Source organism: Shewanella marina JCM 15074, from assembly GCF_000614975.1.
Lineage (GTDB): Bacteria > Pseudomonadota > Gammaproteobacteria > Enterobacterales > Shewanellaceae > Shewanella > Shewanella marina.
On sequence record NZ_BALM01000020.1, the window covers coordinates 1 to 57,671 of the forward strand.

The 57,671-nt window shown below is 41.2% G+C and carries 51 protein-coding genes and 3 pseudogenes (1 of these 54 running past the window's edge); 35 read left to right on the forward strand and 19 right to left on the reverse strand.

The window, feature by feature from the left end:
- The 4 genes from ftsY to rpoH all read left to right on the forward strand — a co-directional run.
- Window positions 1–1,521, forward strand: a 1,521-nt coding sequence (gene ftsY / locus JCM15074_RS14170) for a signal recognition particle-docking protein FtsY (RefSeq protein ID WP_025821797.1), incomplete at its 5' end; no start/stop codon positions are given.
- Between the two features lie 3 nt (window positions 1,522–1,524).
- Window positions 1,525–2,211 carry a cell division ATP-binding protein FtsE gene (gene ftsE, locus JCM15074_RS14175; RefSeq protein WP_025821799.1) on the forward strand — a complete coding sequence of 229 codons (687 nt, stop codon included), beginning with the start codon at window positions 1,525–1,527 and terminating at the stop codon, window positions 2,209–2,211.
- A gap of 16 nt (window positions 2,212–2,227) precedes the next feature.
- Window positions 2,228–3,193: a permease-like cell division protein FtsX gene (ftsX, locus tag JCM15074_RS14180; RefSeq protein ID WP_025821801.1), complete on the forward strand. Its 966-nt coding sequence runs from the start codon at window positions 2,228–2,230 to the stop codon at window positions 3,191–3,193.
- Between the two features lie 164 nt (window positions 3,194–3,357).
- Window positions 3,358–4,215: an RNA polymerase sigma factor RpoH gene (gene rpoH / locus JCM15074_RS14185; protein ID WP_025821803.1), complete on the forward strand. Its 858-nt coding sequence runs from the start codon at window positions 3,358–3,360 to the stop codon at window positions 4,213–4,215.
- 63 nt (window positions 4,216–4,278) lie between these two features.
- On the opposite strand, the gene menE is transcribed toward rpoH, so the two are convergent.
- The 5 genes from menE to menD are packed head-to-tail and all read right to left on the reverse strand — an operon-like array spanning window position 4,279 to window position 9,178.
- Window positions 4,279–5,673, reverse strand: a complete 1,395-nt coding sequence (menE, locus tag JCM15074_RS14190; RefSeq protein ID WP_025821805.1) for an o-succinylbenzoate--CoA ligase — start codon at window positions 5,671–5,673, stop codon at window positions 4,279–4,281.
- On the reverse strand, window positions 5,666–6,196 hold the full coding sequence (locus JCM15074_RS25500) for an enolase C-terminal domain-like protein (protein ID WP_306302233.1): 531 nt from the start codon (window positions 6,194–6,196) through the stop codon (window positions 5,666–5,668). Before JCM15074_RS25500 ends, menE begins: the two co-directional genes overlap by 8 nt.
- Window positions 6,148–6,696 (reverse strand): hypothetical protein, encoded by a 549-nt coding sequence (locus JCM15074_RS25505; RefSeq protein ID WP_306302232.1) that lies wholly within the window; start codon window positions 6,694–6,696, stop codon window positions 6,148–6,150. Before JCM15074_RS25505 ends, JCM15074_RS25500 begins: the two co-directional genes overlap by 49 nt.
- Entirely contained in the window at window positions 6,693–7,472 is a 780-nt protein-coding gene (gene menH, locus JCM15074_RS14200) for a 2-succinyl-6-hydroxy-2,4-cyclohexadiene-1-carboxylate synthase (RefSeq protein ID WP_025821807.1), read from the reverse strand. The genes JCM15074_RS25505 and menH overlap by 4 nt, the downstream gene beginning before the upstream one ends.
- Window positions 7,454–9,178 carry a 2-succinyl-5-enolpyruvyl-6-hydroxy-3-cyclohexene-1-carboxylic-acid synthase gene (gene menD, locus JCM15074_RS14205; protein ID WP_025821810.1) on the reverse strand — a complete coding sequence of 575 codons (1,725 nt, stop codon included), beginning with the start codon at window positions 9,176–9,178 and terminating at the stop codon, window positions 7,454–7,456. Before menD ends, menH begins: the two co-directional genes overlap by 19 nt.
- A gap of 462 nt (window positions 9,179–9,640) precedes the next feature.
- Between menD and JCM15074_RS14210 the strand changes: the two genes are divergently transcribed.
- The 8 genes from JCM15074_RS14210 to yjeH all read left to right on the forward strand — a co-directional run bounded on the left by JCM15074_RS14210 (window position 9,641) and on the right by yjeH (window position 19,722).
- The gene (locus JCM15074_RS14210) at window positions 9,641–10,603 is read left to right on the forward strand and encodes a LysR family transcriptional regulator (RefSeq protein WP_025821812.1); all 963 of its coding nucleotides are present in this window, start codon (window positions 9,641–9,643) and stop codon (window positions 10,601–10,603) included.
- A gap of 420 nt (window positions 10,604–11,023) precedes the next feature.
- Entirely contained in the window at window positions 11,024–11,965 is a 942-nt protein-coding gene (locus JCM15074_RS14215) for a DmsE family decaheme c-type cytochrome (RefSeq protein WP_037469760.1), read from the forward strand.
- Window positions 11,966–11,979: 14 nt separating this feature from the next.
- Window positions 11,980–13,980 carry an MtrB/PioB family decaheme-associated outer membrane protein gene (locus tag JCM15074_RS14220; RefSeq protein ID WP_025821815.1) on the forward strand — a complete coding sequence of 667 codons (2,001 nt, stop codon included), beginning with the start codon at window positions 11,980–11,982 and terminating at the stop codon, window positions 13,978–13,980.
- A gap of 37 nt (window positions 13,981–14,017) precedes the next feature.
- Window positions 14,018–16,525, forward strand: a complete 2,508-nt coding sequence (locus JCM15074_RS14225; RefSeq protein WP_025821817.1) for a DMSO/selenate family reductase complex A subunit — start codon at window positions 14,018–14,020, stop codon at window positions 16,523–16,525.
- Window positions 16,526–16,539: 14 nt separating this feature from the next.
- Window positions 16,540–17,163 (forward strand): DMSO/selenate family reductase complex B subunit, encoded by a 624-nt coding sequence (locus tag JCM15074_RS14230; protein WP_025821819.1) that lies wholly within the window; start codon window positions 16,540–16,542, stop codon window positions 17,161–17,163.
- Between the two features lie 106 nt (window positions 17,164–17,269).
- Entirely contained in the window at window positions 17,270–17,914 is a 645-nt protein-coding gene (locus tag JCM15074_RS14235; RefSeq protein WP_037469761.1) for a TorD/DmsD family molecular chaperone, read from the forward strand.
- A 7-nt stretch (window positions 17,915–17,921) separates the two neighbouring features.
- Window positions 17,922–18,350 carry a hypothetical protein gene (locus JCM15074_RS14240; RefSeq protein WP_025821823.1) on the forward strand — a complete coding sequence of 143 codons (429 nt, stop codon included), beginning with the start codon at window positions 17,922–17,924 and terminating at the stop codon, window positions 18,348–18,350.
- Between the two features lie 136 nt (window positions 18,351–18,486).
- Window positions 18,487–19,722, forward strand: coding sequence for an L-methionine/branched-chain amino acid transporter (gene yjeH / locus JCM15074_RS14245; RefSeq protein ID WP_025821824.1), 1,236 nt, complete (start codon window positions 18,487–18,489; stop codon window positions 19,720–19,722).
- Here yjeH and JCM15074_RS14250 read toward each other — a convergent pair.
- Together JCM15074_RS14250 and JCM15074_RS14255 are read right to left on the reverse strand one after the other, a co-directional pair.
- Window positions 19,719–20,159, reverse strand: coding sequence for a tellurite resistance TerB family protein (locus JCM15074_RS14250; protein WP_025821826.1), 441 nt, complete (start codon window positions 20,157–20,159; stop codon window positions 19,719–19,721). The two genes, yjeH and JCM15074_RS14250, sit on opposite strands and share 4 nt — an antisense overlap.
- Window positions 20,160–20,261: 102 nt before the next feature.
- On the reverse strand, window positions 20,262–20,918 hold the full coding sequence (locus JCM15074_RS14255; protein ID WP_025821828.1) for a DUF2780 domain-containing protein: 657 nt from the start codon (window positions 20,916–20,918) through the stop codon (window positions 20,262–20,264).
- 186 nt (window positions 20,919–21,104) lie between these two features.
- Here JCM15074_RS14255 and JCM15074_RS14260 point away from each other — a divergent pair, with 186 nt between their 5' ends.
- Both JCM15074_RS14260 and JCM15074_RS22295 read left to right on the forward strand, forming a co-directional pair.
- The gene (locus JCM15074_RS14260; RefSeq protein WP_025821830.1) at window positions 21,105–21,815 is read left to right on the forward strand and encodes a hypothetical protein; all 711 of its coding nucleotides are present in this window, start codon (window positions 21,105–21,107) and stop codon (window positions 21,813–21,815) included.
- 90 nt (window positions 21,816–21,905) lie between these two features.
- Window positions 21,906–23,340: pseudogene (locus JCM15074_RS22295) on the forward strand (DUF4145 domain-containing protein).
- Between the two features lie 11 nt (window positions 23,341–23,351).
- On the opposite strand, the gene JCM15074_RS14270 reads toward JCM15074_RS22295, so the two are convergent.
- The gene (locus JCM15074_RS14270; RefSeq protein ID WP_025821831.1) at window positions 23,352–23,705 is read right to left on the reverse strand and encodes a hypothetical protein; all 354 of its coding nucleotides are present in this window, start codon (window positions 23,703–23,705) and stop codon (window positions 23,352–23,354) included.
- Window positions 23,706–24,150: 445 nt separating this feature from the next.
- Between JCM15074_RS14270 and JCM15074_RS14275 the strand changes: the two genes are divergently transcribed.
- The 6 genes from JCM15074_RS14275 (at window position 24,151) to JCM15074_RS14300 (ending at window position 31,214) form a co-directional block, all read left to right on the forward strand.
- Window positions 24,151–25,353, forward strand: a complete 1,203-nt coding sequence (locus JCM15074_RS14275; RefSeq protein WP_025821833.1) for a multidrug effflux MFS transporter — start codon at window positions 24,151–24,153, stop codon at window positions 25,351–25,353.
- 34 nt (window positions 25,354–25,387) lie between these two features.
- Window positions 25,388–25,975: a tRNA-uridine aminocarboxypropyltransferase gene (locus JCM15074_RS14280; RefSeq protein WP_025821835.1), complete on the forward strand. Its 588-nt coding sequence runs from the start codon at window positions 25,388–25,390 to the stop codon at window positions 25,973–25,975.
- A gap of 251 nt (window positions 25,976–26,226) precedes the next feature.
- On the forward strand, window positions 26,227–27,711 hold the full coding sequence (locus JCM15074_RS23725; RefSeq protein ID WP_148300804.1) for an EAL domain-containing protein: 1,485 nt from the start codon (window positions 26,227–26,229) through the stop codon (window positions 27,709–27,711).
- Between the two features lie 2 nt (window positions 27,712–27,713).
- Complete coding sequence (locus JCM15074_RS14290) at window positions 27,714–28,352, forward strand: class I SAM-dependent methyltransferase (RefSeq protein WP_025821839.1); 639 nt, start codon at window positions 27,714–27,716, stop codon at window positions 28,350–28,352.
- 118 nt (window positions 28,353–28,470) lie between these two features.
- Window positions 28,471–29,790, forward strand: a complete 1,320-nt coding sequence (locus tag JCM15074_RS14295; protein ID WP_025821841.1) for a M16 family metallopeptidase — start codon at window positions 28,471–28,473, stop codon at window positions 29,788–29,790.
- Complete coding sequence (locus JCM15074_RS14300) at window positions 29,787–31,214, forward strand: M16 family metallopeptidase (RefSeq protein ID WP_025821843.1); 1,428 nt, start codon at window positions 29,787–29,789, stop codon at window positions 31,212–31,214. Before JCM15074_RS14295 ends, JCM15074_RS14300 begins: the two co-directional genes overlap by 4 nt.
- A gap of 82 nt (window positions 31,215–31,296) precedes the next feature.
- Here the strand turns inward: JCM15074_RS14300 and trmL are convergent.
- Window positions 31,297–31,757, reverse strand: a pseudogene (gene trmL / locus JCM15074_RS22305) (tRNA (uridine(34)/cytosine(34)/5-carboxymethylaminomethyluridine(34)-2'-O)-methyltransferase TrmL).
- A gap of 192 nt (window positions 31,758–31,949) precedes the next feature.
- Between trmL and acuI the strand changes: the two are divergent.
- Complete coding sequence (gene acuI, locus JCM15074_RS14310; protein ID WP_025821845.1) at window positions 31,950–32,930, forward strand: acrylyl-CoA reductase (NADPH); 981 nt, start codon at window positions 31,950–31,952, stop codon at window positions 32,928–32,930.
- 8 nt (window positions 32,931–32,938) lie between these two features.
- Here the strand turns inward: acuI and JCM15074_RS14315 are convergent, their stop codons facing one another.
- Window positions 32,939–33,862, reverse strand: coding sequence for a LysR family transcriptional regulator (locus tag JCM15074_RS14315; protein ID WP_025821847.1), 924 nt, complete (start codon window positions 33,860–33,862; stop codon window positions 32,939–32,941).
- Between the two features lie 254 nt (window positions 33,863–34,116).
- Between JCM15074_RS14315 and ardA the strand changes: the two genes are divergently transcribed.
- The 3 genes from ardA (at window position 34,117) to dddY (ending at window position 37,331) form a co-directional block, all read left to right on the forward strand.
- A complete protein-coding gene (ardA, locus tag JCM15074_RS14320) occupies window positions 34,117–35,637 on the forward strand; it encodes an acrylate reductase flavoprotein subunit ArdA (protein WP_025821848.1) in 1,521 nt (506 codons plus the stop codon).
- 14 nt (window positions 35,638–35,651) lie between these two features.
- Window positions 35,652–36,002: a cytochrome c3 family protein gene (locus JCM15074_RS14325; RefSeq protein WP_025821850.1), complete on the forward strand. Its 351-nt coding sequence runs from the start codon at window positions 35,652–35,654 to the stop codon at window positions 36,000–36,002.
- Window positions 36,003–36,086: 84 nt separating this feature from the next.
- Complete coding sequence (dddY, locus tag JCM15074_RS14330) at window positions 36,087–37,331, forward strand: dimethylsulfoniopropionate lyase DddY (protein WP_025821852.1); 1,245 nt, start codon at window positions 36,087–36,089, stop codon at window positions 37,329–37,331.
- A 30-nt stretch (window positions 37,332–37,361) separates the two neighbouring features.
- On the opposite strand, the gene JCM15074_RS22310 is transcribed toward dddY, so the two are convergent.
- The gene (locus tag JCM15074_RS22310; protein WP_037469763.1) at window positions 37,362–38,204 is read right to left on the reverse strand and encodes a LysR substrate-binding domain-containing protein; all 843 of its coding nucleotides are present in this window, start codon (window positions 38,202–38,204) and stop codon (window positions 37,362–37,364) included.
- A gap of 106 nt (window positions 38,205–38,310) precedes the next feature.
- Here JCM15074_RS22310 and JCM15074_RS14340 point away from each other — a divergent pair, with 106 nt between their 5' ends.
- On the forward strand, window positions 38,311–38,970 hold the full coding sequence (locus tag JCM15074_RS14340; RefSeq protein WP_025821855.1) for a hypothetical protein: 660 nt from the start codon (window positions 38,311–38,313) through the stop codon (window positions 38,968–38,970).
- Here the strand turns inward: JCM15074_RS14340 and JCM15074_RS22315 are convergent.
- Both JCM15074_RS22315 and JCM15074_RS14350 read right to left on the reverse strand, forming a co-directional pair.
- Window positions 38,967–40,321: pseudogene (locus JCM15074_RS22315) on the reverse strand (ATP-binding protein). The gene JCM15074_RS14340 and the pseudogene JCM15074_RS22315 overlap by 4 nt on opposite strands.
- Before the next feature lie 11 nt (window positions 40,322–40,332).
- Entirely contained in the window at window positions 40,333–41,013 is a 681-nt protein-coding gene (locus JCM15074_RS14350; RefSeq protein WP_025821857.1) for a response regulator, read from the reverse strand.
- 190 nt (window positions 41,014–41,203) lie between these two features.
- On the opposite strand from JCM15074_RS14350, the gene JCM15074_RS14355 reads away from it, so the two are divergent.
- A complete protein-coding gene (locus JCM15074_RS14355) occupies window positions 41,204–41,698 on the forward strand; it encodes a Spy/CpxP family protein refolding chaperone (protein WP_159105299.1) in 495 nt (164 codons plus the stop codon).
- 180 nt (window positions 41,699–41,878) lie between these two features.
- Window positions 41,879–42,757 carry a cation efflux pump FieF gene (fieF, locus tag JCM15074_RS14360; RefSeq protein ID WP_025821863.1) on the forward strand — a complete coding sequence of 293 codons (879 nt, stop codon included), beginning with the start codon at window positions 41,879–41,881 and terminating at the stop codon, window positions 42,755–42,757.
- Window positions 42,758–42,791: 34 nt separating this feature from the next.
- Here fieF and glnG read toward each other — a convergent pair whose 3' ends face one another.
- The 4 genes from glnG to JCM15074_RS14380 all read right to left on the reverse strand — a co-directional run bounded on the left by glnG (window position 42,792) and on the right by JCM15074_RS14380 (window position 47,998).
- Window positions 42,792–44,189 (reverse strand): nitrogen regulation protein NR(I), encoded by a 1,398-nt coding sequence (gene glnG, locus JCM15074_RS14365; RefSeq protein WP_025821864.1) that lies wholly within the window; start codon window positions 44,187–44,189, stop codon window positions 42,792–42,794.
- A gap of 12 nt (window positions 44,190–44,201) precedes the next feature.
- Window positions 44,202–45,239: a nitrogen regulation protein NR(II) gene (glnL, locus tag JCM15074_RS14370; RefSeq protein WP_025821866.1), complete on the reverse strand. Its 1,038-nt coding sequence runs from the start codon at window positions 45,237–45,239 to the stop codon at window positions 44,202–44,204.
- A 221-nt stretch (window positions 45,240–45,460) separates the two neighbouring features.
- Window positions 45,461–46,003, reverse strand: a complete 543-nt coding sequence (locus JCM15074_RS14375; RefSeq protein ID WP_025821868.1) for a DUF4124 domain-containing protein — start codon at window positions 46,001–46,003, stop codon at window positions 45,461–45,463.
- A 72-nt stretch (window positions 46,004–46,075) separates the two neighbouring features.
- Window positions 46,076–47,998, reverse strand: coding sequence for an FUSC family protein (locus tag JCM15074_RS14380; protein WP_025821870.1), 1,923 nt, complete (start codon window positions 47,996–47,998; stop codon window positions 46,076–46,078).
- A 318-nt stretch (window positions 47,999–48,316) separates the two neighbouring features.
- Here JCM15074_RS14380 and JCM15074_RS14385 point away from each other — a divergent pair, with 318 nt between their 5' ends.
- The 8 genes from JCM15074_RS14385 (at window position 48,317) to JCM15074_RS14415 (ending at window position 56,680) form a co-directional block, all read left to right on the forward strand.
- The gene (locus JCM15074_RS14385; protein WP_025821872.1) at window positions 48,317–49,489 is read left to right on the forward strand and encodes a PrnB family protein; all 1,173 of its coding nucleotides are present in this window, start codon (window positions 48,317–48,319) and stop codon (window positions 49,487–49,489) included.
- 1 nt (window position 49,490) lies between these two features.
- The gene (locus JCM15074_RS14390; RefSeq protein ID WP_025821874.1) at window positions 49,491–50,600 is read left to right on the forward strand and encodes an aminotransferase class V-fold PLP-dependent enzyme; all 1,110 of its coding nucleotides are present in this window, start codon (window positions 49,491–49,493) and stop codon (window positions 50,598–50,600) included.
- A gap of 220 nt (window positions 50,601–50,820) precedes the next feature.
- Window positions 50,821–50,958, forward strand: a complete 138-nt coding sequence (locus JCM15074_RS24975; RefSeq protein WP_234400240.1) for a DUF2076 domain-containing protein — start codon at window positions 50,821–50,823, stop codon at window positions 50,956–50,958.
- A gap of 38 nt (window positions 50,959–50,996) precedes the next feature.
- Entirely contained in the window at window positions 50,997–51,599 is a 603-nt protein-coding gene (locus tag JCM15074_RS22320; RefSeq protein WP_234400241.1) for a DUF2076 domain-containing protein, read from the forward strand.
- Window positions 51,600–51,734: 135 nt separating this feature from the next.
- Complete coding sequence (locus JCM15074_RS14400; RefSeq protein WP_025821876.1) at window positions 51,735–53,711, forward strand: flavohemoglobin expression-modulating QEGLA motif protein; 1,977 nt, start codon at window positions 51,735–51,737, stop codon at window positions 53,709–53,711.
- 108 nt (window positions 53,712–53,819) lie between these two features.
- The gene (locus tag JCM15074_RS14405) at window positions 53,820–54,647 is read left to right on the forward strand and encodes a hypothetical protein (protein ID WP_025821878.1); all 828 of its coding nucleotides are present in this window, start codon (window positions 53,820–53,822) and stop codon (window positions 54,645–54,647) included.
- 230 nt (window positions 54,648–54,877) lie between these two features.
- Window positions 54,878–55,765 carry a LysR family transcriptional regulator gene (locus JCM15074_RS14410; RefSeq protein WP_025821880.1) on the forward strand — a complete coding sequence of 296 codons (888 nt, stop codon included), beginning with the start codon at window positions 54,878–54,880 and terminating at the stop codon, window positions 55,763–55,765.
- Window positions 55,766–55,894: 129 nt separating this feature from the next.
- On the forward strand, window positions 55,895–56,680 hold the full coding sequence (locus JCM15074_RS14415) for a cyclase family protein (RefSeq protein WP_025821882.1): 786 nt from the start codon (window positions 55,895–55,897) through the stop codon (window positions 56,678–56,680).
- Between the two features lie 133 nt (window positions 56,681–56,813).
- Here the strand turns inward: JCM15074_RS14415 and JCM15074_RS14420 are convergent, their stop codons facing one another.
- Entirely contained in the window at window positions 56,814–57,134 is a 321-nt protein-coding gene (locus JCM15074_RS14420) for a hypothetical protein (RefSeq protein ID WP_025821883.1), read from the reverse strand.
- A gap of 204 nt (window positions 57,135–57,338) precedes the next feature.
- Window positions 57,339–57,671 carry the end of a glutamate--ammonia ligase gene (gene glnA, locus JCM15074_RS14425; protein ID WP_025821885.1) on the reverse strand. It continues 1,080 nt past the right edge of the window, so the window shows 333 of its 1,413 coding nt (coding positions 1,081–1,413); its start codon lies beyond the right edge, outside the window; it ends in the stop codon at window positions 57,339–57,341.

Consider the following 57,671-nt stretch of genomic DNA (forward strand, 5'->3'; position numbering starts at 1 on the left):
GAAAAAGCCAAGGCTGAACAAGAAGCGCAAGCTATCGCAGCACAAGCGGCGGAACTTGAGCGTCAAAGAATTGCTGCGGCAGCACAGGCACAAATTGAAGCCGAAGAACAGGCTCGGATCCTTGCGGAGCAAGCTGCACAGCAGGAGCTAGCACGTATAGAGGCTGAAGTAACTGCGAAAGCCGAAGCTGAAGAGCGAGCACGCATCGTTGCAGAGTTAGCTGCTAAAGAAGATCAAAAACGAATTGAAGCAGAGCAAGCTGCCAAAGCAGAAGCGGAAGAACGTGCTCGAATCGTTGCGGAATTAGCAGCCAAAGAAGAATTAAAGCGAATTGATGCAGAAGCAGCTGCACAAGCCAAGGCTGAAGAGGAAGCTCGATTAGCTGCTGAGGCTGCGGCGAAAGCCAAGGCTGAAGAAGAAGCTCGATTAGCTGCTGAGGCTGCGGCGAAAGCCAAGGCTGAAGAGGAAGCTCGATTAGCGGCTGAGGCTGCGGCGAAAGCTCAGGCTGAAGAAGAGGCTCGATTAGCGGCTGAAGCTGAAGTACAAGTTAAAGAAGAGTCTCAACCTGAACCACAAGCAAAACCGGCTAAAGAAGGTTTCTTTGCTCGCTTAAAGCGTGGCTTAATGCGTACCAGTGAAAATATTGGTAGTGGTTTTATTAGCTTATTCCGCGGTAAAAAGATTGATGATGATCTGTTTGAAGAGCTAGAAGAACAATTATTAATTGCTGATGTGGGTGTTGAAACAACCACTAAATTAATTGCTAGCTTGACGGATCATGCTTCACGTAAACAACTTAAAGATGCTGAAGTACTTTACGATTTAATGCGTGAAGAGATGCAACAGATGCTTGAACCAGTGAGTGTGCCATTAGTCCCTGAAAATGCGAATGGTCCATTTGTTATCTTAATGGTGGGTGTTAACGGCGTAGGTAAAACAACCACTATTGGTAAACTGGCGAAACAATACCAACGTGAAGGTAAGACTGTGATGTTAGCTGCTGGTGATACTTTCCGCGCCGCTGCAGTAGAACAGCTACAAGTTTGGGGTCAGCGCAATGATATTCCTGTGATTGCACAACATACTGGCGCAGATAGTGCATCAGTGTTATTTGATGCCCTGCAGGCTGCAAAAGCACGTAATGTTGACGTATTAATTGCTGATACTGCGGGTCGTTTGCAAAATAAATCGCATCTAATGGAAGAGCTAAAGAAAGTTGTCCGCGTGATGAAAAAGCTGGATGTTGATGCACCACATGAGGTGATGTTGACGCTAGATGCGAGCACGGGGCAAAACGCCATTAGCCAAGCACAATTATTCCAACAAGCTGTTGGGGTAACAGGTATTTGTATCAGTAAACTAGATGGTACAGCTAAAGGCGGCGTGATTTTCGCGATTGCTGATAAATTCAATATCCCTATTCGTTATATTGGTGTTGGTGAGCAAATTGATGATTTACGTACCTTTGACGCAAAAGACTTTATTGATGCATTGTTTACCCAAGACAAAACGAGCAACTAAGTTATGATCAAATTTGAGCAGGTAAGTAAAATTTACTCTGGTGGCCAAAAGGCGTTATCGGATGTGAGTTTTCATATCCAAAAGGGTGAGATGGCGTTTTTAACCGGCCATTCAGGTGCAGGTAAAAGTACTCTGCTCAAATTGATGACTGTTATTGAACGTGCAACAACCGGCACAGTTTCTATTAATGGTCATAATATTGCTCAGGTTAAGCCCAAGCAGGTGCCATATTTGCGTCGTGATATCGGCATGATTTTTCAAAACCATCATCTATTAATGGATCGCAGTGTATTTGATAACGTTGCTTTACCTTTAGTGATTGAAGGCTTTTCTCATGGTGAGATCCGTAAGCGTGTTGCTGCCGCGCTAGATATGGTGGGGTTATACGGCAAAGAACGTCATAACCCTATTATGCTTTCTGGTGGTGAACAACAACGTGTTGGTATCGCTAGGGCTATCGTCAATAAGCCACTGTTATTGCTTGCCGATGAACCTACAGGTAACTTAGATCCAAAGCTTTCAATGGATATTTTACGTTTATTTGAAACCTTTAATGATTCAGGTACAACAGTATTGATTGCTACTCACGATCTTGGTTTGATTGCACGAATGAAATACCGCACTTTGACGTTAAAGCAAGGGCGTATTCATGGTGCAATGGAATTAGATGCTGAAAGTTTTTTAGATTAACTAGGTTAATGGATTTATGAGCATAACTCCTCAAATCAATCGCAGTAAATTACCTCTGTCAGGTCGCATAGTGATGTTTTTTATGCGCCATATTCAGCAATCAATGGCTAGCTTAGGCGAGTTATGGCGTAATCCTATTTCGTCAATTATGACGATGGCGGTGCTGGGCGTGAGTCTTAGCTTACCTGCAGCAATGCAAGTATTAGTGAAGAATGCACAAGAGATTGTACAGTCTTGGGACAGCGCAGCTGAAATTTCATTATTTGTTAAACAAGATCAAACTGATCAAGCGATTCAAAGTTTATTAGCGCGGGTTAAGGCTTTCCCTGAAGTGAATGGGGTGCATTATATTGATCGCGAACAAGCTTTAACTGAGTTTAAAAAGCTATCTGGTTTTGGTGAGGCATTAGATTATTTAGACAGTAATCCATTGCCTGCGGTCATTACAGTTACCCCAAGTGCTGAGTTTTCTAGTCCTGCTGGTGCACGTGCCTTATTGCAAAAGCTCGAGCAGCAACCAGAAGTGAGCTTTGGTAAGTTAGATGTTGAATGGTTAGAGCGCCTACAAGCCATTGTTAATTTACTTGAACGCACCGTATTTGCTGTGGCAAGTTTATTAATATTAGCAGTGGTATTGGTGATTGGTAACACAATCCGTTTAGCCATTATGAATCGTCGCAGTGAAATAGAGGTGATGAAACTCGTTGGTGCAACAGAATCTTTTATCCAACGACCATTTCTTTATACTGGCATGTGGTATGGCGTGATTGGCGGTATTTTGGCATGGCTTATAGTTAATATTATGGTGTTCTTTTTAGAGGGCGCTTTAGTTAATTTACTTAATTTGTATGGCAGTCAATTTAACTTATCGGGATTAGGACTGGCTGACTTAATTGAACTCGTCGTAGTCGCCTCTTTCTTAGGCTGGTTAGGGTCATATTTGTCAGTGAAACAGCATTTGAAGCGTATTGAACCTAATTAAAAATGAATTAATTTTTACTTGCTTTGTCATATTTTCAGTACAAAATAGCAGGTCTTGAAACTTTGAAGGTTGACATATTTTGTCCAATCGTTGATAGTTCGTCAGCGAATTTGTTGTGCAAATGCAACAAATCCTCAATAGTAATTGGTTATGTAGGAGCGTAAATGACTGAACAAACGCAATCAATGGCTTTAGCTGTACCTCGTGGTAGTGCTAGCCTTGAGGCTTATGTACGATCAGTAAACAGCATGAAAATGCTGGAAGCCGATCAAGAGTACGAGCTGGCTAAACGTTTGCAGACCACTGGCGATCTACAGGCTGCAAAACAACTTATTATGTCGCACCTGCGCTTTGTTGTGCATGTGGCAAAAGGTTATTCTGGTTATGGTTTACCACAAGCTGATTTAATCCAAGAGGGAAATATCGGCTTGATGAAAGCGGTTAAGCGTTTTGACCCTGATGTAGGCGTCCGCTTGGTCTCTTTTGCGGTACATTGGATCAAAGCTGAAATCCATGAGTACGTGTTGAAAAACTGGCGTATTGTGAAAGTGGCGACCACTAAAGCACAACGCAAATTGTTTTTTAATCTTCGTAAAGCTAAAACCCGTTTAGGTTGGTTTAGCGACGAAGAAGTTAGCATGGTTGCTGAGAATCTTGGCGTTTCTAAAGCTGATGTGACTGAAATGGAGTCACGTATGGCGGCGCAAGATCCTGCATTCGATTTAGCCAGTGATAACGATGATGAAGACACTTATTCACCGTCATTTTATCTAGAAGATCAATCTTCAGACTTAGCCAGTCAGATTGAGCAAGACAACTGGGAAAATGATGCCCAAGCACGTTTATTTGCGGCAATTAAGACCTTAGATGAACGTAGTCAGCATATCTTACAAGCACGTTGGTTAGATGAAGATAAAACCACCTTGCAAGAATTAGCTGCAGAATATCAAGTTTCAGCAGAGCGTATTCGCCAGCTCGAAAAAAATGCGATGAATAAGCTAAAAGCCTGTATGGAAATCTAATTTAATATTAGATTGACCACTGCGAATAAGACCTGCCGAGTGCAGGTCTTTTGCTATTATATATTAGGCGGTGACCGCCGCAATAACCTGTTTGCGCTGTATTTTCAAACCTGTACTGGCAAGTTGCTTAGGCCAGTTATGGTACTGTCTTGGTCGTTTAAAGCGGGCTATTTTAGTTGTTAAAAACTGATCTAACTCTGCTTGGGTCAGTGAGCTATCAGTATCTTTATATTGAATAGTGGCATGGGGTAATAAACCAAATTCTTCATCTGCAATTGGATACACAATAGCTTCACTAATTAACGGATGTTGTTTTAGTGCGGCTTCTATTTCTTCAGGCTGAATATTCTCACCACCACAAATAAACATATTATCGGCACGGCCAAGTATTTTAAGCTGACCATCTTGCCACAAACCGCGGTCTTGGGTACAAAACCAGCCATCTTGATCAAGTTCAAGCTGTAATTGGTCTTGCTTTAAATAGCCTAAGAACAGGGTTTCACCACGCACATAAATCAGCTCATCTTTAATCATTAACTGACGCTGTGGTAATACCTGACCACATAACCCCGCACTATTGGCGTGACCAGTACTGATTTGAGAGCTCATTTCCGTCATCCCATAACTGGTAAACGCATTGACGTTTAGCTGCGACAGTTGCTGTAGTGCATGGGCATTGATCGCACCGCCACCCAGTAGCAGTACTTTAATTTGGGCTAAACAATGCGGGTCTTGTTTGAGTAGACGCACAAGTTGGGTTGATACTAATGATAGATGGCTAATGTGATGTTGAGTTATCTGTTGTGCTAGCGTTTGTTGTTTATCTTCAATGGTGATGGTTGCACCTGCCAATAAACAACGATTCACAATCGCTAAGCCACCAATATGGAATAATGGCAGTGATAGTAACCAGTTATCTTGTTCTTCAATGTTAATTAACGTGGCTGAACCTAAAGCACTTTGATAATGATTATTAAAGCTATGCACGGCTGCTTTTGGGGTGCCGCTGCTGCCTGAGGTTAAAATGATATTACAGGCCGTTAGGGCGTTAAAATTGACCTTGGTGTAAGTGGTCATTAACTGCGGTTCACAGTGTAATGGCTTGGCTATTGTGTAATTAACACTATCATTTGCAAGGTAATAGTGAATATTAAAAGCCTGTAATAATTGCTCTATTTGAGATTGAGGAAATTTAGGATTAATCGGGCAAAAAATAGTGCCAGTTTCCACACAGGCCAAATAAAGCATGATCATCATGCTCGAATTATTGCTAACACAGGCAACTTTATCACCGATTTGCAAACCGTGGTTTTGCAGCTGCCCAGCCAGATTAGAGACTTGCTGCTGTAGTTGCTGATAGGTCAGTGAGCGCTCAGCTTCAATAATGGCTATCTGCTGTGGCTGCTGCTGAGCAATATAGGTTAATGGTGAGCAGATCAGTTGTTTGTTGTTATTCATAGCGACAAATTAACGTAAGTTGATCCAGATTTAAGCAAGGGCGTTGGCCATTACTGATTAATATGTCTTGGCTAAAAGCGGCTAGCGTATCGACACCCGGTGCTTGCATTGGCGTAATTGCTGCAGCTAACGTACAGATATCATTAATACCTAAGCTTGATTCTAGGCTTGAGCTTAATACGCTACTCACGCCATCTTCATTTGCCTGTTCAACCAGCTGTTGTAGTTTAGCAATATCACCAATAATCATAGGTTTAAGCACTAAAGCGTTCAAACCTGCTTGGTATTGGTACCGATAGTCGGTGTCATTAAGGGTTTCATCTAACGCATAAGGCATACTGGTCGCTTGATAAAAGGTGACGTTATCGGCCGGCTTTTGACACGGTTCTTCAATATAGATGATCTTGTCTGCATCAAGGCAACTGCCAAATTCTATGGCCTGTTCTAAGGTAAACCCTTGGTTGGCATCTAGCTTTAATTTGAGTTGTGGCTTAATGGCCAGATTTGATGGATGAGTTGTAATTCTTGCGCTAAATCAGCTTGGGCGACTTTCACTTTGGCAATGTTAATACTGTCATCAAGCTGGGCAATTCGAGTTTGAAAGTCAGTGATTGCTTCGTCTTGATTGCGGTAAAGCAGCGGTACTTTTGTCCAGTTTGGCTGATGCACTGGCAGCTGTTGTTGCAATTTAGCGGCTAATAGACTTAAACCATAAGCGACTGCTGGCAAGTCAGTTTGCTGACTTAATTGATTGAGTACCTCGATGGGTTGGCCAACCAATGTCGCTATAAATTGGGTTAATTGTTGCTGGCATTGTGCGAGTGATTCGCGGCTGAAACCTTGCAGCGGCTCCCCATGTATATCAGTACCTGAAAGCGGGCTAACTTCAACTGAAGCTTGATTGGTTTGAGTGGTCGCGGTTAAGACTAAACCATGGCGGCGGTTAATCCGCTGACTTGCTACTGGTAGCTGCCGCGATAGTGCGATATCAAAACGGTGTAATACAACTGATGTAATAATCATAATGCGAGAACTACCTGACTAAAAGCTTGTGGCTGGGCAAGGTGAACGTTATGGCCTGCATTGGCGATATGATGCAATTTGAGTGGTGCGCCAGTTTGTTGCCATGTTTGGGCTAACTGACTAAATTTTTTATCGTTTTCGCCTAAAATATAATGGCATTCACAATTGAGTTGTTGCGGTATAGTCCATAAGTTTTGTTGTTTGGCGAGCGAGGTGGCCTGATAGCAATTAGCCAGTGAAAGTGGATTATTATGAGCGCGTTTATCGATTAATTGCTGCCGTTGTTGGGCACTGAGTCCGGCAAATACGCCTTGTTGATACCATAAATCCAAAAACTGCCGTATTGGCAGCAGTGCTAGTCTATCTGCCCATACGCTATCATTCTGCCAACGTTGTTGTTGCTCATCTACTGAGGTGAGCCCTGGATGACATGATTCAAGGGTGAGGCTGAGTAATTTAGCAGGAACTCGCTGCGCCATATGTAAGGCTAAACGGCCACCTAATGAATATCCGAGCAGGTGGTAATGCTCAATATTAAGTGCACTAAGTGCGCTATCAATTAATTGGCAACAGTCGCTAAAACCTGGGTTGCTAATGTTGATGTGAGCGCTGTCACCATGGCCAGGCAAGTCAGGAATAATGCAAAAAAAACGACTTGAGAGTGCTGTGATAACCGTTTGCCAATCATGATGATCCCCTAAAAAGCCATGTAGTAAAACTAATGGCTCGTTATTGGGATAACCTGCAAATGTGATATTTAAGCCTGCTTTATCCATTGCGCTATATTCGCTATTTGGGTGCTAGATTGTTGTGGTGCCACAATGACTTCGATAACGCTACAACCCTCATATGAGATGGCTTCTTGGTAAGCGTCATTAAAGTCTTCAATTGACTCTACTCGATTATAAGGCAAGTTGAACATCGCTGCGGCGTAGCCAAATTCTAAGCCATGGCTTAAGCGATAATAATCTTGCCTCACTTGCTCTGATGGCACGGGTAATAAGTTAAAAATATTACCGCCATCGTTATTTAAAATCACAATAACCATTGGACTTTGTAGCTTACTGGCGATCGCAAATGAATTAAGATCATGTAGTTGCGAAATATCACCAATAATCAAGGTCGTTGGCGTCATCTTATCGGCAGCAACGCCACAGGCGGTTGCCAGTAGGCCATCAATACCTGATGCACCACGGTTAGTATAAGTACAAGCCGTGTGTTGCTTAATTGGCGCAAACATATCGAATAAACGTACGGGTAAGCTATTGCCAATAAAAAGCTGATTAAGGTTTGTTTGTTGGCTGGTGATCGCGCGAATAATTTTGGCTTCACCAAATTCACCATCATCAATATGTTGAATAAAGAATTGCTCTAATTGCTGATTCAACTCAGTTAGGTTTTGCGCCCAATCGGCAAAGTTGCTGCTTGGCCATGGCAGGTTGGCAATATCGGCAGCGGTGCCTAAAAATAACTGTTTAGCGCTGTTACTTTGGTCTAATCGTTCTTGTTGTGGCAATACTTGCCAGTAACTGCGCCATTTGTGCTGCTCAAGATAACTGATTAAGCGTTTTGACAGTAATCGACCACCAATCACTAATACATGCTCAGCTTCTGCCAATATCGCTTTAACCTGTGGCTGGTGCAGTAATTGATCAATATGATTGATCGCTTGTGGATGTTGGCGTAACTGACATTGAGCGTCGGTTAGTAATGGCCAACCTAAAATATCAGCCAAATCGATCAGTTCTTGTGGTGATTGCTCTGGACTTAATGTGCCAGCCACTATCACCCCTTTAGCTTGGCTAAACTGAGCTAACTGAGCTGCATTCGGTAAGGCTTTTAGATGATGATGGGCAACTTGTAGGTAAGGATGGTTGTGATATTGCCATTGCTTTATTTCAAATAGGTAATCAGTAAACTCAGCCATAATATTTAGTTGGCTAATCTCTGCTGGATAAAGTGGCTCACGATACATGCAGTTAATATGCAGTGGTTGTTGTTGATTGGTGACTGCAATATCGATTTGACTAAGTAACGCTTGTGGTGCGATTTGAGTATCAGGTGTTGGCAGGTTTATCTGCTTCGCGTAATGCATAAAAATGCCTGGCTGGATAATAGCCTGATTGGCACCACAGTCAATTAGCTCAGGAGGACGATCGCCAGATAATACAATTAATGGCACCTTGGTTAACCATGCTTCTACAATCGCAGGATAAAGGTTAGCCACTGCGGTGCCTGAGGTGGTAATAATTGCTACTGGCGCCCGGCTTGATTTTGCCAGTCCTAACGCTAAAAAACCTAAACCACGTTCATCAAAATGAATATGTTGCTTTAGTTTATCTTGTTTTGCCGCAGCCAGCGTAAGCGGAGTTGAGCGTGAACCGGGGGCCATACAGATATGTTGTACGCCCAAGCGCGCCAACTCTTCTAATATCAAACTGCCCCAAAGTAAATTGAGTTTTGCTAGCTGGTGTGATTGCATGAAGATGATACCTAAAGTGATATATGGCCTGATTATACAAAGAAACTTATACAATTTAGCTAAATTCAGCATATTTTTATATTTTTAGAGATAAAAATAGTCTTGAAAATGGTGAACTTGCTAAAAAATGACCAAAGAATAAGGCCCGTACCTGATGAATTGAGTACGGACCTTGCAGGGAATAGTTGGAAAATATGAATATGATGGCTTGAAGCAATATTTTTATTGGTATGAGCATTATTGCTTTGATCGCATAGGCGACATTTTAGTTGCGTTTAACATTGAAAAGAAGTTTTGTGATATCTATCTGTGAAGATATGCAATAATTGCAATTAAGAAATAGATGAATCTCATTTTTAGAAATTTTAATTTATAAAATCTATTTATCATTAGTTAAACAATAGTTTGCATGATATTAAACCTATTAAATCGTTGGTCAGAATAACAATAATAGGTGTCAAGATGTTGAATTTAGAGATAAGGTCATTATTCGTTTTTAAATCCGTATTTGAAACAGGTAGCGCAAGATTAGCTGCAGAAATGCATGGCATATCGCAATCTAAAGTAAGTCGTTATTTATCAGAATTACGTGATATATATTCAGATACTTTATTTATCCGTAAGAAGACAGGTTTTCTTGCAACTGAAAAAGCTAAATTACTTTATCCTTATATCTGTCAGTTAGTCGAAACTTTTGAATGTGTCGAGAAACTCAATACCCATATCCCTGTAGAAAAAGAGTGCATTATTGCTGTTCCTCCAACTTTTTCAGTTGGTTTAGCAGAGCATTTGCAACAGAAGTTGGCCAATATTCCTGAAAAAGTGTCATTCACTATCAAGCCAAGTCGCCGTGCTATTTGTGAAGAAGTGATCCAAGGTACAGTTTGTATTGCATTAACACATCGAGATTGTAGTACTTATACCGAATGCCCTAAATCAACCATAGGTTTGCTTGAATCTGAGTTGTTAGGTGCTGGACAAGCGGTTTACATGGTTGCACGTGAAGGTCACCCTATTTGGGAGACAGATATGGCATTAGAGTATATTGCTCAATATCCATTTATGGTGACTGAAGTCGCAGGCTTTAATGACGATAAAGACCCATTAGAGCGTTTTTGTGAACAACAACAGTTAGATTTGCAAGTGACCTACCGTAGTCATAGCTTAGCTGCAGTGATTGAGCGAGTTAGGTGTTCAGATACCATCACGTTTGTTGGCGCCAAATGTGCAGCTGAGTTTATGGATGGTATTACAGGTATTCAAGCCGATATGTTGCCGTTCTCACAGTTCGCAAGGTTGCATGAAACTACACCATTAGCACAATATAGTTTGTTATATCGCAAAGATAAAAAGCAGGTGATTCCCCCCTTATTATTAACGGAAGTACGTCGTTTTATCAGTCAGAATGTTTTACAGCAAATATAGCAGTGCGATAAATAACCAAAAGTAGACACCTGTATATAAACCTGTTGGCATTATATTTATAAAATATGATCTAGATTGTATTTTGCAAACTGGAGAATACTATATTTGGCTATTTGGAAATTTAAAACAGATAAACCATTAATAAAATATAAATTAGCATAAACTAATAATAAATAAAAATCAGGTGTTTAACGTTATTCTGTAAATGATAACTATTATTGCAACTGTGAGACATTATTCACGAAATATAATTAATATGTAAGCTTACTCCCATATTAATTAGAATATAGCCAACTCTATTTATATAAAATTGTGCTTAATAATTAAAATGTGGTCTTAGTAAATTACTCGTTATTTATACATACCTCTTGATGTCATTTTGAGGCAATTATAAATAACAATAATAAGGCCCAATTTATAATGCAGCGACTTTTTACCAAGTTATGTTGTGGTGTTATCGCACTATTTTGTGTTACAGCTCAAGCAACGCCATGGGATAAGCTAAGCTCTGATCAATTAGAGCAGCAACTCACCAAAAAGTTCGAACAAGGTCTGTATTCTCCAAAAGGTGCAGATACTTGTTTGATGTGTCATAAAAAAAGTGAGCAAGTGATGGCTATCTTTGATGGCGTTCACGGCAATATGTCTCATTCTGAATCACCAATGGCAGGATTGCAGTGCGAAGCCTGTCACGGCCCTATGGGCAAGCATAATCGTGGTGGTAAAGAGCCGATGATTAGCTTTGGTGAGGACAGTAAGTTAAGCGTTTCTGCGCAAAACAGTGTGTGCCAAGGTTGTCATAATGATACCGAGCAAATGGCATGGCATAACAGCAGCCATAATTTAGCAGATATCAGCTGTGCTGATTGTCACCAAGTGCATGCCGCTAAAGACCCAGCCCTAGACCGACTTACCGTTAATGACACTTGTACGAGCTGTCATACCCGCGAAAAAGCCGATATGAATAAACGTTCTGCTCACCCGATGAAGTGGAATGAGATGACGTGTATCGACTGTCATAATCCTCATGGTTCGATGAGCGAAAGCGCCTTAGTTAAGCCAAGCCTAAATGACACCTGTTATAGCTGTCACGCTGAAAAGCGCGGCCCATTCTTATGGGAACATGCGCCAGTGACTGAAGATTGTAGTGCGTGTCATAACCCACATGGCAGTGTTAATGAAGACCTATTGAATAGCCGTGCACCACAGCTATGTCAGCAATGTCATATTGATGATGGTCATGCTGGTCGAGTGGTTGCTCAAGGTGGTCAAAATGCTTTTGGTGCAGGTAAGAGCTGTCTGAACTGTCATAACCAAATTCATGGTTCTAATCATCCAGCTGGCAGTTCTCTGCAGCGTTAATAAGGAGCAAGACGATGCGATTTTCACTCAACCTGATTACCTTGTCTCTGTTAGCGTTGTCAGGCAATGCAATGGCGATGGATTTTTCAGTGGCAAATGCCAATACCAGTAAAATCAAAGAGGGTGCTTATCAATGTAAGCGCTGCGTAGTCAACGAGGGATATCAAGGCCAAGTGAGTGCCACTGCGCACTACCTTGAGCAAAATGATATTCATGCTGGCAATGCGTTTGGTACCGATAAAGATGGCTTAGCAAGTAGCGTAAGCGGCGATGTTCATTATCAGAACAAAGCGGGTTACCAAGCAGCAATGCAAGCTCACCAAGTCGGTTTAGATAATAGTTTTATTACGCTTACTGGTGAAAAAGCGGGTGTATTTGAATTAGCCTTGGATTACCAACTATTGACCCGTTACCAAGCTGATGATGCTCGTAGTCAATATTGGTATCAAGATGGCATGTTAACGCCTGTGTCAGCGCCACAATATTACCAGTTTGACCTATTAAAGCAGCGCGAAATCTTAGGCTTAGCGGCTGAATATCAAGGCAGTTTTTACGATGCTTATGCCAGTTATCAGCGTCAAGATAAAACGGGTAACCGTGAAGCAGTGATGTTTGTGCAAAAGCCAATCGCCTTTGGTTTACCGATTGATTCAACCACTGACAACATGAATCTTGGCATGTCATTTAGCGGTGCTAACTGGCTGGCTGATATGCAATATAACGGTAGTCTTTACCGTAATAATATTGATTCTGTGAGCTTACCGTATGCCTATGATGCTTACAGTGCCACCCCTGATAACGAAGCACATCAAGTGGCGTTTTCTGGCCAGTATCGACTCAACGCGACCGTGATGAATGGTCGTGTGGTCGTAGGCCGCATGATCCAAGATGATGACTTAGTCACTGTTAGTAATAGTCCAATCCAGAACTGGGATGGGCAAGTTGATACTTTGGATATGTATTACGGCATGAGCAGTATGCTCAGTAATCGTCTGCGCTTAGGCGGTAGTGTTGATTACAGTCAGCGTGACAACAAGGGCTCACAGTTCGATTTTATGCAGTATAGCTATAACAACCTATCAGGTGCGTTTAAGCAAAATCTACCATTAGATATCGACCGTACTACGGTAAAAGTGAATGCCAGTTACCGTTTAATGCAGGGTTATCGCCTACAAGCGGGTTATGAGCGCAAGATGGTTGACCGTAATTATGGTCAGCGTGAGCAAACCCATGACGATAAGTTATGGAGTAAGTTAGCGATTCGTGCGATTGATGATGTCACGATTAATTTAGAGGCGGCTTATGGCATGCGTGGCGGTTCTCGCTTTAACGCCAATGAAGTGACCTCAGCAGAAGAAAACCCATTACTGCGTAAATTCTATTTAGCCGATCGTAATCGCGCTGAAGTGGGTATGCGAATTAATTACAGTCCATTGTCATGGTTAGCTGTTGACTTAAATAGCTATTACGCTGATGACGAATATGACGCGACCCAAATCGGTCTTAAATCATCGACCGATGTAGGCTATGACTTGAATGTGAGCCTGCAGCTAAGCGAGCAAGTTAACGCTTATGGTTTTGCTGGTCAGCAGTGGATTAAGTCAGCACAAGCGGGGAGTCAGTCAGCGATAAAGCCTGATTGGTTTACTGATATCAATGATGAATTTATCAACCTAGGTGCAGGTTTAAGTTATGGCGGTTTATTGCAAGATAAGCTGACATTAGGTGCTGATTACTTGTTTGCTAATTCTGCCAGTGACGCTGACACCTATTTTGGTCTTAGCGCCGATTATGGTGACTACTACAGCTATAGCCATAGCGTTAATTTATACGCAGATTATCAAGTATCAAGCCAATTTGCAGTGAAGTTAGCTTATCAATATGAGCGCTATTACGACACTGATCCTGCCAAGGTTGAAATTGCACACATTCCAGGTTTAGTGACATTAGGCCAATTTAATCATAACTATAACGCGCATCAAGTGATGTTGTCGTTTAGCTACCAGTTGCAGTAATGCTGGTCACAATTGCTATTTGTATGAGGAAGAAATAATGGAACGCAGAAGTTTCCTAAAAATGAGTGCAGCACTAAGCTGCGCCGCGACGGTGACTGGTTGTAACTCAAGTTCAAAAGATGCTGAAGTGCTACCACCACAACCACCAGTAACCAGTGATGAAGTACAAAATTGGTCATCATGTTTAGTAAACTGTGGTTCAAACTGCCCAGTTAAAGTGTTTAGCCGTGATGGTGTGATTACCCGTGTCGAGACTGATCATGAAACTGATGATGAGTATGGTAATCATCAAGTACGTGCTTGTGCTCGTGGCCGCTCATTAAAGCAACGTACCTACGCAGTTGACCGTCTAAAGTCGCCAATGAAGCGTGTTGGTGAGCGTGGCGAAGGTAAATTTGTGCCGATCTCTTGGGATGAAGCGGCGCAAGTCATTGCGGATAAATTAGGTGAAGTGACCGATCGTCGTTCAGTGTTCCGTAGTTATGGTTCTGGCGCTTACTATGGTTTTGCTTCAAATGCCTGTTTTAACCGCTTATTAAATTTAAGCGGTGGTTGTTTAAATGCTTATGGTAACTACTCATGGGCACAGCAAATGGAAGCTGCTAAGCATACCTTTGGTACGGGTAGTACTGATGGTTCATCAATCATTACTATGAAGGACAGTGATTACTTCTTGGGTATTGGTTATAACCCAAGTGAGATCCGTCAAAGTGGTTCGGGTGAGGGCTATGATTATCTTCAGGCATTAAAGCAAAATAATCATGCTTTAAAAGTGATGATGATCGACCCGCGTTATACTGATTCTATGGCGGGTAAAGAAACTGCTTGGTTAGCCATTCGCCCTGGTACTGATGCGGCATTTGCTGAAGCTGTAGCTTATGAAATGATTAACTCGTCACAGTTTGCCACTCAATCTTTGCCATTTATTCAAAAGCACTGTGTTGGTTTTGATGCGGCTTCAATTGAAACGCAAAAGGCAATATTTGCTAAAAGTAATGATACAAAAGAGCAAGAGTATGCATTGCATATGAATGCTAAAGATAACTACCAAGATTACATCTTGGGACGTGGTATTTTTACTCAAGCACGTACACCTGAGTGGGCTGAAAAAATCTGTGGTATTAGTGCTACTAATATTCGCATGATTGCAGCAGATTTAATGACGGCTAAAGCGCCATTCATTTTGGTCGGCGCGGGTGTTAACCGCCAAGCCAACGGCGAGCAAAATATGCGCGCGCTATATATGCTATCTATATTGACGGGTAAATTAGGTCGTATGGGTACTTCTAATGGTGAATTACCATATCAAACGGGTATGTCTGCTGGTGGTATTCCAACAGGTACTAACCCTATTAAAGAAGCTATCTCATTCTTTACTTGGTCTGAAGCGATTCACAATGGCGTCAATATGACGGCGCGCACCCATGGGGTACAAGGCACAAAAGATCTTGATACGCCATTAGGTGCCAATATTAAAGTGATTATTTCAGCAAGTGACAGTTCATTACTGAACCAGCATGCTGAAATCAATAACACAGCTAAAATTCTACGTGATACCTCTGGTGTCGAGCTGATTGTCAGCTGTGATTGCTGGATGACGCCGGGTGCTAAATTTGCCGATATTATTCTACCTGATACCAGTTGGTTAGAATCTAATGATCTTGCGGATGACAGTTATGCATCGGGTTCACTAGGTTATTTCACTGCGATGAGCAGTGCGATTACACCAATTGGTGATTGTAAGTCGATGTACGATGCTTGTGCCTTAATTGCTGAAAAGATGGGCTTAGGCAATGAATTTACTGAAGGTAAAACAGAAGCTGATTGGTTAGAAGAGCAATATCAAAAAGTAAAACTGATGAGCAATAACCAAGGTGTTAATCCTCCATTCCCTACAACATATGTAGATGCACAGAAGATCGGTTTCTTCCGTAAAAATATGGATGCGAAACATGTGGCATTAGCTGATTTTATCAGTGGTGGTAAAAAATTAAATACTCCAACAGGCAAGATTGAAATCTATTCAACTGAACTTGCATGGCGAGCTGCAAACTGGGCTTTCGATAGCACGATCAAAGGTGATGCTATCACCGCTATTCCACAGTACACAGTGACTTGGGATGGTTATGAAGATGCTGACAGTAAAGAAAAATATCCATTACAGCTAGCAGGTTTCCACACTAAAGGCCGAGTGCACTCAAGCTATCACAACGTACCTTGGTTACGTGAAGCGGTTGAAGATGCAGTTTGGTTAAACCCAATTGATGCTGCTAATTATGGCGTTAACTCTGGCGATAAAGTTGAGATGTTTAACGATCGCGGCAGTGTTGAAGTCGTAGTACGTGTGACCCCGCGTGTGGCGCCTGGTGTTGCGGCATTAGGTCAAGGTGCTTGGTATCTAGCAGATGCCGCTGGCCGTAAAGGTAGCTCAGGTCATGTGATTGATGTGGGCGGCGCGATTAACTCATTAACTAAGTATGTACCAAGCCCAGTGGCTAAAGGTAACCCACAACATACTAACCGTGTACAGATTATCAAGGCTTGATGGAGTATTAATAAATGACTAACCAAACTCAATACGGTTTTTATGTAGACACCAGCAAGTGTACAGGTTGTAAAGCGTGTCATGTATCGTGTAAAGATCAGCGCGATTTACCTGTGGGTATCAACTGGCGTCGTGTGTATGAATACACGGGTGGTACTTGGACTGTCGATCCTAACACGCAAGTGTATCAACAAGATGTTTTTGCTTATTACGCTTCTATTGGCTGTAACCATTGCTCAAACCCAGTATGTGTGAAGGCTTGTCCGGTTGGCGCGATGTATAAGCGTCGTGAAGATGGCATTGTTCGTGTAGCAGAAGAGCTATGTATTGGTTGTGAGAGCTGTGCTCGAGCTTGTCCATACGATGCGCCACAAATCGACAAAGAACGTCAGATCATGACTAAGTGTGATGGTTGTTATGAGCGTCTTGCTGAAGGTAAAAAGCCTATCTGTGTTGAATCATGCCCATTACGTGCGCTTGATTTCGATACCATGGAAAACTTAGAAGCTAAGTATGGTAAAGGTGATGCTAACATCAGCGCCTTGCCATCAGCATCAATCACTGCACCTAATTTAATTATTAAAGCCAATAAACATGCTCATCGTCAGGGTGAAATTGTTAACAATGCCGAAGTGTAAATAGTTAAATTAAAGGCGCTTTCGGGCGCCTTTTCTTTTTAATCTCTATTTCATTAAGTTTACCTAAACTAGGGTGTTTACTGAAGTAGTGATATCGGAATCCAGTATGTACGATTTTTATGAGTTACAGGGCATTGCCCGTATTTTGCAGCACAGTTTAGCTGCTTATCCCGAAACCGAATTGGTTAATGCCTTGATTGATAATCAAGTGGCACAATCTTGGCCTGAATTTACCAAGACACAAGAAAATAGCGAAGGCCGAATGGCGCTAGCAGCCTATTTAGCTCAGTGGCATAGCAATCAACTGATTGAGCTTAAACTTGATTATGGGCAACTATTTTATGGCCCAGGCGACCCTAAAGCCGCACCTTGGGGCAGCGTTTATTTAGGTGAGCAACAAATATTAAATGATGACTCAACGATAGCATTAATGGACTTTTATGCAGCCAATCAGATCCAAGTTGAGCGGCCACAAAACCAACCTGTTGATCATTTAAGTTTGGTGTTTGCTGTGCTTGATAGCATTTTGGGCGAATTAGCTGAAAACCCAGATAATCAACAGCTTAAGCAATTGACTAATGTGTTATTACAACAACATGTGATGACATGGGCGCCGCGTTGTTTAACGCTGGCAATTAGCCATGCAGAAACTGACCTTTATCGCGGTCTGGCGTTATTAGCTTTGGATTATTTAAATCAATTAAGCCACGTGTTTGCGGTAATACCTAAAACGGTAAAGTTATACCGCTAGGGGTTATATGACTTTTATTCGAGCCCTTGGTGGGCAATGGCAAAAAGCTGAGTTTGCTCATCAATTAGCCTTATTTATCGTCAAAGATAACAGTGTGCATCACTATTTTAGTGGTGCGACTAATCATATTACGGTGGCAAACTTAATTGCGGCGATTAGCTATCAAGAACAAGATCCCCGTTTTGCTAAAACGGTAGAGATTAATCCCTCGTTATTGGTGTCAGTATTATTTGATTGTTTTCATCTGCTATTTATAAAAGCGGTTCAACTTGAGAGCCTTTCACAAGCTGAACATATTATTATGCAGCTGGCGAAACATTATGCCACGCAGGTCAGTGAAGCACCGCAAGCTGAGCAGATTTTACATTTATCAACTCAATTAGAACAAGTTTATGCCTCGCGCCGTAGTCAACAGCGCAATATGGGACGGCATTGATTGTGCGTAATATTGATGGACGCATAAGGGGCTTGTGGTGATGCTTTTTCTGCAGCTTGAAAGTCTTTGAAATAGCAATTTTAGTTAATTTGAGTATATAATCAGCGCCTTTTTTATGCGACCTAAGTAGATTCAAATGACAGTAGAAACAGGCACCATTGGCCGTTGGCAAGGTGCAGGATTAATGGCCACCACCTTATTGGGCACCGGCGTATTTATTTTGCCGCAAATTACCGTAGAAAAAGCGGGCATTGGTGCTTTATTTGCGTGGATAGCATTAACGTTAGCCATTATTCCAGTGACGCTGGTATTTGCTCGCTTAGCCAGTGTATTGCCCCATGCGGCAGGCCCCGCTTACTTTGTTGAAAAGGCATTTGGGCGCGTACTTGGTCGTACCGTTGGTTTACTGTTTTTGTTTGTGGTGCCATTTGGTGCTCCTGCCGCCATCTTAATGACCTTTCAGTTTGTTAATGCATTAATGCCGGTTCATGGCTGGGCGAAAGTCAGTATGGAACTAGGTGTTATTGCCATGCTATGGCTACTTAACCTACGTGGTATTCAAGTCTCTGCTAAGTTGCAGTTTGGCTTAACCTTAGCGATTGTCTCTGTGGTCGTGATCTTAATGGGCGGCGCAGCTATTGAACCTGCGGGTCTTATCCCATTAAGTGAGCATGCGCCAGCGCAATTACCTTTGGTATTAACCGCTGCTGGTATTGCTTTTTGGAGTTTTCTTGGTGTGGAAGCGATGACCCATCTTGCCAATGACTTCAAAAATCCTGAAAAAGATATGATCCCTGCAATGATGATGGGCACCGTGCTGGTGGGCATTATTTATGTCAGTTGTGCGTTACTGATTTTATGGACACCAACCGTAGATGGCGTCGCCATGATCAGTGCTTTTGATCACCTGTTTGGTGGTTATGGTGCCGAAGTGATTGGTATTTTAGGGATTTCAAGTGGTTTAGCGACTGTGAATATTTATGCCGCAAGTGCTTCACGCTTATTATGGAGTTTTAGCCAAAATGGTTTGCTGCCACGTTATTTTGAAAAACGTAACCAGCATAATGTGCCATTGCGTGCATTAACTGCAATTTTAGCGGCAATGGCTGTGATTATCGTACTGACGTTTATTGGTGGCCAACAACTTGAGCATTTGATTGCATGGACTAATGGCGTATTTGTCATTATTTATTCGATGTCTATGCTCGCCGCAGTTAAGCTTTTGCCACAACAAAATAAATTATTAATTAGTGCAGCAATTGGCTTTTGTATCGCAATGGCGATTGCGTTAGGCAGCAATATGCTTTATTCCGGCTGCTTAATGTTGTTTATTTTGCTGGTGGTAAAGTGGCAATCAAGAGCGAAAGCTTAGCTTAACGCCTGATTGCGCATTTGGATCAATTCGCTGTGCTTGAGATAGAGTAAATCTGCAGTGCGGCGAATGATCTGATCTTCATATTGGCATAGATGCCCATCTGCATAAGCTAACTTCCACATCGCCAGCAGTAATTGCTGTTTTTGTTGCAGATTAAAGTTGGCATTCACTTGTTCAGTAAATTGAAATAATGAGGTGGATTGTCGCTGAGTTTGCTTGGCTTCGTCGATAAGTTCAAGTGCCTGATTATGATCAATATTGAGCGAGGTTTGCAGTAGTTGCGGCAATAATTCGCTTTCTTCAATACTAATTTCATCATCAGCATTAACCACCTCTATCAGTAAGGTCGCCGCAGCAAGATTTAATTGGTGAGTTTGTTGCTCTGGCGTCAATGTAGGCTCAAAGCTAAAGAGTTTTTTAAGTTTAGCTAACATAAATACCTCAACCATCAGGCTCCTTTATACTGATGTCGTCTTTATTGTCTTGAAATTAAAATGCGATAAATATCGGTTTGATATTTATCGCATCACCATGAATTAAAGTAGGCTGCTTAAGCCTTGCTTTAATAAATCTGCAGCACCGTTAGTGCCGTTAGTTTGTAGGTATTGAGTCACAATATTAATCATTGGTGCAGCAAGATCTTTTGAGATACCTAGTTTTTCAAATGCAGTGTAAAGCATTGCACTACCTTGTAGGCCTTTACCTAAATCTGTAGAACCTGCAGCTTGTGAAATTAATCCACCTAAACCTGATTTTGTGTCAAATGCAGGAGCAGCTTGCATGAGTTGCTGTGCTCCAGGAATGCTATCTTCAATCGCTTTAAATTTGCTATCACCTAATGCTGTTTGAGCGATACTTAATAGGCTACCAATACCACCTTGAGCTTGGTTTTCATTTAATTTTAGTTGTGACATGACATCGTTAACTAGGTTAGTACCTTGCTCTGTAGCAGCGGTTTTAGTGGCTTCTACTTTGGCTGCCGCTTGTTGTTCCTGAGCTTGAGTTTTTTCTACAGCCGCTTTCGCCGCCTCTAATTGTGCTTGAGCATCTTTTGCAGCTTGTTCTGTTTTTTGTTGTGCTTGTTGAGCATCATTGTCAGCACTCTTAAAAAAGTCATCAAACCAGCCAGCGTGCGCTGATTGACTCATTACGGTGGCGCTTAGTAGTGCAGCAACTAATGTAGATTTTTTCATGACATTACAACCTTAAAAAATGTGTTTATGATCACATTTTACCTTATTTATGTGAAATTTATCATTATTTTTATTTTGGTTGAAAAGATAGGCAAGACAGAATTGATATTTGGCTGTGCAAAAAATTGAATTTTTCGGTATTCTAGCGACCCAACAACATTGTTTACTTATTTATTGGAAAGACGCATGTCATTGTCAGCGATTTTGACCGAAGCTTATCACTTCTTCCGCAATCACTTAGCTCAGCTTGCTGTGCTAACGATGCCAATTTTATTAATCCAGATTGGGCTACAGATGTGGTTAGGATTGGAGTTAAGCAAAGCTGCTGAAACACAAAATCCACAATTTGGTGCGCCTCATATGGCTGCAATGATGGCGCTGTTATTGGCTTTTTCATTGCTTATCGCCGTATTGACCGTATTTTTACAACTACGTTCAGAAGGTCATCAAGTGACCACTGGCTTAGTATTTAAAACAGGCTTAACCTTTGTTCCGCCTTTATTGATTGCTGGCGTATTTTCAGGTTTAGCGATTCTTGCTCCAGTATTCTTATTTGCCGCGTTTGGTCCATTTTGGTTAATTGGTTTGGTGATCAGTTTTTACCTATTTGCCCGCTTAGCTTATGTTAACTTTATGGTCATCACTGAACGCTTAACGCCAATGCAAGCTATTAAAGCCAGCTTTGCCTTCTCTGGTGGTGGCATTGCTTTTAAAACACTAACATTATTAATGTTATATATTCCGTTATCTATGATTGGCGGCGGTTTGGTTGAATTAGTTAAGCCAGCTGGTTTACCCGCAGAGTACTTAGTCTCTGTTGTCATGGCATTTATTGGTTTATTTGTGAATGTCGCTTTATTCCGCTTATACATGGTTAACCGTCAACCACAGCTTTAATGTGGTGAGATCAAATCATGCCTAAGTGGGTTATTAGCTTAGGTACAAAAGCGGCCTAGGTGCCGCTTTTTTTATAAGGAGTTGTTGTTAATGCGTAGTGATGTGGAGTTTGTCAGTCAGCTGTCTGCGCGATTAGGTGCTGATTACAGTGAAACTAAAAGTTATGTGCGTGATGTGCCCACTCAAGCATTACTGCATATTCGCAGTATGACGCATTGGTTGGTCAACCAAATTGGTCAAATGCAGCAACTTACATTTGATGGCCCTAATCTATATGACAGAATTGAGCAGTTAAATAAACAGCGCTTAATCAACGTACGAACAACCCGCTTGTTGCATAAGTTGAGAGGTCATGGTAATCGTGGCGCTCATCCTGAGAAATACCATTTAAGTTCAACCCAATTGGTCGCATTAGCTGAAAAAGCCGTGGCTGATTTTTTAGCATTAATTGAGATGCTATATCCGTTATTTACTCAGCAACAAGCCCCTTCATTTGCATTTGTTCACTTTGATCAATCTGCTGGCCGAGATCTTTGTTATCGCGCATTATGGAAGATGATCACCATGCTCAATACCTTGTGGGGATGTCACTTAAAAATAAGGCGTTAATGTTAAAAGAGCAGCAACTAGCACTGGCTGATTCCGGTGAGCAGGATGTTGAGGCGCAAGCATTATTGAATAAAAGTGTTAGTGCTAAGTTGGAGAATGCGGCGTATTGGTTTGCCAAAGCGGGCCCATTTGATGCGGATGCGTTATTTGAACATGGCGTGGCATTACTTCATGGCTATTTAGGTGAGGCTGATGAGGTTGCCGGGCAGGCTGCCATTAAGCAGGCCGCTGAGCAGGGGGTCGTTAATGCGATGGCACTGCTAGGTTACTTCTATCTAGTCGGTAGTCATCAAATAGCACAGGATCTCAAGCTGGCTGAACATTATCTCTACGCTGCGGCGCAACAAGAGCAAGCTGAAGCTATGTCTAATCTAGGGGTGCTCTATTATCAGCAGGGGCAGCTTGAACAAGCTTATGATTGCATTAGTCGCGCGGCTAAATCGGGATTCCCGAATGCGCAGTATCATTTGGCATTAATGCTGGCTAATGGCGATGGCTGTCAGATTGATCTTGGTGGCAGTGAACATTGGCTCGCGGAAGCCGCAGAACAAGGCCAATTAGATGCGATGTTAGCACGTGCACAGCATATGCTTAATGATGATAATGCCTTTGGTGAGCAGTTATCACAAGCTGAGGTTTATTTGCGTGATGTGATTCGATATGGCCGCAGTGTTCCCGCGATGATTGAGTTAAGCGTGGCATTAGCGGATGGCGTATTAGGGCGAATTGATGTCGTTGGTGCGGCAGCATTATTAAAAATGGCGGCTGATTATGGCAATGAGCAAGAACTGCAAGTGATTGAGCGATATGGCAGTCGTTGGAGATGCAGATTGAAAGTGTTATTGCAGTGACTCAAGCTAAAGACCAGCTAAAGTCACTATATCGTGCCCAAGAGTTACTTTCTTGGGCTGAGTAAAATCAGTCTGATTAGACTCGTTCGTTGGGGTCGTGCTCAAAAATACGACCCTGATGTGGACGAGGTTTAAAGCTATCATCACCAAAGCGGGTTGAATGACTCACCACTTCTTCTGCCTCCTCGGTAAAGCCTTGCTGCTGATATTGTGCTTGCTCAGCCTGACGTTTGAATTGGTCCATTTTAGGTTTGATATAAAAACGGCCAAATAGGCTTACAGCAATAAATCCCACCGCCAAAAACAGCAACACAAATGGCAATGCGAGTAATCCTAGGGCGATAACGGTGATACCTATGGCAAAAGCTAACCAGCCTTTGCTACCGCTAAAGCGTTGTTGAAAAGGTTGTTGAAACTGACTGTAGATCATAGATCCTCCAAAATCATTTACTCATTAGCATACTGGTATCAGCTTGATAAAACCAAATTAATGAGCCGTATCCAGTTTGCACATTTGTTAGAGCATCGGCACGTTAATTTAGTTTAATTTACACTAATTAAATAATGCTTAAATGTAATGAGTTATTTCAAATTGATTCGCTAAAAACATATGAATATATTTAATTATCTTTAAAATCATTTCTTTAGATGTAGTTCGTAGCGAGGTGTATGGATCGGTTAATCGATGGGAAGTAAGTTGTTAGATGATGCTTTGTTCTTAACTTGGAGTGTTAAGTTCGCTAATTCTACTTACTAGTAAGGTATATTAAGCAATAGATATTCCAATATGGAATTTAAGTGCTGAAATAATATCATTTCTGCTCATAACTAGAGTCGCGTATTATGAGCAACCTTTTTTGTATCTTGAGTCAAATATGCAACGCAATTTATTACCGATTCTAATGGCAACCGTGTTACTTAATCCATTAGCCATTGATATCTATCTTCCTTCAATTCCTGCCATGGCAACCGATTTCTCTATTGCAGTAAGTGAAGTACAGTCGACTATTGCGTTATTTTTATTTGCCTTAGGTGTTGGTCAAATCATTATCGGTCCTTTAACAGATCGTTTTGGGCGTCGACCTGTGGCACTGGCAGGTGTATTACTTTACTGTGCAAGTAGTGCTCTCAGTGCCGGTGCTGTTGATTTTCACTGGCTGCAAATTGCACGTGTATTACAAGGTTTTGCTGCTTGTGCTACTTCTATTGTGGTATTTAGTGCTGTACGAGACTGTTATGCCCCTAAAGATGGCGCTAAATTATACAGTTACTTAAATGGCATGATCTGTATTATTCCGGCATTAGCCCCAATGTTAGGTGGTTTATTAGCCATGCATTTCGGTTGGCGTTCTAATTTTGCCTTTATTGGTTTATATGGTTTAGCCATCTTTATCTTATTGTGGTTTAAATTACCTGAAACTCGACCAGCACATACTGAATCGACAGGGCCTTTATATCGCTGGGCGCGCTATCAGCCAATTTTAACTAATGGTCATTTTGTTTTTTATGCTTTGGTTTGTATGTCTGGTATGGCTGCTATTTTAGCTTATGTTTCATATGCGCCTGTATGGATTATTGGTCACCTAGGTTTGTCAGAGTTGACCTTCAGTGGTTTATTTGGTGCGAATGCTGCGCTTAATATTGCCGCTTGTTTTTCTGCACCATTGGTGATTAAGCGTTTAGGTAATCGCACGACTGTGAAGTTAGCATTGAGTATGATGATTACCGCTGCTATCACTTTGGTTGGGTGTTATGAGTTTATCTCAAGCACGGGGTTTACCGCAGCACTCTATTTTATGGTGCCAATGGTGTTGTTATGCTTTGGTTTTGCATTACTGCTTGGCCCTGCAACAAGTATGGCGCTAGGTGGTTTTGGTGAGCGAGCGGGTACGGCTACTGCCATGCTTGGTTTTATTCAAATGAGTGGTGCCGCATTATTAGCTGGCCTCATACAACAAACCAGTTTAACTGCACCGTTAGCGGTTGGACTATTGATGTTTGTGGTGCCAACTGGATTATTGTTGGTGATGGCATGTTCTCGTTTTAATGGTTGGCACTTAGAGCAGCAACACGGTTAAAATATGCTGCTTAATTGTAGATTGAGTATTGATTGTGGCTCGAGATTATTGCGATAACTGTAACTATCCCCAAAATGCTTGTGTATGTTATGCAATACAACCATTTCAGCATCGCACTGAAGTGATTGTGTTGCAGCATCCTAGTGAAGTGAAACATCAAAAAAATAGTGTTCGATTACTTAAACTAGTGATGCCTGAACTTGCAATATGGGTCGGTGAGTCTGCAACTGATTTTGCCGAACAACTAACCTCGATTCAAGATAGCAAACCGACGTTTGTGGTTTATCCAACAGATGATAGTTGCGACATCAATTCAGTTCAAACTAGTCAAGATTGCCGCATCATTGTTATTGATGGCACTTGGCGTAAAGCTTATAAAATGTGGCAGTTAAATCCATGGCTACAGCAATACCCTGTGGTGCATTTAGCGGCTGAGTCGATATCTCAATACACCATTCGTAAAGCGAAGCGAAGTGACAGTTTATCAACATTAGAAGCGGTTGGTTTGAGTATTCAAGCACTTGAAAAAGAAATTAATCTTACACCACTTAATAATATTTTAGCGGCATTAGTTGAGCAGCGTATCGGTCATATGAGTGATAGCGTAAAACAAAGATACTAAGTTAAAAGAGTTTTGTATCAACAGCTTGTAACGAGTGTGAGTTCGCTGTAATAAAATACAGCTTGCTTGGTTAAGATAAAATAATATTAATCTTTTGCTGCTAGTGACGCATATATTTTATGCTGTTTTTCTACTAAACTGTCTGCGTTTTTTATTTTCTCGAGCAGTTAGCAATTTTGAAGAAATTTCATCTTAATAGAGCGTTTGTTTTATTACTGGCGGCCATATTGGTTAGTATTATTACGGGGGCTATGAGCTATTATTATGCTTATTTTGATGTCAAAATTGAAATGAAAAGTGATGCTGAACAATTAATCAGTTATGTGGATAATAAATTTGATATTGCCACTCACTATTTAAATGAGCTCGATCAAATTGATTATCAAGAATGTAACTCACCTGATAGATTAAGACTTACCCATTTTTTATTTGAGCATCTTGATGCGGGTCTATTTCTGGTGCGTAACTCTGCTGAGCCACCACTAACATATTGCTCTTTTGGTGGAAAAATTATATTTGAGTCCTCTGCATGGGCACCACAAAATATCACAAAGTTAGGCAATAGCACGGATCGAGTGCTAGTGATGGCAGAATATCAATGGCGTGGTCATTGGTTAAAAGGCCTATTTATGGGCTATCGTGGCTCTAACCATATTAATTTAATCAATATCCCTTTACGCGATACATTTTCGTTTCTCGATGATGAGAATAAGGCCTTTAGACATACCCAAATTCGCCTTACAAATGGTCAAACGGTATTAACTATTGGCCACTTTAAAGGTGAGTTATTAGATCGTATTCGGGTATATAGTCAGAAATATCCTTTCTATATTAAAGCGGATATTGCCAAATTAAGAGTGTTAGAGAAATTACAGCAGATTTTACCTATTACCGTTGTGATCAGTATTTTAGTATTTATTGGCTTAGTTTTCGTTATTCGCAGTTGGTATAACGTGCGTGAAACCTTGGTTTACCAATTAAATAAATCGGTCGAAAAAAATGAATTTAAGCCCTACTATCAGCCGATTATTAATGCCAGTAATGGCCATATGATAGGTGTTGAGGCTTTGGTTCGTTGGATTAAAGCGGATGGTACCGTTATTCCTCCGGCTTACTTTATCCATGAACTGGAGCAAAGTGAGCTGATTAATCGGGTTACATTGCAATTATTGGTGCAAATTGAACGAGATATTGCATTAATATTTGCTAAAGAACCGTTTTTTAGATGCAGTATTAATATTGCCCCACAGCAACTTGAATCGGATCAATTTATTGACCAATTAGAACAGCTTGCAGAAGTCGGTTTTTCTTTTAATCAAATGGGTATCGAATTAACCGAGCGCTTACCTATTACTGATTTAGCTAAAGCACAATTTAATATTTTACGTTTAAAATCATTAGGCTGTATTATCGAGCTTGATGACGCTGGTACGGGTTATGGTGGCACATCCTATTTACAAGAATTAAGTTTAGACGTGGTTAAGATTGATAAGCTATTTGTTGATAGTTTAGAAGTTACACCGGATAACACCCCAGTACTTGATGCGCAAATTCAGATGGCTCAGAAGCTGGAGAAAGCAATTATTGCGGAAGGTGTTGAAACCGCGGCGCAGAGTAAATTACTCCTCAGCCGTGGGGTGAATTACCAACAAGGTTATTTCTTTGCGAAACCTATGCCTGCTGATGAGATAATTGAGTATTATAAGCAGCTAAATTCGGATCAACAGAGCGTCTAAACGTGCCATTAAGCTGTCCTTTATGCCATTCAAATCAAGTGGTGTTATTTCATCAAGATAAAAAACGTCACTATTATCGCTGTGATTGTTGTCAATTAGTCAGTGTCCCTGCAACTGAATACGTCACAGAGCAAGCTGAAAAAGCCGTTTATGATCTTCATGATAATGATTGTGCGGATGCGGGGTATCGGCGTTTTCTAGGCCGTACATGGCAACCATTAGCGGAGCGATTAAGCGTTGATAAGCGGGGCTTAGACTATGGCTGTGGTGAGGGCGCAGTATTAAGCTTGATGGCGCAAGAGCAAGGCTATCAGGTAGCAAACTATGATCTGTTTTATCATCCCAATAAACAAGTGTTAGCGTGCCAGTATGATTTTGTCACCATGACCGAAGTGATTGAACATATTGCGGATGCTAAAAAGATGTGGCAACAGTTAGACAGTTTGCTTGTTGCTGGTGGTACGCTCGCGATTATGACCAAGATGGCGCTTGATAAAGAAGCATTTGCGCGCTGGCACTATATCAATGATCCCACCCATATTAATTTCTATTCAATTGCGACTTTTGAGTGGTTAGCTAAACAGATGAATTGGCAATTAGAAGTGATTGCTAATGATGTGGTTTTTTTTAGTAAACCATAATGGCCTGATATCTCCAAGTAACGTCTGGTTATTTGGGAATGCTGCTTAAAAAATAACTTTATTTTGTGAGTCAGATTCAGCATAGTTTCTTGGTAAGAAATATAAATTATAAGGATATATGATGAAATGGCTCTGCAGTCTTCTATTGGCTTGCGTAAGTTGTTCACTATGGGCAACAAGCGCAGACGATATTCAACGATTTACCCTTAAAAATGGCATGCAAATAATGGTGATAGAAGATGATTCTATCCCTAATGCCAATATGTACCTGTTTTGGAAAGTGGGTTCTCGCAATGAGGCGCCAGGTATTACAGGTATTTCTCATTTCTTTGAACATATGATGTTTAACGGCGCTAAAACCTATGGCCCTAAGCAGTTTGATCGCACTATGGAAGCCGCTGGCGGTGCCAATAATGCCTATACCACTGAGAATTTAACGGTTTATACCAATTGGTTTCCTGTGAGCGCGATGGAAACTATTTTTAAATTAGAAGCCGATCGGATTGAACATCTTGATATAGATGCCGCTATGGTTGAAAGTGAGCGACGAGTGGTGACTTCTGAGCGCTCAACTGGACTTGAAAACTCTAATTGGCGCACCCTAAGTGAAGAAGTTAAAGGCGTAGCTTTTAGAGCCCATCCTTACAGCTGGCCTGTGATTGGACATGAGTCTGATATTGCGGCTTGGTCATTAGCTGATTTGCAGCAGTACCATCAAACCTATTACGCTCCCAACAATGCCTTAGTTGTGATTGCTGGTGCGGTAAAGTTAGCTCAAGTTAAAGCTCTTGCTGAAAAATATTTCGCACCGATCCCAGCTCAAGCACCACCACGATCAATAAAAACGGTTGAACCTAAGCAAAAAGGCGAGCGCCGTGTATTTGTTCATAAAGCATCGGTATCTACGCCTAATATTATGCTGGCGTATCATGTTCCTGCGACAAAAGATGCGGACTATTACGGCTTAGATCTATTGGCGGGTATTTTGTCTGAAGGAAATAGTTCTCGCTTAAGTCGTGCCTTAATTGATAAACAAATTGCGATTGCGGCTGAAACTTATATGCCGCAGAGTTTTGATCCTAATTTATTTTATATCTATGCCATAGCCGCCCCTAAGGTTTCAGCGAAGCAGCTAGAGCAAGCATTATTGCAGCCAATTGAAAACATTGCCAAAAATGGGGTGACTGAAGCCGAGCTGAGTAAAGTCAAAAATATGCGCTTAATGGACTTTTATCGGGCCATGGAAACTATCAATGGTAAAGCCAATACCATTGGCAGTTATGAGTTATATTTTGGCGATATGAATAAATTATTTGATGCGCCAGCGGCTTATAGCCAAGTGACTCCCGCTGATATTCAGCGTATCGCGCAACAATTTTTGAAGAGAGAGAATCGTACTGTGGGCGTGTTATCTAGCGCTAAGGAGTCTGGTCTATGAGAACGCATATTATCAGTTGTGCTATTGCAGCATTATTCTGCTTTGGGATCGCAGGTTGCAGCACTATGCCCGCATCTAGTACCGATGCTACAGCCGTTAAATTCACCATGCCAGAGTTCGATAATTACACTTTAGACAACGGCTTAACTGTTTATCTGCTACCACAAAAAGAGGTGCCACTCATCAGTATGGCTGCGGTGGTTCGTGCAGGCAGTATTGATGATAATCCGTCGGGCATCGCATCTTTGACTGCGCGTTCCTTAATGCTAGGCACGCACCGTCAAACGAAGGCGCAGATTGAACAAATAGCCGATGGCCTTGGGGCGAGTATTACTGCAGGCGCAGATAAAGAAGATAGCTTTGTATTAGCACAATTTATGAGTAAAGACAGCGCGACTATGGTGCCGTTATTTGCCAATATTGTGCAAACTCCAAGTTTTAATTCTGATGAACTCAATAAACTAAAACAACGTCAAATTGCCGGTTTATCGCAAGCTAAAGAGAGCCCTCGAGCGGTGATTAATCGTTATTTTGAGCAGTTTTTGTTTGCTGAGCATCCCTATGCAAAACCAGTTTCAGGTAATCGAGATTCATTAGCGGCGATTACAGCAAAGCAAGTTCGTCAGTTCTATGATGATTATTATCAGCCGCAAGATAGCGCCATTATTGTGGTTGGTGATTTTGATGTGGGGCAAATGAAAGCTCAATTGCAGCAGTTATTTGGTCAATGGCGTGAAGGTAGCCAAGTGGCGCGTAGTGATCTAGATAAACAGTTACCTAAGCTTGATAAACCACGAGTATTGGTGGTGAATAAGCCTGATGCACTTGAAACGACTTTTTTAATTGGTGGTATAGGTATCAGCCGTGACAATCCTGATTTTATTGGGCTAGAGGTGGTGAATACTATCTTAGGTGGTCGCTTTACTTCATGGTTGAATGATGAATTGCGCGTCAACTCAGGACTTACCTATGGTGCTCGCTCTCATTTTAATACTCATGCTCATGCGGGGGTATTTACTATCAGCAGTTTTACCAATAAGAAAACCACTCAAGCAGCGATCGATCTTGCGTTAAAAACTTACGCTAAACTATGGCAACAAGGTGTTGATGCTAAAACATTAGCTTCGGCTAAAGCCTATGTCAAAGGGCAATTTCCGCCAAATTATGAAACCAATCAGCAGTTAGTCTCTTTGCTTAAAGATATGTATATCTATGGTTTAGATGAAGAGGTCATTAACAGTTTTGATGAGCAGGTGGATAAGTTGACGGTAGCGGATACTAAGCGCTTAGTGACCCAGTATTTTCCGCAGCAAAATCTACAATTTGTACTGATTGGTAATGCCGCTGAAATTATGCCAATTGCTAAGCAGTATGGAGAGGTGAAAGTGGTTAATATTAACGATATTGGTTTTAGTGCTAACTAATATCAATTAACTCCAAATCAATAAAAATCCCAGCGTGGCTGGGATTTTTTTATGTGTGTCATAAAGCTTGGCAATTAATGGCTTAAATACCTTGGTAATCTAGCTGGCGCCAAGCTTCGTAGCTAATTATCGCTACCGCATTTGATAGGTTTAAACTGCGACTGGTTGAAACCATTGGAATACGTAAACGTTGTTCTGTCGGTATAGACTCGATGATCTCCATTGGTAGACCGCGAGTTTCAGGACCAAACAGCAACACATCATCTGCGCATAGCTTAATTCGCTATGGGGACGACTGCCTTTGGTCGTACAAGCCATAATACGCTTGCCTTTCATTGCTTCTAAAAAGGCTTCAAAGTTAGCATGACGATATACATGGGTTAAATCGCCATAATCTAAACCTGCGCGGCGTAATTTTTTCTCTTCTAAATCAAAACCTAGTGGTTCAATAAGGTGAAGATCACAGCCATTGTTGGCGCATAGTCGAATAATATTACCTGTATTTGGGGCAATTTCGGGTTCATAAAGGGCGATATGGAACATGCAACTTAACCTGATAAAAAGTGAGCGGCTATTATCACCGAATCAGGCGCAGTTTCAATCATAAATCATCATAATCTGCAGCTTAATAAATGATATGCATCAAATGCATGTTGTATATGCAATATTGGCAGTAGGCGCATTTACATTTATAGCCTATTCTTAGCGCATCAATCTAAGTAAGGAATTGTCCCAATGTTTAAAGCCTTAGTGTTAACCCAACAAGAAAAACGTACCATTGCGAATGTTTGTCAGTTGCCAGAATCTGATTTGCCAGAAGGTGAAGTGTTAGTGAATGTGGATTACTCATCACTTAACTACAAAGATGGTCTAGCAATTACTGGATTAGGCAAAATTGTACGTCAATTCCCAATGGTACCGGGTATTGATTATGTGGGTACGGTAGCGGAATCAAAAGATGAGCGTTACCAAGCAGGCGATAAAGTGATTCTAACTGGCTGGGGGGTCGGAGAAAATCATTGGGGCGGCATGGCAGAAAAGGCAATGGTTAAAGCTGATTATTTAGTGCCATTACCTACCAATCTTAGCGAAGATAAAGCGATGATGATTGGTACTGCTGGTTTAACTGCCATGCTATGCGTACAAGCTTTGCAACAGGCTGGTATCACTTCGGACATGGGTGAAATACTAGTGACTGGTGCAAGTGGTGGCGTAGGTTCTGTCGCGGTCACATTATTAGCTCAATTAGGCTATAAAGTGGTAGCGTGTACTGGTCGTGTAGAGCAAAACCAAGATTGGTTACAAGCACTTGGTGCGACTGAAGTGATGGATCGCAGCGTAATGGAAGCCGATGGCCGTCCATTAGAAAAACAACGCTGGGCAGGTGTGGTTGATACTGTAGGTAACAAGGTATTAGCGAATGCACTGGCACAAATCAACTATGGTGGCGCTGCTGCCATTTGTGGTCTTGCGGGTGGTTATCAATTGCCGACAACAGTAATGCCATTTATTTTACGTGGCGTAAATCTATTAGGTGTTGATTCAGTTGCTTGCCCATTTGAGAAGCGTACTAAAGCATGGCAGCAACTAGCAGAGTTATTACCTGCAAGTTACTACACTGATGCTTGTGAAATGATTAGCTTAGAGCAAGTACCTGAGTATGCAGCGCAAATTGTAAAAGGCCAAGTTAAAGGTCGCGTACTAATTAAGCTGTAATAACACGCTTATTTAGGTTGATTTAACAGCTTAGCGGCGGCGCTGCTAAGCTGTTGCCTTAACCATTGTTGAGCATTATCAGTTTGGCAGCGACTATGCCAACATAAGCTGTACTGCAGCGCGGGTAATACAATGGGCAGCGGTTTGGCGATTAGTCTATGACGCTGGGCAATAATATTGGCAAGCTCATCGGGTAACGTCATAATTAATGGCTGTTGATTTAACATCGCCAGAGCACAATCCAGTTGCGAACTGCGCAATCTCTCTTCACGGGCAGGGTAATCTGCTAACGCATCATCTAATAACGCTTTAACTCCATCACTAATGGCAATGGTTGCATGGGGATAGGCAAGATAATCTGCTACCGTCATCTCTTTATCTGCTAGCGGGTGATCTGGTGCGACCAAGCATCTCACTCCCACATTACCTAAATATTGATATTGCACTAATGCTTCTGGCCGTAAGTTACGACAAATCGCCATATCAATCCCTTGCACGCCTAATTGAGCTTGCAGTTCATGGTGTCTGACCTGTACTAATTCAATTTTAATATTGGGTGCTTGCTGATAGATGGTTGGTAAAATAAAGGGCAATAAACCTAGCATGGCAAAATCAGTGGCAGCAATACGAAAGCTTTGATGACACTGCATCGGATCAAATTGCTGTGGAGTGAGCAACTGAATTAATGCTGAGGTAGGTTGTTGTAATTGTTGGTAGCTATCCAAGGCAAATTGAGTGGGGACCAACTGACTACCAACACGCGTAAAAAGCGGGTCATTTAACATTTCGCGCAGACGCGCCAAAATTCTGCTGGTGGCAGATTGACTTAAATGTAGTCGTTTAGCGGCAAGCGTAACACTACGCTCTTCAACTAAGACCTGTAAGGCGATTAATAAACTTAAATCGCGGCGGTAAATATCTTCTAATTCCATAGCTTCCATTATACCTGATAATTGTTAAAATTCCCGCAACTTGAACTTGCTTTAGGGCTTCTGCAAATAGCCGATTCAGCTTGTTTGATGATATTCAGCCAACCGAGTTGGAACCTGTTCCAAAATGAGTTATGGCCGATTGTTTTACGATTTTTACTAATATATCACTATAAAATTAAGCGTTTATTCCCATTTTGGAACGCATTCCATCATTAAGCTAGTTGCATAATTAAATAGCAATGAGAGTTGATGATATGGTTGATAAATCAGGACGTCGCAGTTTTATTAAAGGTTTAGGTGCTGCTGGTATTACGGCATTAGCCATGCCTGTTATGGCACAAACAAATACTGAATCTGCTGCAAATATCAAATGGGATAAAACTGCCGATGTAGTGATCATTGGTTCTGGTTTCGCTGCATTAGCTGCGTCAATTAAAGCTAAGCAATTGGGCGCAACTGACGTCGAAATCTTTGAAAAAATGCCGTACTTTGGCGGTAACTCAGCAATCAATGGCGGCCTATTTGCCGCACCTAATACGCCATTACAAGCGAAAGAAGGTGTTAAAGATTCGATTGATACCATGGTAGCAGACCAATTAAAGTCTGGCCGCGGTATCGCTGATGAACCTTTATTACGCCATATTGCAAGTCATGCCGCTGAAGCGCTGCAAATGACTATTGATGCTGGCGCAGAATATCATCCATATCTACAACAATTAGGCGGTCACTCTGTGGCGCGTACATACCAAACCACTGTTAGTTGTGGCGCTGGTATTACTCAACCTTTATTAAAATATAGCCAGAAACTTGGCGTTAAAACCAATAACCGCGCTAAGTTTATCGGCTTTGTACAAGATGATAACGGTAAAGTTATTGGCGTTAAGCTATTAACGGGTCATCATTTTGAAGATCCTAATAGCGGCAAAGTGACCTATGTAAAAGCTAATAAAGGCGTACTCATGGCAACGGGTGGTTTTGCACAGAACATTAAGCTACGTATGGCGCAAGATCCAACCCTAACCAATGAAGTGGGTTGTACTAACATTCCAGGCACGACGGGTGAGGCTATGTTAGAGATGTTCCGTTTGGGCGCGACGCCGGTTCACCTTGCACATATCCAATCAGGCCCTTGGGCATCACCTGATGAAGGTGGATTTGGTTATGTCTCTAACTATTCTATTTTTAACTTCCCTCATTCAATCGCAGTTAACTTGCAAACGGGTCGCCGTTTTATGAATGAAATTGCTGACCGTAAGACTCGTGCTGATGCCGAGTTACGTTGTCGTGATGAGGCTGGCAAGCCACAGCCACCAATTATGATCACCAGTTACGAAGATGCAATGGAGCATCCGACTTGTAAGAAAGTATTAAAGTACAAGGTAGGTTGGAAGTTTGACTCAATTGCAGATATTGCCAAGCATTACGGCATTCCTGCTGCTGAATTACAAAAGCAAGTAGATGAATATAACCAGTATGTTCGCACCGGTGAAGATAAGCAGTTTGGCAAAGCGATGGCAATGGCCCACGGTAAAGAGTTAAGAGCGCCATTTACGGTAGTGCGTTTGTGGCCAAAAGTGCATTACTGCCAAGGTGGCGTGCAGATTAATACTAACGCTGAAGTGGTTGATAGCTTAACTGGTCAACCGATTCCTGGTTTATATGCTGCTGGTGAAGTTGCGGGTGGCATTCATGGTGTGAGTCGTTTAGGTAGCTGTTCTATCCCTGAATGTCTTGTCATGGGCATGACAGCCGCAAACACCTTAATGAACGCATAATCAGGAGCAAACAGATGAATAAATTAACTTTAGTATTAGCGATTATGTTAAGCGGTAGTCTAGCGTTTTCAGCACAAGCGCGTGATCAACGTGATTACCACGAAATGGTATATGACTCAGGTTGTAAAACTTGTCATGACCAAGGCATTAAAAATATGCCATCAGATCAGGCTTGTAGTCAGTGTCATGATATTGATGAATTAGCGGTTACAACGGCTAGACAAGGTGATGAAGAGTGGCAAAACCCACATAACAACCTGCATTACGGTAAAGAAGTGCCATGTACAGAATGTCATGGTGAACATACTCCTAAGCAAGTGTTATGCAGTAATTGCCATACTTTTGAGTATCCAAAACACAAATAAATTCACTTGTAGCATCACCACTTCCACATGATTTATTTTGCCTCTAATGCGCAATGTGATTAGAGGCTTTTTTTTGGAGTTAATATGAAGAAGATCTTATCTGCAGCTGCATTATTACTGAGCTCTCCCGCTTTTGCTGCCACGGTTCCCGACTTTTTAGATGTGAACGAGATTAATAATGCTGAGTTTGTTTGCTTACCAACTCAGCATGATTACACCCCGCAAGAACAAAAGTATGTCGATCAACTTTGGCAAGAAACCTTAGTGTATTTAGAAGGCTATGCTAAAGCATTGACCAATGATGTGAATGCTAACTGTCTTAACTCTGCCCGCTCAATTTATGAAACAGCTGGTGGCGTCAAGAGCATGTGTATTATGGATAATCGTGATATGCGTGACATGGTGAAAAATATCTATCAAGTATTAAATAACCCTGATAAAGCCAAACAATGTTTTTCTGCCCGTGAAGAGATGACTTGGAATTATAGTCCTGGCGGTAAATTAGTTGAAAACTCAGAAGTCGCGCAGTGGATTAACCGGATGACATTTGCTGAGTTTTTCAAGACGAAAGTCACTGATAAAGCAGTAGCAAAAGAAGGTGCTCAATTTGCCCAAAATTTTGAAAAAATGGTGACGGGTGATGACATTAAAATGCCACCACAATTCCCTTTTGATATCAGTGCTAAAGCGCTACCCAATTTATGGGCTTCTGTCGGTTGGTTCCCTATGTATGCTGAAGAAAATCAGCGTAATTTACGCAATTTCACTAATATTCGTGGCGGCTATGCTTATGCTGAAGTCATGGGGCATTGGGGCCTATTACGGATTGATGAAATTAATGGCGCTAAGGTTGGTGCTGAGATTGGTATGGTTACCCAAGCGGTTGATACTTTTTATCCGTACCATAATCATGCGATATCTGAGATTTATTACACCATTAGACAACCAGCTTGCATTAATCAGTTTAAGAACTTTGCTATTCGTGAAGATAATCCACTACTGACAACGGTTTCTGAAACTGACACACAACGAGTGGTGCAATTTGATTCAGGCATGGTTAATGAACATCAGATGTGGACCAATACTACGCCCGATAAAGATGCTTTAGTTTATTTCCATCAAAATAATATTCATGCGTTCGATATTGATGGCAGTTGTGAAGCTAAACCTGAAGAAAAGGCTATTGTTACGGTTTGGGCACGCAGTAATGCCAATGACAAACGAAACGATTATGGTACGACGTTATTGTGTGAATCAGCCGAGCATCCGAATACGCCAGCCAAACATGGTGAAGTGATTCAGTGTCAATTAACTAAAGTGAAGTGGTAATACTTTATGTAAAGCCCACGCATGTGGGCTTTAATGTTTAATGGCTTGAAACAGATCCGATAGAAAATTCACGGCAGCGCTGTCTGGTGTTGCCACATAAATAGATTCATTAAATGTTGGCAGTGGAGGTAGCTGATATTCGCTTGGATCTAATATCATCATATTATCGTTAATTCTAAACTCAGCAATCGGCGCGATGGCTAAATCAGACTCGACCACTTGGCATAATGCGTGTGGTGAAGGAGAGGTCAGTACGATATTGAGTAGAGGCATGCCTATTTGATAATGGGCAAAAACTTGTACTCGAATTGGGCAATTTTCAGGATATAGGGCTATTGGGCGTGGTTGCTGTTGATGCGAGATGCCATCTTTAGCTGCAACCCAATGAAACCTTCTTTCATAGAGTAATGTCGCACCTGCTTGTTGTTGCCAATGCGTTGCTAAAATTAAATCAAATTCTTGGTTATCTAATCGCTTAAATAAATTACCACTGACATCAGTGTCGATATTTAATTCTATATTAGTAAATATTTTTATAAAGTTAATTAGATAAGTCTTAAGATATATTTCAATATAATCAGTTGGCATACCAATTCTTATTGAGAATATTTGATCATGATCAGTTAACTTGATCATGTTTTTATGATTTTTCATTAATAAAGTGTGAGCGAATACAAGAAATGTCTCACCCGCATTTGTTAAATTAAAATTGTTTTTGCTATGTTGTATCAGTTTGGTATGAATAATCTCTTCTAATAATGATATATGGTTATAAATATCTGACTCAGACATTGAAAGTTTATTTGCGCTTAAAGAGATATCTTTAGTTTCACAAATAGTCGTAAATGTCTTGATTAAGCTCAGTTTATTCATTTTTATCTCATGCCAAAAGTGATGAAATATTATCAAGGATTTGAGCATATTTATAAAGATCAATATATGTGACTTAATGCATGTTCTTCGTAATTAAGGTGTCAAAATGAGCAGTTGGCAAGAGAGAGAATCATATCTCATTGATATTGCAGGGCGCTGTGTTAGCGGTCATAAGTGGTTTGATCTATGCCGTTCCCACCTTGTGCAAGCTAGCCAAATATCTAAGGGCACTATTTATAATCACTTTCCTGCAGAAACTGACCTATTATTTGCATTAGCAATTAACGACTATCAATTAAAAATTAACAATCTAGAGTTATTGTATGAAAAGCATTCAGATCCATTGGAATGTTATTTATTACATCATTGTTGGTGCTTAATGGATATTTTAAAAAGCAAAAAGTTTGTTGTAGCAAGAATGCTACCAAATGATGCTTTATTAGCATTATCATCTGATATCTTTAGGCAAAAATTCACTGACGTTTTTAATCAGTATAATCAATTAAACTATGCATTAATTGATAAAATTGGTGATGTAAATGGTTATAATCGTCGTGAGTTAGTGACGGCTTATGTTCGTGGCGCTATTGTTCATAGTGATGATGAGAATAAGCAGTTTGATGATATTCAGATGTATCAACAATTATGTTATGCCATTATGCAATTATTAGGGCAGTCACATCGACGGGTTATTAATACTCAATTAATTGAAGAGTTGCTGGCAAATATCACTAATAGTCACCAGCAGTCTTTAAATGTACTTTAGCTATTCATTAAAATAATCTCGACTTGCAAACCATGAGGTTGCAGGTTACTCGCAGTAATGGTGCCCATATGGCTTCAATTGCCGCTTGAGTGATCGCCAGCCCCAGTCCCCAGCCGCCCGTTTCACGTTCTCTAGCTGATTGTGGTCGATAAAACGGCTTAAATATCGCTTCTAACTCCTGTTGCTCGACTCCTGGACCATCATCGCTAATGATAATATGTAGCTGCTCATTAACCTGTATCGCTTGAATATTGATCTGTTTATTGGCGTAACGAATACTGTTGCGCAGTAAGTTTTCAATGGCTCTTGAAAGCAGTTTAGGGTTTAGGGTTAAGTTAATATCTTCATCAATATCAATTACTAACTCTTTTCCTTGTTGCTGGGCTTCAAACTCCGCATCATCTAATACTTGGCTTAAGCTTTCTGCTAAACCGGTTGTGATTTTTGCTTCATGGCGTTGATTCCTTACTCGAGATAAGGTGAGTAGCTCACTAATTAATTGCTCTAGTTGCTCTGCTTCATAACTTATTCGGTCAAGTTCGACTGATTGTTGTCCTTTTTTACGTGCTAAAGCTAAGCCGAGTTGCAGGCGCGTCAACGGGGTACGTAGTTCATGGGAAATATCACCCATTAAACGTTGTTGATTATTCATCATCGCTTCAACGGCATCAGCCATGCTATTAAAAGCATTGGCTAATTGGCCAATTTCATCTTTACGGTTTAATGTATCTGCATCAACACGGCTACGTAAATTACCCGCGGCAAGGGCATCGGCACTTTGTTTTAATGAGCGTAATGGTTTCCCCAAATACCATGCGAGTAGGCCGCATAATATGCCAGACATTAAGATAGCTAGGCTAAGGGTGAGTAATTTATTATTAAGAAAGAAGAAAAACCAAGGCCGTGGGTGGTGATCTTTTATGCGACCATACAAGTTGTAATTTTGCCCCTGAACAACAAAGCTGTAGGGGCCAAATAGTAATTCATCTTTAAGTTGATGACTGATCGGTTTTCCTTCCTCATCAGCATTAAGAATAAAGCGCCGCATACGATGATTTACTTTTCTAATATTAATAATGTCATCTTGATTATTGGCAATATAAAGCTGCAGAGGTTTACCACTGTGACTGAGTCGCCTACTTAACATTTTTATATTTTTTGGCGAATTTAAGTATTGTGGTTTTTTCTGTAATACTTCGGCAGCATTAATCAATATTCGCTCTAATCTAGGCGATAATGGCGCTCGATCTTGTTGCTGTTGGAGTAATGGCAATAGCCCGACCATGGCAATAATCAGTGAACTACAAAGCCAGAAACCCAGTAATAATTTTATAAATAAACGATTAGGCAAAATTGAACTCATTAAGGTAACCAAATATAACCTTTACCACGCAGGGTTTTGACCCGCGGGCGACCATCACTGCGGTCAGGTAATTTTTTGCGTAAATTAGACATATGCATATCCAGACTGCGATCAAATGGCATCAGTTTTTTACCTAATACTTGCTCGCTAAGCTGATCTTTTGTCATTAATTCGCCTGCATTTTGCAGCATGATATGCAATAAACTAAATTCAGTTCCCGTAAGTAATAGCAGCTGCTCATGGCAAAATGCCTCCTGCCGAGCAGGATCTAAATTTAAATCACCGTATTGGTGAGGTTGTGAAGTTGGAGTGCTATTCGCTTGGGTGCGGCGAATAATGGCTTTGATACGAGCCACCAGTTCACGGTCATTAAAGGGTTTAGGTAAATAGTCATCGGCACCAATTTCGAGGCCAACCACTCTATCAATTTCATCACCTCTGGCTGTTAGCATCAATACTGGAGTCTGCTTTTGGGCTCTAAGTGCTTTAAGGACTTCAAAGCCATTCATTTGCGGCAACATAACATCTAATAAAATAAGATCAAACTCAGCCGTTAAAGCTCGCTGTAACCCCGTTTTACCATCATGAGCAAAGGTGAGGTTAAAACCTTCTAACTCTAATAATTGGCCCAATAACTCTGACAAACCTAAGTCATCGTCAATCAGTAAAATGCGATTCATAGTAACGCCTTGAATTAGTGATATAGATATAGCGCTGAGTATATCGATATTTGTATTAGGATGACGCTATCTTTGCAATAAAAGCACACAGCTTTACGATGATTTACACAAGCAGCACCCTTACTTACATTCAGCTAGATATACTTATTTCATCCCAACAATACAGTACCCCATAGGAATGAATATGTTAATGAAATCTAAGATTAAGATGAGTTTGGTTGCTTTAGTCGCAAGTTCGACATTATTAAGCGGTGTAGTTTATGCGCATAACAATGATGGTCAACATGATGAGGGAGCAAAATCTTGCCACAGTAAGCATATGAAGGGCCATAAAATGGGACGTCATATGTTTCGCGGTTTAGATTTAACCGAGCAACAACGCACAGAAATTAAAGCACTTTATAAAGCCCAGCGCGAGCAGTTTAAAGCTGAGCATCAACAGATGAAAGGTGACAAAAGCCAACATAAAGCTGAGATGCTAAAGCTAATTACTGCCGATGGTTTTGATAGTAATCAAGCGCAACAGTTGTTTAGTCAGCGTGAAGATAAACATGAAAAGCGCATGTTAAGTCAGCTTGAAATTCAAAATAAGATCTACCATATGCTGACACCTGAGCAGCAACAAAAATTTAAACAGCGTTTTGAGGATATGGGAAGTAAACACAGTCATCGTCAATCACATTAATCCGTAATTTAATTAAATAGTGTTTATTCTATTAACCTCAAAAAATGTAATAAACCAATAAAATCATGATGTTAGTGTTGATATTGCTCGGTTGTATGATATCGCAATCGAGTGATACACATTTTGATGTCTGTTAGGGATAACGTACAATATAACCATTGTTTCCCGACGCTGGTGTGTATGAAAAACGTTTCTCAGTATGATTTTTGGGTCAAGATGGCAAGCCGAGCAGCAATGGCTACCGCCTTGACTCTAATTACGATTAAATTGATTGCTTGGCAATATTCTGGTTCTGCCAGTATGTTGGCCTCTCTCACTGATTCTTTTGCCGATGGCCTGGCATCATTAGTTAACTTTATTGCGATTCGTTATGCCATTGCGCCTGCTGATGATGATCATCGCTATGGACATGGTAAAGCTGAGCCGTTAGCGGCATTAGCTCAGTCTGCTTTTATTCTTGGTTCTGCGGTATTACTGTTATTACATGGTGTTGACCGATTACTCGATCCTGTACCAGTTGAAAAACCGATGGTGGGTATTATCGTTTCTGTGATTGCGATTGTATTAACCTTTGCTTTGGTACTATTACAACGACGTGCACTTGCTAAAACCAATAGTACAGTGATTGCCGCTGATGCATTACATTACCGTTCAGATCTGTTATTAAATGCCGGTGTATTAATTGCATTAGTATTGGCGCAGCAAGGTTTTATCTGGGCTGATGGCTTATTTGCGTTATTGATTGCACTTTATATTGGTTTGCAGGCCATAGAACTTGGACATGAATCGATTCAGTCATTACTCGATCGTGAAGTGGACGATGATTTACGTGATAAGGTAATTGCGCTAATTGAACAAGATCCTGATATCTATGGTTACCATGATTTACGTACTCGCCAAGCGGGTAAAATGACCTTTATTCAAGTGCATTTAGAGTTAGATGGGTCGCTGACCTTAAATCAATCGCACGCTATAGCTGACCAATTTGAACGTGAAGTACATGCTGCGTTTGAGCATGTTGAGATTATTGTGCATCAAGATCCTGCATTGTACGCATAAGTTAAAGGCGCCGATGGCGCCTTTTTATTGCTGACTATTGCAAGCCTAACTCTTTCAATTTTCGGGTCAATGTATTGCGTCCCCAGCCCAATCTTTTGGCTGCTTCTTGTTTATGACCCTTGGTATGTTTTAATGCGGTTTGCAATAAAATACGTTCAAAATCAGGTTGGATTTGTTTGAGCAGATCACAATCTCCAGCGTCTAAATGCTCCGTTAACCATTGGCTGAGCCCAGTTTGCCAATCAGTTAACTCATTTTGTGGCATTTGATTGATATTGAGCAGTTCAGGCGGCAAATCTTGGACTAAAATCTCTTGCCCAGAAGCCATCACAGTTAACCATTTGCAGGTGTTTTCTAATTGTCTGACATTTCCCGGCCATGGTAATTGTGCCAGTTTCTCTGATGCTGCGGCGGTGAGAATTTTGACCTCAACATCCATCTCTTTAGCGGCTCGGCTTAAAAAGTAATGAGCTAACTGTGGAATATCTTCCCGACGCTGGCAAAGTGGCGGTAGATGCACTTTTATAACATTGAGGCGATGGAATAGATCTTCACGAAAATCACCGCGTTGAACTAATAGCTCTAAGTCTTGATGGGTTGCAGCAATAATACGTACATCGACTTTAACTGGAGAGTGGCCGCCGATACGATAAAACTGACCATCGGCTAGAACGCGTAGCAGTCGAGTTTGAACATCAAGTGGCATATCGCCAATTTCATCTAAAAATAGGGTGCCACCATCAGCTTGTTCAAAACGGCCTTGGCGTATACTTGAGGCACCTGTAAATGCACCTTTTTCATGACCAAATAATTCAGATTCAATCAAATCTTTTGGGATGGCAGCCATGTTTAGGGCGATAAACGGTTTGTCTTTGCGGGGGCTATGTTTATGTAAAGCGCCAGCAACTAACTCTTTACCTGTACCTGATTGGCCATTAATCAGCACACTAATTGATGAGCGTGATAAGCGGCCAATAGCCCGAAATACCTCTTGCATTGATGGTGCTTCGCCAATAATTTCAGGCATTTTCACCTGTTGTTCTGGTATCGCGGCTGGCGTTTGTTCATTGGCGCGACTAATGGCTCGCTCAGCTAACGCTGTTGCTTCATCAATATCAAAAGGTTTTGGTAAATATTCGAATGCGCCTGCTTGATAGGCACTTACTGCGCTATCAAGATCTGAATGGGCTGTCATAATAATGACCGGAATATGGGGGAAGTGCTGACCTATGCGTTCTAATAAGGTTAAGCCATCTGTGCCCGGCATTCTGATATCTGAAATAATGATTTTAGGTTGTGACGTTTGCAAAGCTTGCCAAAGAGATTCTGCGGCAGCAAAGCTGGCACAACTTAAATTAGCACTTTTTAAGGCACGCTCTAGTACCCAACGTATGGAGCTATCATCATCTAGGATCCAAACTTGTTCTGTCATTGATAGTTCCTATTATTTGATTGGTAGAGTAAGGGTAAATTCGGTATGGCCAGCAGTAGAGACACAATCAATACGGCCACCATGTAAACGCGCAATATTATGTGCAATTGATAGACCCAGTCCTGAGCCTTCTGGTTTGCCGGTGACCATTGGATAGAACAAGGTATCTAACAGATCATCGGGTACGCCGGGGCCATCATCAATGATGGCTAATGTCATCACCACTCGGTGACGTTTATGGCCAATAGTGACTTGATTTTGAGTGCGAGTTTTAATCCGAATACTGCCGCCTTGATTATCTAATGCCTGAATCGCATTTTGGACGATATTAAGTAAGGCTTGCAGCATCTGATCATTATCCATATCAATGTCTGGGATCGACGGATCATAATCTTGCACAATATTAATATCTGCAGGACAGGTCATTTCTGTTAACTGCAGTACTTTTTGAATAATTTGATGGATGTTATGAGGCGTATGACGTGTTGGACGTTGTGGCCCTAATAATCGATTAACTAACTCAGTTAAACGATCCGCTTGTTCAATAATAAGCGTAGTAAATTCTTTTAATTGTGGATCGTCTAATTCCCTAGACAGTAACTGCGCTGCGCCGCGTAAACCACCTAATGGGTTTTTTATTTCATGGGCTAAATTGCGAACCAAAAACTGAGCGGCTTGCTGCTGCGCATCCAAATGTAATTGTTGATGAATGCGTCTTTGTTGATCAACCTGTCGTAATTCTAATAGGCCAAGACGACGTTCGGTATCAAATGGCGTTAAGGTCAGATCAATGGTGTGGTGTTGGCCTGTTAAGGTAATTAAATCGGTAGTATTGACGGTTAAGCCTTGGTTATCTGCAATTGATTGACTCAGTAATTGGCTATCAATACCTAATAATTGGCAATGTTCTAAGAGGGGTTGCTCGACCAATTTATGTAAACCAATACCAAACAATTGAGTGGCGGCTGGGTTGGCATAATGGGCAGTAAGCTTATTATCGATCACGATAACCGCCGTCACTAGATTATTAAGTATTAGGTCGTTGTTCATTTATTAGCCTTAGACTGCGATGCACCATTATGGTGCGTCGATATTTGCTATTATGCAATAATATAAACAACTAGGATAGTACCCATGGAAACAATATAAGGTATTGTTATTTAAGCTTTATATTTGCTCGTAAAAATTCGAGTATTGTTATAAAAAGCATAATCTAGCACGATACATCTAGGTTAAATTATTGATGTATCAGGACTATGCAAAGAGCTTGCCTAGTTTCTTGGTTGTGGTTTTTTACCTGGTCGATGCATTGGGTTATTTTGGTGCGCTCGGTGTAAGAAGACTGTAATAGTGTCACTACTATCGATTACTTGGTTTTGGCTATTAATGATATTGACGCTAAATTGATGGGTGCCACGATTAATATTCTTCAGTTCAAAGGTTGCATTCGTTTGAGTCATTCCCTGTGGTTCTCCATCCATGATTAATTGTAATCGTTGTGATGGCAGGAGTTTGGGGACGATTTGAGTAATAATGTTAAAGTCGCCTTGATTATTGCGAATTGTTTGTTGATCGATAGGGCTGGTGATTGTGGCTTTGGAGACGATTATCGCTGCTTGCTCAGGTGCCATGCTCTTACGCTGTTTAGGAAAACTAACCTGCAGTTGGTCAGTATTTATATTCACTTTAATTTCAACAGCTTGTGGATGATCCGCTTTATCGGAAAAATGTACATTTCCTTGTTCATCTACCCAGCGATAAACAGTTGCATGTGATTGAAATGATAAGATTAATAGTAGTAATAAGCATCGCATGAGTTAGTCAGTCTCTATCTATCCTTGATGAGTGTTATGGTTAAGACTAACCCGATGCGATTAAAAGATCATCTATTTTGCTCTATAGGGTTGTTGCCAAGCAAGCCAGGCAAATAGCTGTGCCATATCTTTATCTAGCCATTGGTAAGGTTGATTGGCTTCTGTATTAAAGTGAACTGGTAGCGGACACCAAGTGTCTTGGTAGCGACTGCTAAACATCTCTAACCATTGACTTAAATCTTTTGATGCAGCGTTAATATCTAGTTTACTATCACCATATTTATGGAAAATTACCAAGCTAGTATGCAAATTAAGCCCAAATTCTAATAGGCTTTGGTAGTCAGCTAATTCCCGAATATTGCTGTTGGGTTCAAGCTTTAAACTGGCAATTTCTTGGTTCAATTGACGTAATGCTGTGTGCGCGCGCCAGCGTAATTTAGCTTGTTGATCTTTGTCTGTACTCTGTAAGCGTTGCTGCTCTAATTGCCACCAATGACTAATGTAGCTATCTAGCCAGCGTTTGGTCCAACTTGGAATAAATAGGTGCATTGCCAAAAAGGCGATAATGACGCCTGCAAAGGTATCGATGACACGATAAAAAGCAATATAGGGTTCAGATGGTAATAATAGGCTAATGGCGAATACCATCAGTAGTGTTAGCCAAAAAACATGTACCTCATAACGGGCGTTGTAGTAGGTCGCGAAGGCTACAAAAGCACTCAAACACGTCGCCGCAATTAACCAACTGCCTTGACCTTGCCACCAGATGAGTCCCAGCGCAATAAGACTACCTAATACTGTGCCATATGAACGTGACCAAATTCGAGCTTGCAGTTGCCCTAAAGGTGCTGTCATTAATACGATAAATGCGGTTAATGTGACCCAGTAACCTTGTGGTAAATGCAGTAGTTCTACAACAAATTGGCAGCACAATAAAGTGAATACGATACGCAGGCCGTGATGCCATTCTCTCGAGTTGCGGCGAATTGCCTTATGCCATTGCGTCTTAATACTTTCACGATCTGATGGCCAGATTAAGGTTAATTGAGCTAACCAATCAGTCGGTAATGGTGCAGGCTTAAGGCTATGCTGTAATAAATTGATTGCATTGGTTATTAAAGGCGGTAAATCAACAGGCATAACCGCTTTATCGCTACAGTTAACACACGCTTTTGCGTGAATTTTTGCTGCTAAACAATGGATATATTGCTTAATCTCTTGTTGGCTATGCTTATCTGTGGTTTCAGCTAGTCTTGCTAAAATTTCGAGATTTTCAATCAGTGTTAAACGGCCAAATAGTTCGGTTGCGATTGGGGGGACGTAAGGTTTATTAGGCATCTCAATTAAATAATGAGCTAACACCGCAATCGCATCATCTAATGCTTGTCGTAGCGCTAAACGTTTAGCAACATCATTAGCATGGCTTGAACCAAGTTGTAGGCACCAGAGCGCTAATTGTACATTGACTTTATCGAGTTGTTGTTGGCCTTGACGAATCGCTAGCCAAGGGCCTGCAATAACCGCACTAATGACCGCGGTAACCGCACCAAAGATGGTGGACATAATCACTAAATCAGTAGCTACATTTGAGTGATATAAATGCATGGCACAAATAAAGCAAAAGCCACAGTTATAAGCTAATAATTGAATATATTTACGTTGGTTAGAACATAAACCGTACAGCAAACTGATGGCTAATAATATGGCAACACCTAGCCATAAATTGACGGTACTAATATAGGCGACTAGTGTTGAAACCACGCACAACAGCGCTGAAATACTCAGTAATTGAGCTCGTTTATTATAGGCTAAGTTTCGACCTTGAACTCCCACCAACCATGCCGCAATCAGTGCGTTAACACCACTTGCGCTATCGCCTAAATAACTAAATAAAAGTAAGCCAAATACCATGGGCAGACCGATACGAAGTCCTTCAGGTAAATCTGCTTTATTGGGTAACCAATTACGGATGGTATTGATGTTCAGTTTAATCATGATTGATGAAATTATTAGGGGGTAAGAATGATGCCGGATTGGTAATTCTACGCTTCATGAGTAGAGATACAAGAGCAACTCGTCAATGCTGTGGGCTTTTTTTTAAGCAGTATGATTTTGTTGCTAAGCATTTATCATAGTTTAGGTAAATCGTTATTATTTAAGGTTTAATTATCAAATATTTGTGTATTTTTATGATGAATTACTGCATTGCTATTTGGGATGCTTGTTCAAAAAACATTCTAGTTATCATACTATTGATGTAACGTAGAGTGATTAATTGAACGTTAGTTGATAACAATAATGAATAGGGATGTTATGAGTCAATTTACCCAATTATTTGATCATTGGATTCGGCATGATTTTGTTGAAATTAATTCTGCTTTAGAAGTGCTATATCAACAACAAGCCGATCGCGCCAACGTTGACCAAGTTGGTGAGTCATTAAAGCTAGAATTGCTCAATCAGGGGCAGCAATGCATCACCCCTATTTTAAAAGAAGGTAATACTGATCAAGGTTTTGACAGTGCTTTTGATTTGTTGGGGAATGTGGGATTGTATATGGCAGCGTGTCGTCGCCATGAGATTACCGAGCCTAGCCGAGAAAGTCGTTCTCCATTAGTTGAAGCTTCAGCATTAGCGATGCACATTGGTGCGTCGATTGGTGTGACCCCAAGATTTGCTACTGCTCATTTAACCACCCACAATCAGGCCATTAATGGCCAATACAAACGCTTTACCGATCTCGCCTCAGAGCAATTATTTGTGGATTACAATACCCGTGGCATTCTGGCATATAAACGGGTCGCTGATGCGCTATTAAAAATTAAAGCGTTAGGGGTTTCACATCCTATTAGTGGTGACTTATTTGGCGTTGCAGCGCAAGCAATGCAAGATGTCATTCAGGTCAATAAGGTATTATTTGAACAACTTGATAGTGATAGTTTCTTTTATCAAGTCAGGCCTTATTACAAGCCATATCGGGTGGGGTCTCAAGTGTATCGAGGGGCGAATGCGGGCGACTTTGCAGGCATCAATGTGATTGATATGCTACTGGGCTTATGTGTGGCGAATGAGCCAAGTTATTCGCAAATGCTGGTTGATAAATTCCTTTATATGATGCCAGAAGATCAGGCGATATTACGCGATGTGATGCGGATGGATTCATTAATGAATGAGTTTTTAGCTGCGCGCAGTGAACATCGCTCTGCTTGGTATCAAACCAATTTGTCATCATTTCTACTAGTCTGTGATTTACATGGTGAAGCCGCCAAGCAGCATCATGATCAACTTGTCAGTAAATATATTGCCAAGCCTGCACTGCAAATGGTTGAAACGCATTTAGATAAGATTACTGCCAGTGGTCCGCCACTACCTGTTTTATTAGCCGGATTAGAGAAGTTACGTGATCGCCGCGCTGCTCGTCAGCGTGATGATATTGTCACCCGGTATGATGATATACAGCAGCTAAAAGCCAGTTTGGGGGAGTAGCATGGTAACAACAGATTTTGTGTTACCCAACCAAGGCTGCTACTTACTCAACCACTCGGTGGGGCGACCTTTAGCAAATGCGCAGCAATATTTGCAACAACATTTCTGGCAACCATGGCAGCAACAAGCCGTTGAACCATGGGCGCAATGGTTGACCCCAATAGATTGTTTTACTCAACAATTAGCCCTGTTATTTAATGCTCAAGCACAAGATTTTTGTCCTCAAACCAATTTATCGAGTGGCTTAACCAAGTTGTTGATGTCGCGAGAAGATCTTACCGGCTCAGGCCGAGTTATATTGATGAGTGAGCAAGATTTTCCGAGTATGGGGTTTGTGGTACAGCGGGCGCTACCAAATGCTGAAATTCGCTATATAGAGAATCAACTCGATTGCAGTGATATCAATGTGTGGCAACAGCATATTGATGAGCAAGTTGATTTAGTCTTTATCAGTCATGGTTATTCAAATTCAGGCCAACTCGCTCCCGTTGCAGAGATCATTAAAGCAGCAAAGCAATATGGTTGTTTAACTTTGGTTGATGTTGCTCAAACTGCAGGTGTCATTGAGGTTGATTTGGCCGAGTTGGCGCCAGACTTTTTAATTGGCTCATCAGTCAAATGGTTATGCGGAGGCCCCGGGGCGGCTTATTTATGGGTTAATCCATTACAATTAACACAATGTCAGCCTGTTGATGTGGGCTGGTTTTCCCATGACAATCCATTTGAATTTGATATTCATCAGTTTAGATTCAATCAAACCGCATTACGGTTTTGGGGCGGCACACCGTCGGTGATGCCATTTATGTTGGCGGCGAATAGCATCGATTATGTTAATCAATATGGCGTCACGCAAGTGAGGCAACATAATCTACAGTTACAACAAGTGGTACAGCAACAACTTGCAGACTACATACGTTCACCTACTCACGCTCAATATCATACGGGGACGCTAATTTTAGATTTTGCAGCGGATAACCAATTGCAGTTGCAACGGTTAACTGCAGCTGGAATTGCGGTTGATGTTCGCAGTCGTGGCTTACGTGTATCACCCCATATTTATAATTCAGTGGCTGATATGCAGTGTTTGGTTGATTGTATTGTTCGGGGCTGAATGGCTTATGTGTTGTAAAATCGTTTTGAATGTTTGTGATTTGTTGTTGATTGGGTGTTTTATATGCACTTAATAGAAATTTAATTTATTAGCACCTGCGAAACGGTGAACCTTAGGCTAGGATGCTAATCAAATAGATATTAATCATATTGGTTTAAGGTTAGTAAGCTAAAGTTATATGATTGAGAATAAGTAGTATCCTTCATTTTAGGAATTAAACATGACTCCACAAGAAAAAGAGCTGATTCAAAACGTAGCGAATAAATTAAAAGCCAGTCCTAATAAGCCGAAAGATCCTGAGCTGATACGTTTATCAATCAAGAAATTGGCTCTCAGCAAGATATTATTTATAAGTTGACTCAAGCCGTGCTAGTCCAAGAGATGGCACTAAAAGATATGAAGTCAAAAAATGACTTCCTTGAGTCATCAGTTGAGCATTATAAAACTGAAGCAAACCGTGGTGCGTTAAGTCGCATGATGGGTGGTAGTCAGCCTGCGCCAGTACCGCCTCAACCACCAGTTCGCCAACCTAGTGCATTTGGTGGCTTTATGCAGACTGCAGCAGGTGTTGCAGCGGGTATGGTTGCAGGTCACTTAATCAGTAACGCACTATTTGGTAATGATGAGCCTGCCACTGCTGCAACCGATGCGGCAACTGACGCTGCGGCAGATTCAGCTGCTGATTCAGCAACGGATACTGCAGCAGCTGATAACAGTGCTGATACGCAAACTGCTGCAGCGGATACAGCTCCTGCTGATGCCGCGCCAGATGCTGGTGCTGATTCAAGCTTCTTAGGTGATAACTCAGGTTTTGCATCTGAGTATAACGATCCTAACGCTGGCTTTGGTGGTGATACTGGTTTCGGCGGTGATAGTGGCTTTGGCGGCGACACCGGTTTTGGTGGTGATGACACTTTTGCTAACAACAGCGGCTTTGGCGGCGAAGATGATAGCTTTGGTGGTTTTGACGATTCAGGCTTCGACGATAGCGATTATTAATCCTGCGTGAAATAGTTAAAACAAATGCCGACCTAGTGTCGGCATTTTTGTTTGTTAAGGTCAAAATGCTTTGTTGTACAAATTAATGTGGTTCAAGTTAATATCAGGTACCCGTTTTTTATCGACTATTAAAGCATGAAGCAATTTACTGAAGCGGAACTTATTAAAGCGATTCGCGACCAGCAACCCATTGAAGGAATGTTGGAAAACGGTCAACTTTATATCCATATTCGAGCCTATGTACCATGGCTTGGTATCGCGCTACACGCAGGCGAAAAACTGCCTGAAAATTTGGTGTCGCGCTGCGCCCTAACTGAGGCTGAGGTGAGCAGCTATAGTGCACTTGGGAGCGAGCAATTTATTCGTGGCTTCCCTATTTGTATCGCGGTGCAGCAAAGCTCATTATTTTGTGATTTAGACAAGCCTGTCGAAGAAGCATTAACGCGTAAGTTAAAGCAGCAAAAGTTGTGGTTAAAGCCACTAACGGCTGAACATAACCAGCAGGCAGAGCAGCAACATAAGCAATTTTATCGCATTGTGTCAGCGTTAATGACAGTGCTAGAAGCTAAATTTAAGCGTTGTTTAGCCATTGATTTACGCTCGCAGATGCTGGATGAATCACAGCCGACTTTTAAGCTGGATTATCGCGGTTTAAATACCGATAAGTGGGATAAAACCCTAAATGCAATCGAGCAACAACTTGGACAAGTTGAGTTAAACGAACGTCCAAGCCATGTGGCTGTTATGCATCGTGGTACTAACCCAAGCTATTTACAGCATTTCTTCTTACGCCACTTTAAAGAAACGCTATTATTGCCGATTAGCGTACAGCAAATGTATATCGATGCTGATACGGGGAATAGTTATCCTCTGGTACAAGAATCATTAGCCAAGCAGTTACATGAATTATTGTCGATGCGAGCGCAGCGGTTTGTGTCACGCCACTATAAAAATAGCGGCAAAGTGCCTGAAGTGTTTAGCCGTCATATTGAGCCATTAGTGCTGCAAGTTGATAAGCAACTGGCTAAATTACAGCTGGGACTTAATACTCTTCATTACGTTAATCCGCTTAATTATCAGCAAGAAAAGAAGCGTTTTTTAGCTAAAAAAGGCCGGATTGAGCCTAACTTCAGCTATCGTCCATTAAAAGTCGATCCTTATGCGGTTAAAGAAAAGCTGTATCAGTTACCTGTATCGTCCATTCAAGATCCCACATTGCGTTATCTCTATCGCGCTGCGGTTAATGATTTAGCGGCAAAGGTGGAATTATTAACGGCAGTGGGCACGCAGCATTTTCTCTATAACTCGTTACGTTACTACGGTGAACCCACTGAGATTGATAAGACCAATGCTCGTTTTCTTGCTTATGCGCCAAATCAGCCTGCACAAGATGAGCCCTTGATTCAAATCGATAAAGCGTGCGATATCTTTGCCGACAGATTAGCTAGCGGTGGTTTCAATAGTAAGGTTGTGCGCTCAAATCGATTAGTGGCTAACGCTATGGTGGAAGGTGGCAAGATGCAAGTGCATCTTAACCAAAATATCAATGTGACCGCCAAAGAGCTTGATGCGCTGTATCATCATGAAGTGGGGATCCATTTAGTCACCAGTTTAAACACTAAAACTCAAGCATTAACCCTGTTTAAGTCAGGTTTAACCAACTACACCATGACCCAAGAAGGCTTAGCGATATACTCTGAATATATGTCAGGTAATTTGAGCGTGAAGCGTTTAAGAGTGTTGGCGTATCGCGTGTTAGCCGTTGAAATGATGCTCAAAGGTGCCAGCTTCTGCGAAACCTACCAAGCCTTGAATCAAACTTATCAAGTGGATGAAGATTTAGCCTTTACCGTGACCGCGCGAGTTTATCGTGGTGGTGGTTATACTAAAGATTATGTCTATTTGAGTGGCTTTAGACAGATTCTTGCATTGGCCCCGCAGCAAGATATGTCAGCGCTTTATTGCGGTAAAATGGCAATGGCATTCTTGCCTGAGCTTAACCAATTGATGGATCAAGGGGTGTTGGTTAAACCGAAATTTATGCCGACCTTTATTGCCTGCCCTGAGCCAGATGATGCGGTAATTGATTATTTAGTTAGCTCAATTAGGTAATCACCAAATTAATATAAGGGCTTGTTAATCAAGCCCTTTCTTATTTGTAAATAAACTGTAACTTGTTAATAATAAAAGCTCGCATAACGAACCACAGGGATGTTGTATATGATTCGAGCGACCATTATCAGTTTATTCGTTGGTATGATTTTAGGCGTGGCTGGTACTTATATTGTTATTAATATGAGTCAAACAGAGCAGTCAAATCGTGCAGTATCTTCATCATCTAGTAATCAAATCGCTCAACTGCAACAAAAGCTGCAAATTGCATTGCAACAAAATCAAACACTACAACAAGAAGTTGCGATGCAGACGCAGGAAAATGCATGGCTTCTCAAAATGGTTAAAGCTGGGCTAAGTGGCGATATGAAAGGTCACATGCAAGCTTTTAGGCAGCGACCTCAAGTGGCTCACTCTAGAGCAATCAAAGCAAATACTCAGCAAGTATCTGAGCAAGTATCCATTGAGGATACATCGCCAGCTAAAGTGGCTAAACCCGTTGATGCCATTAGTTTAGTGCAGCGTTTACAACGTGCAGATAAACAATTACAGAAACAAGCCTTGGCTGAGGGATGGGCCAGTGGTACACAATTAGCCGATGAGCGAGCCGCGTTGTGGCAACAAGCGCGTGAGATGCTGAGTGATCAACAATATATGCAAGGTTTGCATGCCGTTGGTCTACCTAATCAACTGTTTATGAGTGGTATTCGTGGTGCGGATAATCGTGCATTAGGACTTAAATATGGTGACCGCTTGGTCAGTGTTTCCGGCGAGAAAGTGTTTACCCGCAATGAGTTGAATCGCCAGTTAAAAATGGCTGGTAAGGGCGCAATTGTAGCGATGACCTTTGAACGCAAAGGTAAACTTATCCCCGTAGAAATTAGTCATGCCGAGAGTATGATTGAGTTTTATGGCAAGAGTATTGCGGTCAATTAACATGTAATTGTTATCGCAATAATAATGAGTACGCTGATTAGCCTAAATTGAATTGATAAGTATCCTGTTGAAACCATATATCCCATAAATCAATATGCTCACTTTGTCGGTTATCTAAATATTTTGTATATAGCATGACTATTTTATTTATATCTGTTTGTTTACATTGGAACAGACTGTAGTGATAAGCTTATTCTTATAAATAAGGCTAAACGCAGTTTGAGGTAGAAATGGATCAATTAGGAGCGATGCGAGTTTTTATTCGAGTCGTACAAACAGGCAGCTTTTCAGCGACTGCGCGAGAACTCCATACAACACAAGCGACTATCAGTAAGAAAATTGCAGCGCTTGAGCTTAAATTAGCTGGCAAGTTATTGATCCGTAGTAGTCGAGAACTCTCATTAACTGAAATTGGGGCGGAGTATTATGATAGATGCGTCGCAATTATTAGTGAAATAGATGAAGCTGAAGCCAATGTTCGCTCTCATATTGCATCACCTCAAGGGGTGATAAAAATTAGCGCTCCGGTGACATTTGGCAATAAATTTATTGCGCCAATACTGGCTGAATTTTTACAACGTTATCCTGATATCAAGGTGAACCTAGCGTTGAGCGATGCTCATGTCGATATTATTGCTGATGGTATTGATGTTGCAATTAGAGCTAGAGAACTTGAGGATTCCTCCTTAGTTGCTCGGCATTTATTTGATAATCCTAATGTTTTGATTGCATCTGCGGATTATCTTGCAAAATTTGGCGAGCCTAAGCAGCCACAACAGTTAAAATTACATAACTGCATTATCTATTCAATGTCAGCAAACAATAATATTTGGCATTTTTCATTTAATGGCGAGAAACAGACTGTGGTGATCAGTGGTAATTGTCAGAGTGACAGCTGTGATGTCATTTTACAGTTAATTTTAGATGGAGTCGGTATCGGCTTATTACCGATTTGGATGGTCTCCGAGCAACTGCAATCTGGTCGTTTAATACAACTGATGCCTGATTACGAATCCAAGCCGTTACCATTTCATGCTATTTATCCAAAACATCGCTATGTACCATTAAAAATCCGCTGTTTTGTTGATTATTTAAAAGAGAAAATACAACTGAACTAATGGTGTAATGGCTAGTTGTATTCTCAAATGGAATGTTTGCTATTCATTTACTCGGTGTTTAATTCCTTTTTGCTATTAACTATGCTTCCCTCATCGAATTTTAGGCAAGTTAAGTAAGGTAGATATTAAATGGGTATTAAACAAAAAGTCGCGGTCGGATTAGTCATTTTATCAAGTTATATGAGCTACGCTTATGCTGATGACACCACGGCTATACAGCCATTTAGTGCAAGTAAGGCGATCGATCTTACTCATGTATTGCATGAAGATATGGTGGTTTGGCCTGGTGGCGTACCGTTTAAAAAAATTCCATTAGCAACCCATGAAAAGGATGGATATTTATTACATCGATTTAGTATGGGAGAGAATACGGGGACGCATGTGGATGCACCTGCGCATTATATTCAAGGTAATTTGACCATGGAAAACTTGCCGATTGATCAGTTAATTTTACCTATGGTTGTTATTGATGCGAGGGAACAGGTTAAATCTAATCCTGATTATGAGTTGTCAGTTCAAGATATCAACAATTGGGAAGCAAAATATGGCAAGGTACCGGCTAATGCTTTAGTGGTGTTGAATACGGGCTGGCATGAAAAGTTCGATGATCCGAAAGCTTATCAAAATATGGATGATAAACAGGTAATGCATTTCCCTGGCTATTCGCCACAAGCAGCCCGTTTACTGGTTAAGCGCGATGTATCTGGTATTGGTATTGATAGCTTTAGTTTAGATTATGGACCTTCGACCACTTTTGAAACTCATTTAGTGATGCTTAAAGCAAATAAGTTTCAAGTAGAGAATATGGCGAACTTAAATGCCTTACCTGCAGTTGGATCGACAGCGGTTATTGGTGTGTTACCAGTCAAAGGTGGCTCACAAGCGCAAGCGAGAATTTTTGCTTTATTACCATAAGTGGTTGTGTGGCGAGAATGACAAACAAGCTAGATAAAAAAACCGCTAAGACAAAAGGGTCTTAGCGGACTATAAGTGATACAAGGATGAGTTGTATCGGAGTGATGATATGGTGTTACTGCAATCTGACTATTTACTTCGGGCTAATGTAGATGCCACGGTGGTGATAAGCTTGGTTAAGGGCAATAACTTCACCAACAGATAATTCTGTCTTTGCGATACCATTTTGGTCTACCACAAACTTTTGGGCATTGCCTTTAACAAAATCTACACTAATAAAATGATTGTTTGCATCTTGTTGGTGATGGATTTCTGTCAGCACTTTGTCTGCAATTTGCTGATTACTACAATCATTACAAGTTAATGTTGTTGAACCTGCAGTGTGGGCTAACGCAGCTGGAGTGGCTAATACGCTGGCTAATAACAATACGGCTTGGGTTGTCTTGGTCGTCATATTAAGCTCCTAAATCTTTGTTTGTGACTTGCTTCACACTTTTAATCCTACCCGCAAGTTGTATTAATGTCTACAGTTTGTTAATAAATTGTTTTAAATTTCATATATTTAGAGAAAGCTAAATTAACCTCTAGTCGTTACCAGATATAAAAAAACCGCCCTTACGGGCGGTTTGGTTTTTTCAAAATGTAGGGTATTTTTTGGTTATAGACTGTAGTACATTTCAAATTCAAGTGGATGAGTGGTGTTATTGATACGTACAACATCTTCTGTTTTTAGTTTGATGTATGAATCAATAAAGTCATCCGTAAATACGCCACCTTGAGTTAAGAAAGCGCGATTGCTATCAAGGTGCTGTAGTGCATCTTCGAGTGAAGTTGCCACTGTTGGAATTTCTGCTGCTTCTTCTGCTGGTAGGTCATAAAGATCTTTATCCATAGCTTCACCCGGATGGATCTTGTTTTGAATACCATCAAGACCTGCCATTAACATGGCAGCAAATGCTAGATATGGGTTAGCCATAGGGTCAGGGAAGCG

Excerpts from the sequence above, each read along its gene's own strand:
- ftsE (WP_025821799.1), top strand. The coding sequence starts at position 1,525 with ATGATCAAATTTGAGCAGGTAAGTAAAATTTACTCTGGTGGCCAAAAG.
- ftsX (WP_025821801.1), top strand. The coding sequence starts at position 2,228 with ATGAGCATAACTCCTCAAATCAATCGCAGTAAATTACCTCTGTCAGGT.
- rpoH (WP_025821803.1), top strand. The coding sequence starts at position 3,358 with ATGACTGAACAAACGCAATCAATGGCTTTAGCTGTACCTCGTGGTAGT.
- menE (WP_025821805.1), bottom strand. The coding sequence starts at position 5,673 with ATGAATAACAACAAACAACTGATCTGCTCACCATTAACCTATATTGCT.
- JCM15074_RS25505 (WP_306302232.1), bottom strand. The coding sequence starts at position 6,696 with ATGATTATTACATCAGTTGTATTACACCGTTTTGATATCGCACTATCG.
- menH (WP_025821807.1), bottom strand. The coding sequence starts at position 7,472 with ATGGATAAAGCAGGCTTAAATATCACATTTGCAGGTTATCCCAATAAC.
- menD (WP_025821810.1), bottom strand. The coding sequence starts at position 9,178 with ATGCAATCACACCAGCTAGCAAAACTCAATTTACTTTGGGGCAGTTTG.
- JCM15074_RS14210 (WP_025821812.1), top strand. The coding sequence starts at position 9,641 with ATGTTGAATTTAGAGATAAGGTCATTATTCGTTTTTAAATCCGTATTT.
- JCM15074_RS14215 (WP_037469760.1), top strand. The coding sequence starts at position 11,024 with ATGCAGCGACTTTTTACCAAGTTATGTTGTGGTGTTATCGCACTATTT.
- JCM15074_RS14220 (WP_025821815.1), top strand. The coding sequence starts at position 11,980 with ATGCGATTTTCACTCAACCTGATTACCTTGTCTCTGTTAGCGTTGTCA.
- JCM15074_RS14225 (WP_025821817.1), top strand. The coding sequence starts at position 14,018 with ATGGAACGCAGAAGTTTCCTAAAAATGAGTGCAGCACTAAGCTGCGCC.
- JCM15074_RS14230 (WP_025821819.1), top strand. The coding sequence starts at position 16,540 with ATGACTAACCAAACTCAATACGGTTTTTATGTAGACACCAGCAAGTGT.
- JCM15074_RS14235 (WP_037469761.1), top strand. The coding sequence starts at position 17,270 with ATGTACGATTTTTATGAGTTACAGGGCATTGCCCGTATTTTGCAGCAC.
- JCM15074_RS14240 (WP_025821823.1), top strand. The coding sequence starts at position 17,922 with ATGACTTTTATTCGAGCCCTTGGTGGGCAATGGCAAAAAGCTGAGTTT.
- yjeH (WP_025821824.1), top strand. The coding sequence starts at position 18,487 with ATGACAGTAGAAACAGGCACCATTGGCCGTTGGCAAGGTGCAGGATTA.
- JCM15074_RS14250 (WP_025821826.1), bottom strand. The coding sequence starts at position 20,159 with ATGTTAGCTAAACTTAAAAAACTCTTTAGCTTTGAGCCTACATTGACG.
- JCM15074_RS14255 (WP_025821828.1), bottom strand. The coding sequence starts at position 20,918 with ATGAAAAAATCTACATTAGTTGCTGCACTACTAAGCGCCACCGTAATG.
- JCM15074_RS14260 (WP_025821830.1), top strand. The coding sequence starts at position 21,105 with ATGTCATTGTCAGCGATTTTGACCGAAGCTTATCACTTCTTCCGCAAT.
- JCM15074_RS14270 (WP_025821831.1), bottom strand. The coding sequence starts at position 23,705 with ATGATCTACAGTCAGTTTCAACAACCTTTTCAACAACGCTTTAGCGGT.
- JCM15074_RS14275 (WP_025821833.1), top strand. The coding sequence starts at position 24,151 with ATGCAACGCAATTTATTACCGATTCTAATGGCAACCGTGTTACTTAAT.
- JCM15074_RS23725 (WP_148300804.1), top strand. The coding sequence starts at position 26,227 with ATGAGCTATTATTATGCTTATTTTGATGTCAAAATTGAAATGAAAAGT.
- JCM15074_RS14295 (WP_025821841.1), top strand. The coding sequence starts at position 28,471 with ATGATGAAATGGCTCTGCAGTCTTCTATTGGCTTGCGTAAGTTGTTCA.
- JCM15074_RS14300 (WP_025821843.1), top strand. The coding sequence starts at position 29,787 with ATGAGAACGCATATTATCAGTTGTGCTATTGCAGCATTATTCTGCTTT.
- acuI (WP_025821845.1), top strand. The coding sequence starts at position 31,950 with ATGTTTAAAGCCTTAGTGTTAACCCAACAAGAAAAACGTACCATTGCG.
- JCM15074_RS14315 (WP_025821847.1), bottom strand. The coding sequence starts at position 33,862 with ATGGAATTAGAAGATATTTACCGCCGCGATTTAAGTTTATTAATCGCC.
- ardA (WP_025821848.1), top strand. The coding sequence starts at position 34,117 with ATGGTTGATAAATCAGGACGTCGCAGTTTTATTAAAGGTTTAGGTGCT.
- JCM15074_RS14325 (WP_025821850.1), top strand. The coding sequence starts at position 35,652 with ATGAATAAATTAACTTTAGTATTAGCGATTATGTTAAGCGGTAGTCTA.
- dddY (WP_025821852.1), top strand. The coding sequence starts at position 36,087 with ATGAAGAAGATCTTATCTGCAGCTGCATTATTACTGAGCTCTCCCGCT.
- JCM15074_RS22310 (WP_037469763.1), bottom strand. The coding sequence starts at position 38,204 with ATGAATAAACTGAGCTTAATCAAGACATTTACGACTATTTGTGAAACT.
- JCM15074_RS14340 (WP_025821855.1), top strand. The coding sequence starts at position 38,311 with ATGAGCAGTTGGCAAGAGAGAGAATCATATCTCATTGATATTGCAGGG.
- JCM15074_RS14350 (WP_025821857.1), bottom strand. The coding sequence starts at position 41,013 with ATGAATCGCATTTTACTGATTGACGATGACTTAGGTTTGTCAGAGTTA.
- JCM15074_RS14355 (WP_159105299.1), top strand. The coding sequence starts at position 41,204 with ATGAAATCTAAGATTAAGATGAGTTTGGTTGCTTTAGTCGCAAGTTCG.
- fieF (WP_025821863.1), top strand. The coding sequence starts at position 41,879 with ATGAAAAACGTTTCTCAGTATGATTTTTGGGTCAAGATGGCAAGCCGA.
- glnG (WP_025821864.1), bottom strand. The coding sequence starts at position 44,189 with ATGACAGAACAAGTTTGGATCCTAGATGATGATAGCTCCATACGTTGG.
- glnL (WP_025821866.1), bottom strand. The coding sequence starts at position 45,239 with ATGAACAACGACCTAATACTTAATAATCTAGTGACGGCGGTTATCGTG.
- JCM15074_RS14375 (WP_025821868.1), bottom strand. The coding sequence starts at position 46,003 with ATGCGATGCTTATTACTACTATTAATCTTATCATTTCAATCACATGCA.
- JCM15074_RS14380 (WP_025821870.1), bottom strand. The coding sequence starts at position 47,998 with ATGATTAAACTGAACATCAATACCATCCGTAATTGGTTACCCAATAAA.
- JCM15074_RS14385 (WP_025821872.1), top strand. The coding sequence starts at position 48,317 with ATGAGTCAATTTACCCAATTATTTGATCATTGGATTCGGCATGATTTT.
- JCM15074_RS14390 (WP_025821874.1), top strand. The coding sequence starts at position 49,491 with ATGGTAACAACAGATTTTGTGTTACCCAACCAAGGCTGCTACTTACTC.
- JCM15074_RS24975 (WP_234400240.1), top strand. The coding sequence starts at position 50,821 with ATGACTCCACAAGAAAAAGAGCTGATTCAAAACGTAGCGAATAAATTA.
- JCM15074_RS22320 (WP_234400241.1), top strand. The coding sequence starts at position 50,997 with ATGAAGTCAAAAAATGACTTCCTTGAGTCATCAGTTGAGCATTATAAA.
- JCM15074_RS14400 (WP_025821876.1), top strand. The coding sequence starts at position 51,735 with ATGAAGCAATTTACTGAAGCGGAACTTATTAAAGCGATTCGCGACCAG.
- JCM15074_RS14405 (WP_025821878.1), top strand. The coding sequence starts at position 53,820 with ATGATTCGAGCGACCATTATCAGTTTATTCGTTGGTATGATTTTAGGC.
- JCM15074_RS14410 (WP_025821880.1), top strand. The coding sequence starts at position 54,878 with ATGGATCAATTAGGAGCGATGCGAGTTTTTATTCGAGTCGTACAAACA.
- JCM15074_RS14415 (WP_025821882.1), top strand. The coding sequence starts at position 55,895 with ATGGGTATTAAACAAAAAGTCGCGGTCGGATTAGTCATTTTATCAAGT.
- JCM15074_RS14420 (WP_025821883.1), bottom strand. The coding sequence starts at position 57,134 with ATGACGACCAAGACAACCCAAGCCGTATTGTTATTAGCCAGCGTATTA.